Annotated in this window: 58 protein-coding genes, 3 tRNA genes, 3 rRNA genes, 1 other RNA gene, 4 pseudogenes and 1 riboswitch (2 of these 70 cut by a window edge); of the genes and pseudogenes, 51 read left to right on the forward strand and 18 right to left on the reverse strand. The window is 46.3% G+C overall.

Going from position 1 to position 57671, the window contains the following annotated elements:
• The 5 genes in view from tatC to DYD54_RS00545 are tightly spaced (at most 53 nt apart) and all read right to left on the reverse strand, a layout consistent with a single transcriptional unit that may run on beyond the window.
• On the reverse strand, positions 1–641 hold the 5' portion of the coding sequence (gene tatC, locus DYD54_RS00525; RefSeq protein ID WP_063513321.1) for a twin-arginine translocase subunit TatC. Its footprint begins 118 nt before the window's first position; 641 of the gene's 759 nt are visible here — the first part of the coding sequence; the start codon lies at positions 639–641; its stop codon lies off the left edge, out of view.
• Positions 638–1177, reverse strand: a complete 540-nt coding sequence (tatB, locus tag DYD54_RS00530; protein ID WP_063513322.1) for a Sec-independent protein translocase protein TatB — start codon at positions 1175–1177, stop codon at positions 638–640. Before tatB ends, tatC begins: the two co-directional genes overlap by 4 nt.
• A 17-nt stretch (positions 1178–1194) precedes the next feature.
• Positions 1195–1428, reverse strand: coding sequence for a Sec-independent protein translocase subunit TatA (tatA, locus tag DYD54_RS00535; RefSeq protein WP_036366781.1), 234 nt, complete (start codon positions 1426–1428; stop codon positions 1195–1197).
• A gap of 48 nt (positions 1429–1476) precedes the next feature.
• Positions 1477–2262 (reverse strand): bifunctional phosphoribosyl-AMP cyclohydrolase/phosphoribosyl-ATP diphosphatase HisIE, encoded by a 786-nt coding sequence (hisIE, locus tag DYD54_RS00540; protein ID WP_063514904.1) that lies wholly within the window; start codon positions 2260–2262, stop codon positions 1477–1479.
• A 53-nt stretch (positions 2263–2315) separates the two neighbouring features.
• Positions 2316–2666, reverse strand: coding sequence for a YnfA family protein (locus DYD54_RS00545; RefSeq protein ID WP_063513323.1), 351 nt, complete (start codon positions 2664–2666; stop codon positions 2316–2318).
• 179 nt (positions 2667–2845) lie between these two features.
• On the opposite strand from DYD54_RS00545, the gene rpmI reads away from it, so the two are divergent.
• Both rpmI and rplT read left to right on the forward strand, forming a co-directional pair.
• On the forward strand, positions 2846–3040 hold the full coding sequence (gene rpmI / locus DYD54_RS00550) for a 50S ribosomal protein L35 (RefSeq protein ID WP_036366807.1): 195 nt from the start codon (positions 2846–2848) through the stop codon (positions 3038–3040).
• A gap of 29 nt (positions 3041–3069) precedes the next feature.
• Complete coding sequence (gene rplT, locus DYD54_RS00555; protein ID WP_063513324.1) at positions 3070–3429, forward strand: 50S ribosomal protein L20; 360 nt, start codon at positions 3070–3072, stop codon at positions 3427–3429.
• 149 nt (positions 3430–3578) lie between these two features.
• Here rplT and DYD54_RS00560 read toward each other — a convergent pair whose 3' ends face one another.
• Positions 3579–4604: a porin gene (locus DYD54_RS00560; protein WP_063513325.1), complete on the reverse strand. Its 1026-nt coding sequence runs from the start codon at positions 4602–4604 to the stop codon at positions 3579–3581.
• Positions 4605–4954: 350 nt separating this feature from the next.
• Here DYD54_RS00560 and pheS point away from each other — a divergent pair, with 350 nt between their 5' ends.
• The 7 genes from pheS (at position 4955) to DYD54_RS00595 (ending at position 13553) form a co-directional block, all read left to right on the forward strand.
• Positions 4955–5983, forward strand: coding sequence for a phenylalanine--tRNA ligase subunit alpha (pheS, locus tag DYD54_RS00565; RefSeq protein WP_063513326.1), 1029 nt, complete (start codon positions 4955–4957; stop codon positions 5981–5983).
• A 39-nt stretch (positions 5984–6022) separates the two neighbouring features.
• Positions 6023–8422, forward strand: a complete 2400-nt coding sequence (gene pheT, locus DYD54_RS00570; protein ID WP_063513327.1) for a phenylalanine--tRNA ligase subunit beta — start codon at positions 6023–6025, stop codon at positions 8420–8422.
• 46 nt (positions 8423–8468) lie between these two features.
• Positions 8469–8768, forward strand: a complete 300-nt coding sequence (locus DYD54_RS00575) for an integration host factor subunit alpha (protein WP_046695892.1) — start codon at positions 8469–8471, stop codon at positions 8766–8768.
• 225 nt (positions 8769–8993) lie between these two features.
• Positions 8994–9257: a type B 50S ribosomal protein L31 gene (locus DYD54_RS00580; RefSeq protein WP_036366789.1), complete on the forward strand. Its 264-nt coding sequence runs from the start codon at positions 8994–8996 to the stop codon at positions 9255–9257.
• Between the two features lie 277 nt (positions 9258–9534).
• Complete coding sequence (locus tag DYD54_RS00585) at positions 9535–10416, forward strand: cell division protein ZipA C-terminal FtsZ-binding domain-containing protein (RefSeq protein WP_046695893.1); 882 nt, start codon at positions 9535–9537, stop codon at positions 10414–10416.
• A 73-nt stretch (positions 10417–10489) separates the two neighbouring features.
• Positions 10490–12562, forward strand: coding sequence for an NAD-dependent DNA ligase LigA (gene ligA, locus DYD54_RS00590; RefSeq protein ID WP_063513328.1), 2073 nt, complete (start codon positions 10490–10492; stop codon positions 12560–12562).
• An 88-nt stretch (positions 12563–12650) separates the two neighbouring features.
• A complete protein-coding gene (locus DYD54_RS00595) occupies positions 12651–13553 on the forward strand; it encodes a DMT family transporter (protein ID WP_063513329.1) in 903 nt (300 codons plus the stop codon).
• 64 nt (positions 13554–13617) lie between these two features.
• Here DYD54_RS00595 and DYD54_RS00600 read toward each other — a convergent pair whose 3' ends face one another.
• Both DYD54_RS00600 and DYD54_RS00605 read right to left on the reverse strand, forming a co-directional pair.
• A complete protein-coding gene (locus tag DYD54_RS00600; protein WP_063513330.1) occupies positions 13618–14193 on the reverse strand; it encodes a hypothetical protein in 576 nt (191 codons plus the stop codon).
• A gap of 25 nt (positions 14194–14218) precedes the next feature.
• Positions 14219–14686 (reverse strand): Lrp/AsnC family transcriptional regulator, encoded by a 468-nt coding sequence (locus tag DYD54_RS00605; protein ID WP_063513331.1) that lies wholly within the window; start codon positions 14684–14686, stop codon positions 14219–14221.
• A gap of 147 nt (positions 14687–14833) precedes the next feature.
• Between DYD54_RS00605 and DYD54_RS11325 the strand changes: the two genes are divergently transcribed.
• Genes DYD54_RS11325 through DYD54_RS11330 form a run of 4 tightly spaced genes read left to right on the forward strand, consistent with a single transcriptional unit; the run spans position 14834 to position 15820 of the window.
• Positions 14834–15004, forward strand: coding sequence for a hypothetical protein (locus DYD54_RS11325; RefSeq protein ID WP_157079164.1), 171 nt, complete (start codon positions 14834–14836; stop codon positions 15002–15004).
• Complete coding sequence (locus DYD54_RS00610) at positions 15001–15207, forward strand: EamA family transporter (RefSeq protein WP_084260544.1); 207 nt, start codon at positions 15001–15003, stop codon at positions 15205–15207. The genes DYD54_RS11325 and DYD54_RS00610 overlap by 4 nt, the downstream gene beginning before the upstream one ends.
• A 15-nt stretch (positions 15208–15222) precedes the next feature.
• The gene (locus DYD54_RS00615) at positions 15223–15657 is read left to right on the forward strand and encodes an EamA family transporter (protein ID WP_084260545.1); all 435 of its coding nucleotides are present in this window, start codon (positions 15223–15225) and stop codon (positions 15655–15657) included.
• Positions 15641–15820, forward strand: a complete 180-nt coding sequence (locus tag DYD54_RS11330) for a hypothetical protein (protein ID WP_167541378.1) — start codon at positions 15641–15643, stop codon at positions 15818–15820. Before DYD54_RS00615 ends, DYD54_RS11330 begins: the two co-directional genes overlap by 17 nt.
• Positions 15821–15868: 48 nt before the next feature.
• On the opposite strand, the gene smpB is transcribed toward DYD54_RS11330, so the two are convergent.
• Entirely contained in the window at positions 15869–16336 is a 468-nt protein-coding gene (smpB, locus tag DYD54_RS00620; protein ID WP_063513332.1) for an SsrA-binding protein SmpB, read from the reverse strand.
• Positions 16337–16513: 177 nt separating this feature from the next.
• Here smpB and nfsA point away from each other — a divergent pair, with 177 nt between their 5' ends.
• The 35 genes and pseudogenes from nfsA to DYD54_RS00785 all read left to right on the forward strand — a co-directional run bounded on the left by nfsA (position 16514) and on the right by DYD54_RS00785 (position 45209).
• Entirely contained in the window at positions 16514–17296 is a 783-nt protein-coding gene (gene nfsA, locus DYD54_RS00625) for an oxygen-insensitive NADPH nitroreductase (RefSeq protein ID WP_063513333.1), read from the forward strand.
• 82 nt (positions 17297–17378) lie between these two features.
• A riboswitch (TPP riboswitch) is annotated at positions 17379–17474 on the forward strand.
• Between the two features lie 31 nt (positions 17475–17505).
• Complete coding sequence (locus DYD54_RS00630) at positions 17506–18219, forward strand: ABC transporter ATP-binding protein (RefSeq protein ID WP_063513334.1); 714 nt, start codon at positions 17506–17508, stop codon at positions 18217–18219.
• Positions 18219–18962 carry an ABC transporter permease gene (locus tag DYD54_RS00635; RefSeq protein WP_063513335.1) on the forward strand — a complete coding sequence of 248 codons (744 nt, stop codon included), beginning with the start codon at positions 18219–18221 and terminating at the stop codon, positions 18960–18962. Before DYD54_RS00630 ends, DYD54_RS00635 begins: the two co-directional genes overlap by 1 nt.
• Positions 18963–18992: 30 nt before the next feature.
• Entirely contained in the window at positions 18993–19976 is a 984-nt protein-coding gene (locus tag DYD54_RS00640) for an ABC transporter substrate-binding protein (RefSeq protein ID WP_084260546.1), read from the forward strand.
• Between the two features lie 138 nt (positions 19977–20114).
• Entirely contained in the window at positions 20115–20612 is a 498-nt protein-coding gene (coaD, locus tag DYD54_RS00645) for a pantetheine-phosphate adenylyltransferase (protein WP_063513336.1), read from the forward strand.
• Positions 20613–20858: a YfhL family 4Fe-4S dicluster ferredoxin gene (locus tag DYD54_RS00650; RefSeq protein ID WP_046695903.1), complete on the forward strand. Its 246-nt coding sequence runs from the start codon at positions 20613–20615 to the stop codon at positions 20856–20858.
• A 68-nt stretch (positions 20859–20926) separates the two neighbouring features.
• An RNA gene (gene rnpB / locus DYD54_RS00655) (RNase P RNA component class A) lies at positions 20927–21266 on the forward strand.
• Between the two features lie 77 nt (positions 21267–21343).
• Positions 21344–21420, forward strand: a tRNA-Met gene (locus tag DYD54_RS00660).
• A gap of 427 nt (positions 21421–21847) precedes the next feature.
• Positions 21848–23377 (forward strand): 16S ribosomal RNA (locus tag DYD54_RS00665).
• 61 nt (positions 23378–23438) lie between these two features.
• Positions 23439–23515, forward strand: a tRNA-Ile gene (locus DYD54_RS00670).
• A 9-nt stretch (positions 23516–23524) separates the two neighbouring features.
• Positions 23525–23600, forward strand: a tRNA-Ala gene (locus tag DYD54_RS00675).
• Between the two features lie 233 nt (positions 23601–23833).
• A 23S ribosomal RNA gene (locus DYD54_RS00680) occupies positions 23834–26691 on the forward strand.
• A 162-nt stretch (positions 26692–26853) separates the two neighbouring features.
• Positions 26854–26967, forward strand: a 5S ribosomal RNA gene (gene rrf / locus DYD54_RS00685).
• Together the 16S, 23S and 5S rRNA genes with 3 tRNA genes alongside form the textbook arrangement of a ribosomal RNA operon.
• 914 nt (positions 26968–27881) lie before the next feature.
• Positions 27882–28079 carry an ATP-binding cassette domain-containing protein gene (locus tag DYD54_RS11650; protein WP_228703568.1) on the forward strand — a complete coding sequence of 66 codons (198 nt, stop codon included), beginning with the start codon at positions 27882–27884 and terminating at the stop codon, positions 28077–28079.
• A 46-nt stretch (positions 28080–28125) separates the two neighbouring features.
• On the forward strand, positions 28126–28554 hold the full coding sequence (locus tag DYD54_RS11655; RefSeq protein ID WP_228703569.1) for an ABC transporter ATP-binding protein: 429 nt from the start codon (positions 28126–28128) through the stop codon (positions 28552–28554).
• Complete coding sequence (locus tag DYD54_RS11660; RefSeq protein WP_063513337.1) at positions 28532–28948, forward strand: hypothetical protein; 417 nt, start codon at positions 28532–28534, stop codon at positions 28946–28948. The genes DYD54_RS11655 and DYD54_RS11660 overlap by 23 nt, the downstream gene beginning before the upstream one ends.
• On the forward strand, positions 28863–29453 hold the full coding sequence (locus DYD54_RS11665; RefSeq protein ID WP_228703570.1) for a KpsE/RkpR family capsule polysaccharide export protein: 591 nt from the start codon (positions 28863–28865) through the stop codon (positions 29451–29453). The genes DYD54_RS11660 and DYD54_RS11665 overlap by 86 nt, the downstream gene beginning before the upstream one ends.
• A gap of 182 nt (positions 29454–29635) precedes the next feature.
• Positions 29636–30544, forward strand: a complete 909-nt coding sequence (locus DYD54_RS00705; RefSeq protein WP_063513339.1) for a polysaccharide biosynthesis/export family protein — start codon at positions 29636–29638, stop codon at positions 30542–30544.
• Positions 30545–30608: 64 nt separating this feature from the next.
• Positions 30609–31238, forward strand: coding sequence for a capsular polysaccharide export protein, LipB/KpsS family (locus DYD54_RS00710; RefSeq protein ID WP_167541379.1), 630 nt, complete (start codon positions 30609–30611; stop codon positions 31236–31238).
• Positions 31223–31384: a capsular polysaccharide export protein, LipB/KpsS family gene (locus DYD54_RS11875; RefSeq protein WP_370446603.1), complete on the forward strand. Its 162-nt coding sequence runs from the start codon at positions 31223–31225 to the stop codon at positions 31382–31384. Before DYD54_RS00710 ends, DYD54_RS11875 begins: the two co-directional genes overlap by 16 nt.
• A 93-nt stretch (positions 31385–31477) precedes the next feature.
• Positions 31478–31942, forward strand: a pseudogene (locus DYD54_RS00720) (capsular polysaccharide export protein, LipB/KpsS family); the annotation flags it as partial.
• 56 nt (positions 31943–31998) lie between these two features.
• Positions 31999–32526: a capsular polysaccharide export protein, LipB/KpsS family gene (locus tag DYD54_RS11335; RefSeq protein WP_256594018.1), complete on the forward strand. Its 528-nt coding sequence runs from the start codon at positions 31999–32001 to the stop codon at positions 32524–32526.
• A 152-nt stretch (positions 32527–32678) separates the two neighbouring features.
• The gene (locus tag DYD54_RS11670) at positions 32679–32972 is read left to right on the forward strand and encodes a hypothetical protein (protein WP_228703571.1); all 294 of its coding nucleotides are present in this window, start codon (positions 32679–32681) and stop codon (positions 32970–32972) included.
• 303 nt (positions 32973–33275) lie between these two features.
• A pseudogene (locus DYD54_RS11675) lies at positions 33276–33799 on the forward strand (capsular polysaccharide export protein, LipB/KpsS family).
• Positions 33800–33905: 106 nt separating this feature from the next.
• On the forward strand, positions 33906–35705 hold the full coding sequence (lepA, locus tag DYD54_RS00735) for a translation elongation factor 4 (RefSeq protein ID WP_063513343.1): 1800 nt from the start codon (positions 33906–33908) through the stop codon (positions 35703–35705).
• A gap of 291 nt (positions 35706–35996) precedes the next feature.
• On the forward strand, positions 35997–36833 hold the full coding sequence (gene lepB / locus DYD54_RS00740; RefSeq protein ID WP_370446604.1) for a signal peptidase I: 837 nt from the start codon (positions 35997–35999) through the stop codon (positions 36831–36833).
• Positions 36834–36855: 22 nt separating this feature from the next.
• Entirely contained in the window at positions 36856–37623 is a 768-nt protein-coding gene (rnc, locus tag DYD54_RS00745) for a ribonuclease III (RefSeq protein ID WP_063513345.1), read from the forward strand.
• A gap of 92 nt (positions 37624–37715) precedes the next feature.
• The gene (gene era / locus DYD54_RS00750) at positions 37716–38717 is read left to right on the forward strand and encodes a GTPase Era (RefSeq protein WP_036361891.1); all 1002 of its coding nucleotides are present in this window, start codon (positions 37716–37718) and stop codon (positions 38715–38717) included.
• Positions 38718–38722: 5 nt separating this feature from the next.
• Entirely contained in the window at positions 38723–39481 is a 759-nt protein-coding gene (recO, locus tag DYD54_RS00755; RefSeq protein ID WP_063513346.1) for a DNA repair protein RecO, read from the forward strand.
• A gap of 21 nt (positions 39482–39502) precedes the next feature.
• Positions 39503–40237, forward strand: a complete 735-nt coding sequence (gene pdxJ, locus DYD54_RS00760) for a pyridoxine 5'-phosphate synthase (RefSeq protein WP_063513347.1) — start codon at positions 39503–39505, stop codon at positions 40235–40237.
• Between the two features lie 323 nt (positions 40238–40560).
• The gene (locus DYD54_RS00765; protein ID WP_063513348.1) at positions 40561–41862 is read left to right on the forward strand and encodes an OmpA family protein; all 1302 of its coding nucleotides are present in this window, start codon (positions 40561–40563) and stop codon (positions 41860–41862) included.
• Between the two features lie 193 nt (positions 41863–42055).
• Complete coding sequence (typA, locus tag DYD54_RS00770; protein WP_036361878.1) at positions 42056–43900, forward strand: translational GTPase TypA; 1845 nt, start codon at positions 42056–42058, stop codon at positions 43898–43900.
• A gap of 153 nt (positions 43901–44053) precedes the next feature.
• Positions 44054–44487 (forward strand): annotated as a pseudogene (gene mscL, locus DYD54_RS00775) (large conductance mechanosensitive channel protein MscL).
• Between the two features lie 129 nt (positions 44488–44616).
• A complete protein-coding gene (locus DYD54_RS00780; RefSeq protein WP_063513349.1) occupies positions 44617–44904 on the forward strand; it encodes a Bor family protein in 288 nt (95 codons plus the stop codon).
• 20 nt (positions 44905–44924) lie between these two features.
• Complete coding sequence (locus tag DYD54_RS00785; RefSeq protein ID WP_046695915.1) at positions 44925–45209, forward strand: Bor family protein; 285 nt, start codon at positions 44925–44927, stop codon at positions 45207–45209.
• Between the two features lie 63 nt (positions 45210–45272).
• Here DYD54_RS00785 and mutM read toward each other — a convergent pair whose 3' ends face one another.
• Both mutM and DYD54_RS00795 read right to left on the reverse strand, forming a co-directional pair.
• A complete protein-coding gene (gene mutM / locus DYD54_RS00790; protein WP_063513350.1) occupies positions 45273–46148 on the reverse strand; it encodes a bifunctional DNA-formamidopyrimidine glycosylase/DNA-(apurinic or apyrimidinic site) lyase in 876 nt (291 codons plus the stop codon).
• An 8-nt stretch (positions 46149–46156) separates the two neighbouring features.
• The gene (locus tag DYD54_RS00795; protein ID WP_063513351.1) at positions 46157–48529 is read right to left on the reverse strand and encodes a RelA/SpoT family protein; all 2373 of its coding nucleotides are present in this window, start codon (positions 48527–48529) and stop codon (positions 46157–46159) included.
• A gap of 452 nt (positions 48530–48981) precedes the next feature.
• On the opposite strand from DYD54_RS00795, the gene DYD54_RS00800 reads away from it, so the two are divergent.
• Entirely contained in the window at positions 48982–50922 is a 1941-nt protein-coding gene (locus DYD54_RS00800) for a DEAD/DEAH box helicase (protein ID WP_063513352.1), read from the forward strand.
• A gap of 90 nt (positions 50923–51012) precedes the next feature.
• Here DYD54_RS00800 and DYD54_RS00805 read toward each other — a convergent pair whose 3' ends face one another.
• Together DYD54_RS00805 and DYD54_RS11680 are read right to left on the reverse strand one after the other, a co-directional pair.
• Positions 51013–51438: a biliverdin-producing heme oxygenase gene (locus tag DYD54_RS00805; RefSeq protein ID WP_228703572.1), complete on the reverse strand. Its 426-nt coding sequence runs from the start codon at positions 51436–51438 to the stop codon at positions 51013–51015.
• Positions 51435–51587 carry a hypothetical protein gene (locus DYD54_RS11680; protein ID WP_228703573.1) on the reverse strand — a complete coding sequence of 51 codons (153 nt, stop codon included), beginning with the start codon at positions 51585–51587 and terminating at the stop codon, positions 51435–51437. The genes DYD54_RS00805 and DYD54_RS11680 overlap by 4 nt, the downstream gene beginning before the upstream one ends.
• 284 nt (positions 51588–51871) lie before the next feature.
• Between DYD54_RS11680 and DYD54_RS00810 the strand changes: the two genes are divergently transcribed.
• Positions 51872–52297, forward strand: coding sequence for a YbaN family protein (locus DYD54_RS00810; RefSeq protein ID WP_063513353.1), 426 nt, complete (start codon positions 51872–51874; stop codon positions 52295–52297).
• 80 nt (positions 52298–52377) lie between these two features.
• On the opposite strand, the gene upp is transcribed toward DYD54_RS00810, so the two are convergent.
• From upp to glmU, 4 genes and pseudogenes are all read right to left on the reverse strand, one after another.
• On the reverse strand, positions 52378–53016 hold the full coding sequence (gene upp / locus DYD54_RS00815; RefSeq protein ID WP_046695921.1) for a uracil phosphoribosyltransferase: 639 nt from the start codon (positions 53014–53016) through the stop codon (positions 52378–52380).
• 109 nt (positions 53017–53125) lie between these two features.
• A complete protein-coding gene (locus DYD54_RS11985; protein WP_256594019.1) occupies positions 53126–53617 on the reverse strand; it encodes a PTS sugar transporter subunit IIC in 492 nt (163 codons plus the stop codon).
• A 23-nt stretch (positions 53618–53640) separates the two neighbouring features.
• Positions 53641–54137 (reverse strand): annotated as a pseudogene (locus tag DYD54_RS11990) (PTS sugar transporter subunit IIC).
• 104 nt (positions 54138–54241) lie between these two features.
• A complete protein-coding gene (glmU, locus tag DYD54_RS00825; RefSeq protein ID WP_063513354.1) occupies positions 54242–55597 on the reverse strand; it encodes a bifunctional UDP-N-acetylglucosamine diphosphorylase/glucosamine-1-phosphate N-acetyltransferase GlmU in 1356 nt (451 codons plus the stop codon).
• A 233-nt stretch (positions 55598–55830) separates the two neighbouring features.
• On the opposite strand from glmU, the gene DYD54_RS00830 reads away from it, so the two are divergent.
• Complete coding sequence (locus DYD54_RS00830) at positions 55831–57453, forward strand: purine-cytosine permease family protein (protein WP_063513355.1); 1623 nt, start codon at positions 55831–55833, stop codon at positions 57451–57453.
• A 6-nt stretch (positions 57454–57459) separates the two neighbouring features.
• Here the strand turns inward: DYD54_RS00830 and DYD54_RS00835 are convergent, their stop codons facing one another.
• Positions 57460–57671, reverse strand: partial view of a phosphatidylglycerophosphatase A family protein gene (locus tag DYD54_RS00835; protein WP_063513356.1) — the 3' end only. Its footprint extends 352 nt past the window's final position; the window shows 212 of its 564 coding nt (coding positions 353–564); the start codon falls outside the window, past its right edge; it ends in the stop codon at positions 57460–57462.

The following is a 57671-nucleotide window of genomic DNA, read 5'->3' on the forward strand; positions in this document are numbered from 1 at the left end:
GGCGGGGTAACGATGGCGGCGATAAAGAAGCAGCCCACGATGATATAGCGGCGTTTATCAGCCAGTGACTGAGGGGTGACGATGCGCATCAAGACCAGCAGTAGCGTTGCCACAGGAATCTCAAACATCACGCCAAACACCGCAAACAGCTTAATGACAAAATCAAGATAGCTTTGGATGTCGGTCATCGGCAGGACGTTGTCGGGTGCGAACATCACAAAGAATTTCAGCGCTGGCACAAGCACCACGAAGTAAGCAAAAGCCACCCCGACATAAAACAGCACAATCGCAGATAGCAGTAGCGGCAGGGCGGCACGCTTCTCGTGCTTATAGAGTGCAGGCGAGACAAAGCCCCAAATCTGAGCAATGATGAACGGCACGGTGATGAACAGCGCCACAAAGAAAGTCAGCTTAATCGGCGCCAAAAACCCCGATGCGACATCGGTTGCGATGAGGCTGGCTTCACTGGGCAATAGCGCAACCAGAGGGTTTGAAATCAGATCGTACAGCTCACGACTAAACCCCACCAAAGCCAAAAACACCACAATCATCGCCGCAAAAATGCGGATGAATCGTGTCCGCAGTTCAGCAAAGTGTGCCATCAATGGCATGTCGGTGTCATTATCTAATCGATGGCTCATGATGTTGTCGTATAAAGTAAGGGATCTGCCTTATAATTAGGCATGAAGGGTGCTTGGGGAAGGCGGCGCTTTTTATCGTAATCACCCAGCAGGAACCAATGATTCACCATGGGTAGGTTAAATGCAGTCTCCAGCGCGGCCGCTTGATGAAAGTTTTGATTGCTGGTGTCTTTTGAAGGGTTGACATCTTGATGTTCGCCATCATCAGTGTTGTCTTGCCACGCGTCTAAAATGTGTTGTTTATTTGCCTTGGCGACTTGTTCGGTCTTATTTAGGCTTTGTTGGAGCTTTGCCATTTGCGCTTTCATCTTGGCTTCGGATTCGCGAATTTTGGCAAGTTCGCCTTTGAGCTCTTCTTGAACTTCTAACAGCTGCAATTCGCTGACGAACTCACTTTGTAGGCGCGTTGATAGGCGGCGAAATTTGCCGTACCATTTGCCAAGCGTGCGCGCTGCCACGGGTAATTTCTCAGGCCCAAGCACAATCAGCGCAATCACGCCAAACAGCGTTAATTCAAAAAAACCAAGATTCAGCACGAAGTAATCCGAACTTATTAAGCGTCAGTTTTTTCAGCTTGTTCGGCTTTTTTGACTTCCTTGACATCGGCGATGATGGGTTTATTTTCACCGTCAGACAGTTTAGGCTTGTCTTCGTCTTTGACCGCATCTTTGAAGCCTTTGACGGCAGAGCCTAGGTCTTTGCCTGCGTTTTTAAGTTTGGATGTGCCAAAAATAACCACAACCACAACCAATAAAATCAGCCAATGCGTTAATGAAAATCCGCCCATAATTACCCTTTTTATTTAACCATTAGATTGTAAATATTTTAGCACAGATTAGTTTGTGCGTGAATTTTTCTCATCGATACCCGACAGCCCAAAACGTCTGCCAAGCTCAGCCAGCACGTCATCGCTCGATAGCCCCAACTGATGCAAGGCGACCAAGCTGTGAAACCACACATCCGCCACTTCATAGACGACGTCAGCACGAGCTTTATTGTCATCTTTGGCAAGTGCGCGAACAAGCTGTAGCTCTTTGGCAGCGATGATTGCTTCGGTGGATTCTTCACCGACCTTCTCTAGGATTTTATTTAGACCCTTGTGATACAGGCTGGCGACATAAGAGCTGTCTTTGTCAGCGCTCCTGCGCTCATGCAGAATCTTATCAAGCTCGGCCAAGACTGTCTGTGCAGATGTGCCTTGCGCCTTAATGGCAGGACGCTTGACGGTGTCGTGCGTGCCATAAATCTCATCAGGATTTTTGATTACCTCGTCAACAGCTAGCCATTCACCGCGTTCGACATCAAGCTTTTGATAAAAACAGCTTTCACGCCCAGTGTGGCAAGCGATGCCGCCAATCTGAGTGATGATGAGCGTGATGACATCAGCGTCGCAGTCGGTGCGAATCTCGTGCACGATCTGAGTGTGCCCACTGGTTTCTCCTTTGTGCCATAGCTTGCCACGGCTACGACTATAGTACACGCCTTTACCTGTCTTGGCGGTGAGCTCGAGCGCCTCACGGTTTTGCCACGCCATCATTAAGATTCGCCCCGTGTCTTTGTCTTGGGCGATGGCAGGGATGAGCCCGTTTTCGTCGAATTTTAAAGTGTCTAGCCAGTGCATCATGATAATTGTCTTTTGTTACTAAATGATGAAATAAACCTAAAAATCAGTCCTTAGCGCACGCTAAAGCCATTGGGCTGTAGAATAATGGTCAGCGCGCCAAGCACGACCAATGCTGCGCCCACCATGTCCCATGAGCTGAGCGTAACTTTATCCACAAAATGCAGCCAAACCAATGCAGTGCAGACATAAATACCGCCATAAGCTGCATAAATCCGTCCTGAGGCGGCAGGGTGTAACGTCAATAAATACACAAATACCGTCAAGCTCAGCGCGGTCGGTAGCCACAGCCACGCGGATTTTTGTTCATTTAAAATCAGATATGGCAAATAGCAGCCGACAATCTCTGCCACTGCCGTCACGGCAAATAAGATAAGTGTATAGAGTAGCTGCTGAATATTCATGAGTGCGCCATCGTTGAATGGCTTTATTGTAGCGTGCTTGGGGGTGCAAGTAAAGGTATTTAATGGCTTGCATGGCGCAATAGATTTTGGTATAATACGCATCCCACCTTCAGCCTATCCTAACGGAGTGTGGCGAAAAGGTTCGTCAAGTCGCAAGACTTATGATTAATAAAGAGGTCATTATGAAACTTAAAACCAAACGTGGTGCTGCAAAGCGTTTCAAAAAAACAGCAAACGGCTTTAAGCGTAAGCAGGCGTTCAAACGCCACATCCTAACCAAAAAATCTCCAAAGCGTATCCGTCAATTGCGTGGTTGCGTAATGGTTCATGCATCAGACGTTGCTTCTGTACGTCGTATGTGCCCATACATCTAATCAATTTTTGGATATTTTAGGAGAATAAAATGGCTCGTGTAAAACGTGGTGTACAAGCAAATCGCCGTCATAAAAAAGTTCTAGCTCGTGCAAAAGGCTACTATGGTGCACGTTCTCGTGTGTATCGTGTTGCCGTACAAGCGGTAATGAAAGCTGGTCAATATGCATACCGTGACCGCCGCAACAAGAAACGTTCATTCCGTCGTCTATGGATTGCTCGTATCAACGCTGGTGCGCGTCTAAACGGTCTGTCTTACAGCCGTCTAATCAATGGTTTGAAAAAATCAAACATCGATATCGACCGCCGTATCCTAGCTGACATCGCCATGCATGATGCAGGTGCATTCACAGCAATCTGTGAAAAAGCAAAATCTGCGTTGGCAGCATAATTTAGCCTTATCTATTAGATAATCTAAATTCAAAAACCGCAATACTTCTGGTGTTGCGGTTTTTCCTTGTCTGCATGGATTGTCTTGTTGCATGATATAAAAATACCCCGCCTTGGATAAGGTGGGGTATTTTCAAAGCTGGTAAGGGTTTAGAAGCGGTAGATGGCGCCGATCTCGAGGCCTTTGCCATCAACTTTGGTTTTGTCGTACTCGGCTTTTTTGAAACCAAGGCTGGCAAAACCGGTTAGGTTTTTATCAACATTATGCTTCACACCAATGGTGCCGCCAGACGACTCGCCATTGCTATAACCTTTATAGTTATCGCTGTAGTAGCCTTCTAGCCATACTGTGGTTGGTTCTTTTAGCTTATAGGCAACACCTGCAAATGCAGCCAATTCATTATCGTCGCTATTAAAATCAGTGTACTGCAGGATGCCGTATGTTTTGATTTTATCAGTAGCTTGATAAGAAATAGAGCCACGTGCAGATTTTAGATCATTGCCTGCTTGAGTATAGGTAAAACCAGCATAAGTTTTGTCGTCTTGGTGGATGGCACCCAGCATCACAAAGTCGCGACTAACGCTTTTTGCCACGCCATCTTCAAAGGTGCGGAAAGAGCGCGCGCCGTCTTTGCCTTCATCCATGCCGTATTGTACAAAAGCATAGGTCTTGTTGTTGTTAAATTTAGGCGTGCTATAAACCACCGTGTTATTTACCCAAGCGGCGTCATGACCGAAGTCATAGCCACCACCTGCGACACGCCACCATGATTCACTCACATCTAGGTAATCATCTTGAGAGATGGTGCGACCTGCCAGCAGTTTACCATACTGTTTGTTATTAAGTGCCAGATAGCCATGGCGGGCTGAGAAGTTGGTATCGCTATTTTCTGCAACGTCAATGCGATATTCTAGGCGATATTCTAAATCGGTGTTCTCAGTTAGGGCTTCTTTACCTCTAAAACCAAGACGCGAGTTGCCTGAACCAAGCTCAGGACGCTTACTGGTTTTGCTTTCGTCGACAATGCTATTTACTTTGGTTTCGATGTCATTATAGGTTAATGATAGACGAACTTGACCATAAACTTCAGGGGCGGCGTACGCGGCAGTGGATAATGCTGCGATGGCAAGCACGCTTGAGGTTTTGATGGCGGTGGCTAAAAGTGATTTTTTCATATAGAGTTCCTTTTTTGGCTGAAGTCCTTGCGCTCACCATTAACTTTGATCCAAAAGTGTGATGAACGCGACAGCTTTGTTTGCACTTAGGTAACAATTAACTAAGATTGCAACGCAAATATACATAAAAACTAAATGTATAGCAATAGTTATTTCGAGAAATTTACAATTTTTGTCAGAAATTTTGATATTTTTTTGAAATTTTAACAATTCTGTGTGCAAGTCTGATTAAGATTGCGATTTTTCCAATAGAATTGTTAATAATCTGAATCGCTTATTTACATTTCAAAATGAATTATTTACAATAAGTCCTTTATATTCCTAAGAAAATTAATGAAAGTTGCTCTTTTATGACTACAATACCCACCTTAAATCAGCCATTGGCATCGCTGAGCGAGCAGGATTTTTTGGCATTCGCTGATGCGGTAAGCACACTTATCAATAACGCCCAGAGCGAAAGCGAGCTTCAAGAACTAAAAGTAACCTTTCAGGGCAAAAAAAGCGACATCACCACGCTATCTAAGCAGATGGGCAGCTTAGATACAGATGGCAAAAAAACCTACGGTGCATATCTGCACGAGCTCCGTACGCGTTTGGCGGCCGCATTCGATGCGCGTGGGACAGCACTGGCAGAGCAGGTACTTAATGCCAAGCTTGCCAGTGAGCAGGTGGATATCAGCTTGCCCGCTCGTGGTGTGGCATCAGGTGGCCTACATCCAATCACGCACGTGACCGAGCGCATGAAGCAATTCTTCACACAGGCGGGCTTTAGTGTGGCGACAGGACCTGAGGTTGAGAGCGACTATTATAACTTTGAGGCGCTGAACATCCCTGATCATCATCCTGCGCGCGCCATGCATGATACTTTTTATTTTGATGCGCATTATTTACTGCGCACGCACACCAGTGGGGTGCAGATTCGCACCATGGAGAAGAGCGAGCCGCCGCTACGCATCATCTGCCCGGGTCGCGTATATCGCTGTGACAGTGACCAGACGCATTCGCCAATGTTCCATCAGATGGAAGGGTTGATGATTTCAAAGTCATCGAACTTCGCTGAGTTAAAAGGCGTGATTCATGAATTTTTGAACGCTTTCTTTGGTAAGGAGATGACCGTTCGTTTCCGTCCTAGTTTCTTCCCATTCACTGAGCCATCTGCCGAAGTAGATATTTTGTCTGATAATGGCAAATGGCTAGAAGTGCTGGGCTGTGGTATGGTACACCCACAAGTTCTGCGCAACTGTGGCATTGACCCTGATGAATATACAGGCTTTGCGTTTGGGCTTGGCATTGAGCGTTTTGCGATGTTGTACTATGGCGTGAACGATCTGCGTCTGTTCTTCCAAAATGACTTGAGATTTTTAAAGCAGTTTGCTTGATAAGCGACAATTATTAAAAAATAGAATCTAGAGAATATTATGAAAATCAGCGAAAATTGGCTAAGACAATGGGCAAATCCTGCCAACACCTCGGATGAATTGGGTCAGCAGCTCACCATGGCGGGGCTGGAACTAGACGGTGCAGACACGGTTGCGCCTGAATTTAGTGGCGTGGTGGTCGGCGAGGTCATCACCTGTGAGCAGCATCCCGATGCGGATCGCCTGCGTGTTACTACGGTTAATATCGGTACAGGTGAGAACCTACAGATCGTCTGCGGTGCGCCAAATGTCCGTACAGGCCTAAAAGTTGCCGTCGCGACTGTCGGTGCGGTGCTGCCACCGATTGATGGTAAGCCATTTAACATCAAAAAAGGTAAGCTTCGTGGCGTTGAGAGCCAAGGCATGCTGTGCGGTGCTTCTGAGATTGGTTTGGTTGATGAGATTGATGGTCTGTTAGAGTTGCCTGATGATACGCCGATCGGCGTTGATGTGCGTGATTATTTGGGCTTAGATGCGATGATCTTTGACATCGCCATCACGCCAAACCGTGGCGATTGCTTTAGTGTATTAGGTCTGGCTCGTGAGATCAGCGTGATTAATCGCCTGCCGCTAAACTGTCCAGAAATCAAAGCCATAACCCCAAGCACCGACAAAAAAGTCAATGTTAATGTGCTTAATGATGAAGCCTGCCCGCGTTATCTTGCGCAGTGCATCAGTAATATCGACCGTACTGCCAAGAGTCCAAAATGGTTGGTGGATAATCTGATGGCATCAGGCATGCGCACGCACAACTTCTTGGTAGATGTGACGAACTATGTATTGCTAGAGCTGGGTCAGCCGCTACATGCCTTTGATGCGGATAAGATTCAAGGCGACATCGTTGTACGTCTGGCAAATCAAGGTGAGACACTAGAACTGCTTAATGAGCAGACCATCACACTAACAGGCGATGAGCTTGTGATTGCTGATGATGTAGGCGCGCTGGCATTGGCGGGCATCATGGGTGGCATGCGCTCGTCAGTGACTGACGAGACGACGAACATCGTGTTGGAGTCTGCGCATTTTAATCAGCTTGCCATCGCCGCACGTGCCAGACGTTTTGGTTTGCACACCGATGCCAGCCAGCGCTTTGAGCGTGGTGTAGACTTTGAATTGCCATTGATGGCGCTTCATCGCGCGACCGCTTTGATTCACGAAGTGGCAGGTGCAGAAGTCGGGCAGATTACCACCGTAGAAAATCTTGATAAACTACCAAAACGCAGCCCAATCCATCTGCCATATGCGAAGATCGAGCAGCTATTGGGCGTGGCATTGCCTAGTGATGAAGTTGTCGATATTCTAAATCGTCTAGAGATTGTCACGCAGTTTGATGGTGATGAATTCATCTGCCAGCCGCCAAGCCATCGCTTTGACATGAATATCGCAGAGGATCTGGTTGAAGAAATTGCGCGTATCCACGGCTATGATCACATTAAGCCGCGCTTGCCAGAATTTGCTGTGGACATGAGCTATGACGACGCAGCAGATCTAACGCATGAACTCAAACTAAGCCTAGCGGCATCGGGTTACTTTGAAGCGGTGAGCTTTAGCTTTAGCGATGCTAAGATCGAAGCGCTGTTTAATGATGACAAGCTTGGTGCAGTATTGCCACTTGCCAATCCGATCTCAGCAGACTTAGCGGTAATGCGCCGTACATTATTATCCAGCCTGCTACCTGTGGTGTCTTATAACCTGAACCGCCAACAGCCTCGCATGCGTCTGTTTGAGACGGGTTTGTCTTTTGTGGGTCAGAACATTGATAACCTAGTGCAGACCCCGAGCCTTGCGATGGTTGCCACCGGCTTGGTTGCTGAAGAGGGCATCTATGATAAGCGCGTGATGGACTTTTTTGATCTAAAGCGCGATGTTGAAAGCCTACTGCCACAAGGTCTAAATAAGACCAGCCTAAGCTACGAGCGCGCTGATTTAGCGTTCTTACACCCTGGGCAAAGTGCTTATCTTGTGGTGAATGGTGTGCGTCTCGGCTGGTTCGGTCAGTTACACCCAAGCATCGCCAAAGCGCTTGATCTGCCGGCTGTTTGGGTGGCTCAATTTGCCATCGAAGATCTCATCGATCTGCATCGCGCGACCAACGCCATCACCGCCCCGAGTAAATTCCCAAGCGTGCGCCGTGACTTGGCATTCTTGGTGGATAAATCGGTAGAGTGGCAAGATTTGGTTGTGGATATTCGTGCGGCAGCAGGTAAATATCTGACCGATCTTTGGTTGTTCGATGTCTATGAAGGCGACAGACTGCCAGAGGGCAAAAAATCACTGGCTTTTGCCATGCTTTTCCAGAATGCTGATGCCACATTAGAAGATGATGTCATCAAAAAAGCGATGGATGATGTCGCCTCTAGATTGAGCGACAAGCACGGCGCAAAGCTAAGAGATAGTTAATCCAAATGCCACTTCGGTGGCTATTGACCTAACATAAGGACACATCATGAGTGCATTAACCAAAGCTGACATGATAGACCGCTTAACGATTCGTCTGCGCATCACTCGCCAAGATGCCAGACAGATTGTGGATAAATTTTTTGAAGAAATTAGCCAAAATCTCGCTGACGGCAAGGAAGTCAAGATCTCTGGATTTGGTAATTTTGAATTAAAAGACAAAAAATCCCGCCCAGGGCGCAACCCAAAGACGGGCGAGAGCATTCCTGTTAAGGCGCGCCGCGTGGTAACATTCAAGGCAGGTCAAAAATTCCGCACGCGCATCGAGATGGAGAATGATCCGCGTTAGTCGGCAGACTGCTGTTAATTTCAATGAGCTGATTTGCTAAATTTGCTTGAATAGTTGGTGGTATTTTGCTAAAATATCGGCTCATTTTTCCCATCTAAGTGGGCTAATGTGTGAAAACATGGTGCGGTATGCCAAAGTTGGTTGGTGATGGCGTGGCTATGTTCGGCTGTAATGGTATTTACCAAGGCAGTATATATTAGTGCTTAGATTTATTGGACGATCATCATGCGTAAAGACATCCACCCAGAATACAAAGAAGTTCTATTCCACGACACCAATGCTGACGTGTACTTCCTAACTCGCTCAACTGTTGCGACTAAGACTACTCGTGAATACGAAGGTCAAGAATACCCATATTTCCCACTTGATATCTCAAGTGCGTCGCACCCATTCTACACTGGCGAGCAACGTAAAGCATCTAACGAAGGTCGTGTTGCTAGCTTCAACAAGCGTTTTGGTGCATTCGCAAGCCGTGGCAAAAAAGCCTAACTTGTCCACCAAAAGCAATAAAGCTTTTGATGTAAACCGTCCTGTATGGACGGTTTTTTTATTATCCATCACAATGAGTTGAGCGATTTTTGAACAGTTTTTATCAAAAGAGCATTAAGCTGTTCAAATTTATAAAAATAATTGCCAAAAATATAAAACTTGACCCAACAAATAGATGACGAATTTGGCGCATCGTGATAGACTATGAATAATTTATTTGTATCAGCCATCAGTTGATGGTGATGTTAGATTTTTTAAAAGAATATTTGGGGTAGATATGGATCAGAGTGTTTGGCTGTTGCTTGCAGTGCTTGCGATTGTACTCGGATGTATTTTGTTGGTGCCTGCCATTTTGCGCGCCATTAATAGCAAAAAACAAATCGATCATGATGGCGATGTACATCACAAAGATGGTTTGCCGATCACGCCAAGAGACGAGCGACTGCTGACTCATGATGATGCGGTTGCCTTGCCAAGCGACGACGCACCTGATGCGCTAACCAGCATGGCGGCGGTGGCAGCTTCATCCCCTGTGGTGAGTGCATCAGATCGACCGACTATTAATCCTGAGCCCAACAAGCCTGCTGAAAATGCTGATGAGACGATCGCGCCGAGCGATGCTGCGCACGAAGAGACCGAGCAGCTGCGCGAGCTTAATGGTAAATTTGAGCAAAATTCCCCAATCCTAGATAAGCATCTGTCTGACCAAGAAAGCTTCGATCAGAATAACAGCCCACTGTTGAATGCCACAGACAACATCGCTGTGGTGATCACACCACGTAACGCCTACACGGGACTGTCAGGCAAAATCGTACTGAGCTTAGTGCGTGAATACGGCTTAAAATATGGCGTGATGAACATGTTCCACCGCTACGAGCATGAGAATGGCACGGGCGATCTGTGGTTTAGTATGATGGGCGTGAATAACGAGGGTGTTCAGCCGTTTGACTTGAATGTACTTGCTGAGAGTCGTTTTAATAGCATTCTATTGTTCTTATCACTGCCGCACCCACATGCCTTGCGTGGCTTTGACAGCATGGTGTCAGTGGCGCAGATGATCGCTGATGACCTAGAGGCTGACATATATAACGAAGAGGGCTACACGCTCGACGATGCAGAATTTGCCAAATTGCGTGCCCACGCTGCCAGCCATCAATAAGTTTATGCCTTCTAAAAACCGTCTTTGATAAGGCGGTTTTTTGTCTGATTTTATAGTTGTTTAGAAGTTAAAAATGACCGATTTATTTGATTTTACCCAAGAGGATTCAGCAGCCAACTCCAAAGATGATCACATCGTTGGCGAAATGCGTAATCTGATTCAAGCGCTAAAAAAACACAACCACGCCTATTATGTGCTTGATAACCCAACCATCGCTGATGATGAGTACGACAGTCTAAGATCTAAGTTGGTTCAGCTTGAGCAAGCGCATCCCAATTTAAAACAACCTGACAGCCCGACCGACAGCGTGGGCGGTGAGCCACTACCTGCCTTTAATCAAGTGGCGCATGATTTGGCGATGCTCTCCTTGGGAAATGTGTTCGATGAAGAAGAGCTATTAAGCTTCGTTCGCCGTATCAATGACCGCCTTGATGATAAAAATAAGCAGCCAGAATTTGAGATGGAGCTTAAGCTGGACGGTTTGGCAGTATCCTTAAAATACGTGAATGGCGTATTTACTCAAGCCATCACGCGTGGCGATGGTCGCTTGGGTGAGGATATTACGCATAATGTCAGAACCATCCGTAACTTACCGTTGGTGCTGCCAGAGTGTGTCGATATTGATTTATTGGAAGTGCGCGGCGAGGTGCTCATGCCAAAAGCGGGCTTTATGAAGTTAAATAAAGACAGTGAACTGCGTGGTGAGAAGACTTTTGCCAATCCTAGAAATGCCGCCGCGGGCAGTCTGCGCCAACTTAATCCTGCCATTGCAGCAGCACGACCTTTGGCATTTTTTGGGTATTCGGTGAATCAGGGTTTGCCAAGTCACATCACGACCCAAAGTGGTGCATTGGAATATCTGCGCACTTTGGGATTTGAGACTGCGCCTTTTGATACTGCAACCACCCCTAAGGGTGTGCAAGAATTCTATGATAATATCGCCAATACACGCGATCAGCTGCCCTTTGAGATTGATGGGGTGGTAATCAAGGTGAATTCGTTAGCGCTGCAGAATGATTTGGGGTTTTTGAGCCGCGAACCGAGGTGGGCGACGGCTTACAAATTTGCCGCCCAGAATGCCATCACGCGTCTTTTGACGGTAGAGTGGCAAGTGGGGCGTACAGGACAGCTGACCCCTGTGGGTAAATTGGAGCCTGTTAATGTCGGTGGGGTGACGGTCAGTAACGTGACGCTGCATAATTTTGGTGAGATTCAGCGGCTTGGCGTTATGGTTGGCGACATGGTGAGCATCCACCGTGCTGGTGATGTTATTCCGAAAGTCTCGGGAGTGATGATGGATCTGCGTGATGAGAATGTCAGCTCGATCACACTACCAGAGACTTGCCCTGTGTGTGATTCTCATGTGTCCTTGCCCGAAGGTGAGGCGCTGGCTCGCTGCACGGGCGGATTGTATTGCCCTGCTCAGTCTAAGGAGGCACTGATTCACTTTGTGTCGCGCCGCGCGATGGATATTGATGGCTTGGGTGGGCAATGGCTGATCAAGTTCTTTGAGATGAACCTGATCAAGACAGTTGCTGACATTTATACTCTAAAAGACCATCAGGAACATCTGACGACCTTGGAGGGTCTCGGTGAAAAATCTGTCGCTAACATGCTGTCCGCCATTGAAAAATCCAAAAACACAACCCTGCCAAGATTTATCTTTGCACTAGGTATTCGTGGGGTGGGTGAGACCACTGCGCAGAATTTGGCAGAGAGTTTTGAGAGTTTTGATGCATTAAGACAAGCAAGTGCCGAGCAGCTGCTTCATGTGCCAGACATTGGCGACATCACGGCGGTTAATATCATGGAGTTCTTCCAAAGTGAGCATAACAATGAAGTCATCGACGGCTTGATTAATGCTGGCATCCATTGGGATGCAGTGACAAAAAACACAGGCGATGCACCATTAGATGGGCAGACTTGGGTGGTGACTGGCACACTATCAGCGATGGGGCGAGATGAAGCTAAGGCGCATCTACAGGCATTGGGCGCAAAAGTCTCAGGATCAGTATCTGCCAAAACCAGCATGCTATTGGCAGGCGAAAAGGCAGGCTCCAAGCTTGATAAAGCGCAAAGCTTAGGCGTGCAAGTGATGGATGAGGCGGCATTTATGGCACTGTTGGTAGAGCATGGGCGAGCTTAATTGCCCTATGACAGCCTAATGATTGACTTTGCTTGCGCTCATGATAAACTACCAAAGCCAAAATTAAGTAATAGATTAAGGAATATCCATGACGATAAGTAACACACAGCCAAAGAGCAAGAGTGACTTGTTTTCCATGCTTGGGCTGTTGGTTGGTTGTATCTTATTCGGACTGGGTAGCTTGATCGTCGCACACATTGAGACGGTCGGTGCGTATGCCATGGCATTTTGGCGGTTGCTCATATCGACAGGGATTTTTTTGGTGCTTGCGAAGATTTTTGGTCAGCATTTCCCCACCAATAAAAAAGCCATTGGATTTGCGCTGATATCAGGGGCTGCACTTGGTTTTGATTTGGCGCTGTGGCATGAGAGTATTTATGCGGTCGGACCGGGTATTTCTACTTTATTAAACAGCTTGCAGATTTTCTTTTTGGCATTCATTGCGTTTTTGTGGTTTGGTGAGCGTCAGACCAAGATGCAGCTTTTGAGTCTTGTGATGGCATCGGTTGGAGTGGCACTCATCGCCAGCCCTGAGTTTGCGCACAATGATGCTGCGCTGTGGGGCTTTGTCTCTGGGATTGCCTCTGGAGCATTCTTGGCGATCTCCATGGCGTATATTCGGCGCACCCATGAAGTCGTTCGTGTGCCGATCTTGCCGATGATGACCATCGTGGGTGCAGGCGGTGCGCTGACGATGCTGCCGATGATGCTCTTGTGGAATTGGGGGCAGATCATGCCTACCACCATGAGTGAATGGGGCTGGGTGTTCGTGTACGGTGCGGTCATGCAGTGCATGGCGTGGGGGCTTATTGCTTATTCTATTCCTAAGCTTGCCTTGTCGCTGACAGGTCTGCTCTTGCTGTCAGAGCCTGTGGCGGCACTGCTGATTGATTATTTTTGGCTGCATAAGGCGATCAGTGGGCTGCAATGGGGCGGTGCGTTTTTGGTGATGTTTGCCATTTATCTAGGCTCATTAAAGGCAAAAAATTGATTAACATTTAGCTAAAATAAAAAAGGATTGAATGTCATGTTCAATCCTTTTTTATTTGGTTGTCTTATTTGGCAGGGCGAATCTCGATCGGCAATACCAGGCCTTCCCCAAACTTGTCCGCAAAGACGTATTCATGCTTGTCAGCGACGACATTATCCTTGGTGTGAATGATGAGCTTCATGTCTGCGCCATCGGTGAGTTCATGGCCTTTATAGCCGTCTTCTAACTGATCGAGAATCTTGCCCAGTGCTTCGGGTGCTGCCATGCTAACGACGATGCTGTGCTGGGCTTGTTGATCGCTGATGTTGTAGGCTTTGGCATAGTTTTGCACCGCTTGACTGCCAATGTCGATGGGGTATTGATAGCTATTGATGTCGGCCTTTTGGGTGTTGGTGTCGATGAGCTCCCAGTTGATCTGGATTTTACCATCGGCGGTGATGATTGGCTGAATCTCGGGACTGTCAATATCGACGCCATCAGCTTTTAGGGTGTCGGTAAGTGCTTCAATGCTGTGTGGGTTGTGCGATTCGATATTATCGGCAGTGTCTGCGCTGTCGCTGGATTGGGTAGGCTCAGCAGGCTTAGAGCAGCCGATGAGCAGGCAAGCAGACAGTGCAAGCGTTAGGATGGGGGATTTCATGAGTAACCTTTTAAAAAAATAATGCCTATTTTAGCGTAATTTTGATGCCAGATTTAATAAAATTCATCACAAATTGACTGTTAAAGTGATTGACGTTATTTTCGCTGGTCAATAGGCGGCGTGTAAAAGCGTGATAGTCTTGCATGTTTTGGCTATTCACCATCAGCACAAAGTCATAATCACCTGAGATCTCATAACACATCATCACCTGTGGCTCGGACGCCATAACCCGCTCAAACCGTTGCTGCATGGATACGCTCGACGTTGCCATCTTGATCATCACCAGCACCGTGAGCGTATAGCCGACCTTGGTGGGGTCGATGATGGCGACCTGCTTGGCGATGATTTGTTGATCGATGAGCGTGCTGATGCGTCGCTGTGCTGTAGCGATAGAGATACCCGCTCGTTCGGCGACGCTCTTTAGCGGGAGTGTCGCATCATCTTGTAGGAGATTTAGGATGATTTTATCGGTGTCATCAATTGCGTGTGTCATTAGGTTGCATGATTTAGTTAATTATGAGAAATTTTATCAAAATTACCTATTATATGCAAAATAAAACTAAATAATTAACTTTGTTCGTGCTTTATTCTCATGATTTTTATTTAAAATGTGTGAAAATTATTTGAATAGACAAATATCATGAATGCGAACATTTCTGTAACCAATTCTAGTGTACTTATCGCCCCACAAGACACCGCCAAAGCTCGGGCGCGCCGACAATTCATGTGGGGAATTACGCTTGTCGTGCTCGCTAACTTGTTATTTGGTGTGCTGTACTGTACACTTATGGCAAATGGCTGTCACCTTTGACCGGTACGAGCGTGTTCTTGTGGCGCATGACGATGATTTTGGGCTGTTTGTTGGTGTTTTTGGTGGTTGGTGGGCAATCAAAAACCATCATCAATGATCTAAAAGCCATCAAAGCTGTAAAGTCCTGGTTTTGGCTGTTGTTGCCAACACCGATTTTTGCCAGTCAGCTGTGGCTCTTTATGTGGGCGCCATTGAACGATTAAGGAGTGCAGACGGCGATGGGTTATTTTCTTTTTCCATTGACGATGGTGCTGCTCGGCTGTGTGTTATTCAAAGAAAAGCTTAGCAAGGTGCAGTGGATTACGGTTGCCTTGGCGGGTATGGGTATAGCAGCGGAGATCATGCGCACAGGCGAGCTTAGCTGGGCGACGTTTTGGGTGTGCGGCACTTATCCGATTTACTACATCATGCGCCGCATTCAGAAGGTGCGCGCCGTGACAGGTCTGTTCATCGATGCGCTCATCATTGCGCCCTTGTGCTTGATTTGGCTTGTCATGACTGACATGGATACGGTCAAGGTGGTGTTAACGGATGGTTGGCTACTCCTTAAAGTCGTGGGTCTTGGCGTGGTGAGTATCCTTGCGCTACAGTCGCATCTTGGAGGCGAATCGTCTACTGCCTGTCAGCCTGTTCGGCTTGATGGGATATATTGAGCATGCGCTGTTGTTCTTGCTTGCGGTGACAGTGCTTGGCGGAATATTTACGATGGACATGCTGGGCAGCTATGGGCTGATCTGGGCGGGAATTTTGTGCTTGGTGTTACAAGGCATCGTCTCGTATCGCAAGAATAAAGGTGAATCAGCATCAAGCCAATAAAATAAAAAGGTCAATATTACATTGACCTTTTTATTTTGACGATGGGAATTATCGCAAATCCGCCTTGAACCCGCGTTTTTTATCCATTTGCCAATCGCGTTCTTTTAGGGTGGCGCGCTTGTCGTGGAGTTTTTTACCTTTAGCTAGGGCGATTTCGCATTTGACGCGTGAAGATTTCCAGTAGCAAGATAATGCCACGACCGCATAGCCTTTTTGGTTGACCATGCCGAATAATTTGTCAATCTCACGGCGATTAAGAAGTAATTTGCGCGTGCGAATGTTGTCTGGATTGATGTGCGTTGAGCTGGTCAAAAGCGGTTGAATGTGCGCACCGAACAAGAAAGCTTCGCCATTTTTGAAAATGACGTAAGCGTCAGTGATCGCCATTTTGCCTGCGCGGATTGCTTTGACTTCCCAGCCCTCCAGGGCAAGACCAGCTTCAAAGGTCTCTTCGATAAAATATTCGTGGCGTGCTTTTTTGTTGGCGCAGATTTGATTGCTTGGTTTTTTTGCCATGAGTTGTTGTCCTATTTTTATATAATGCTTGGTATTATAACAAATTATGACAGCCGATAAAGTAGCGCATCTGTTAATTTGCCTAATTGGCAATTTTTGCGAAATCGATTTGCCTTTAAGGGCGATAATTGATACCATGAACATGATTTATCCATATTATCTACACAAGGAACAACCATGCTAAATAGCGCTCCTACCATTGAGACTTTATTGAACCACCGCTCTGTGCGTAAATACACAGGCGAACCGATCTCTAATGAGATGCTGCAGGCGATCTTGGAAGCGGGGCGTGCGGTATCGACGTCCAGCTTTTTGCAGGCGACGAGCATCATTCGTGTGGTTGATGGCGCTAAGCGTACCCAGCTGCGTCAGATCTCATGCAACATGAGCGAGGCGGATTATAATGAAGCGTTTGCCAATGGCGAGCGTTTGGGTCATGGCTATGTGGAGTCTTGTGCTGAGTATCTGATTTTTTGTATGGATGCTAAGCGCCATAACCAGCTGGCGGATGTGCAGACTGACTGGACAGAGGTGACGCTAATTGGTGCGATCGATGCCGCGCTCATGGCGCAAAACGTACTGGCTGCGGCCGAGAGTCTTGGCTTGGGCGGCGTATTTATCGGCTCTCTTCGTAATGATATCGAGCGAGCAGGCGAGATCTTAGGCTGCCCTAAACACGTCGTGCCATTATTCGGCCTGTGCTTAGGTCATCCCGATTGGGAGTCTAAGATTAACCAATCACAGCGCCCACGTCTGCCGCTAGACGTGCTTGTCTCTACCGACGCCTACCAAGAAGCTGATGAAGCCTCCCTAAATGCGTACAACGAACAAGTGCGTGAATATTACCAAGGGCGCAAGCTTGATCTAGACTGGCGTGCTCAAATCGCCCAAACCTTCGGCGGTGAAGTGCGTCCCTTCATGCTAGAATACCTACAAAAGCAAGGTTTTGCTAAGCGCTAACCTTTAGCATTCAAGCCTTTCGTTCCACATTGCAGGCGCGAAAGGCTTTACAATATTGACGCGAATACGTTATAATTTTTTGAATTTTTAGTCGGGGTGCTGTCCTTGTGATGGCTGAGATAACACCCGTGAACCTGATTCAGTTAATACTGTCGTAGGAAACTAAACCATGCCCACCCCATCATTTCTACTGTCATGCTAGAGGGCGTATGCACCACGTTAGCATAGACGGTCTGTCGCTAAGATTCGGCGAGCAGCAGATTTTTCATGATTTTAATTTTCAATTGCCCAAAGGTCGCTTTAGCAGTCTATTGGGTGGCTCGGGTGTGGGCAAATCCACCTTGCTGCGCATCATCGCAGGACTGGAGAAAGGCTATCAGGGAGAAGTTAGCTTCCTAGACGATGCCAATATCGCCTACATGGCTCAGCACGATGCGCTGTATCCTTGGCTAGCAATCATCGATAATGTACAGCTCTATGCGCACCTATCAGGTCGCAAATCCCCCAAGACACACGCCAAAGCACTGCAACTACTCACCCAAGTAAAGATGAGCGATCACACTCATAAAAAAGTCCACGAACTCTCAGGCGGCCAAAGACAGCGTGTTGCATTGGCGCGCACGCTCATGATGGATGCCGATCTAGTGCTGATGGATGAGCCGTTTTCTGCATTAGATGCCGTGACACGCCATGAATTACAGGCTTTGGCGTATGAATTGCTACAAGACAAAACCGTCCTACTTATCACTCACGATCCCCAAGAAGTTCTTCGACTTAGTGATGATATTTATGTCCTAAAACACCAGCCCGCCACCATATCCCTAAAAATCACGCCAGATGATAGACCCATTAGGGCACTCACTCATAGCGCATTTGGTGAGCTACATGCACGGCTCCTTGCCGAGCTTGGGGAGATTGTCTGATGCGATGGCTCAAGATACCTTTGATTACCTTGGTTTTGTTATTGATTTGGCAGGTGATCGTGTCGCTTGGTCAGTTACCGCACTACATTCTACCAAGTCCTTTGGCGGTCTATGAATCATTCTTAGTGCATCATGAGCTTATCTGGGAGCACGCCAGAATTACGCTGATTGAGATTTTGTTTGGGCTTGGCATTGGCGCGACCTTGGGTGTGGCATCAGCATTGATATTAAGTGCGTCGCGCAGATTGTCCTCGGTGCTGTTACCTATACTGATCATCTCGCAGGCGATTCCTGTATTTGCCATCGCGCCATTGCTTGTGCTTTGGTTTGGATATGGGATCGCCTCGAAGATTGTCATGACGGTGATGATTATTTATTTCCCTGTCACGGCAGCGTGTTTTGATGGGCTGCGCCAGACTCAGAATGCGTGGCTTGACATTGCTCGAACTTATCGCATTTCGCCCATGCAGATGCTATTAAAGGTTAAACTGCCCGCTGCGCTACCTGCCCTAGCATCAGGGCTTCGCATCGCCATCTCGATCGCACCAATTGGGGCGGTGGTTGGCGAATGGGTCGGCTCATCGCACGGTTTGGGTTATCTCATGTTGCATGCCAATGCCAGAATGCAGGTTGATTTGATGTTTGTGGCGTTATTTGTACTCGTCATTATCGCACTTAGTCTGTATTTTTTGGGCGATTATTTATTAAAACGCCTAATCCCTTGGGCACCCCATGTACGTTAATCACAGAACTAACCATAAAAAGGAGAATTTATGACTTTATCGAAATTTATCAAAGGTGCGCTTATCGCCACCGCTGCGCTGATTTTATCGGCTTGTGCACCAAAAGAACAAAATGCTAAAGACAGTGCGCAAGACGTTCAAAAGCTAACATTGCTACTAGATTGGTTCGTAAACCCGAATCACGCAGCCATCATCATCGCCAAGCAGCAAGGGTATTTTGACGAACAGGGGCTTGATGTTGAAATCACAGAACCCGCCGATCCATCCATGCCGCCAAAACTGGTCGCCTCAAACCAAGCAGATATCGCGGTTGATTATCAGCCGCAGCTACAACAAAGCATCGCCCAAGGCTTGCCACTTGTGCGCATTGGCACGGTGATTAATACGCCGCTGAACAGCTTAGTCATTCTAAAAGACAGCAACATCACCAAGTTAGAAGACCTAAAAGGCAAAAAAATCGGCTATTCGGTGAGTGGGTTTGAAGAGCTATTATTAAAGACCATGCTACAATCAGTCAATTTAACCGACAAAGACGTACAAATGGTGAATGTAAACTGGTCGCTTTCGCCTTCTTTGCTTAGCGGTCAGGCGGATGGCGTGATTGGTGCGTTTCGTAATTTTGAGCTTAATCAATTACACATCGAAAAACACGAAGGCGTGGCGTTCTATCCAGAGGATCATGGGGTGCCCGCCTATGATGAGCTGATTTTTGTGGCGAACAAGAACGCTATTCAAGACGAAAAATTGGTTAAATTCATGAATGCCATCACTCAGGCGACAGATTTTATCAAACAAAATCCTGATCAAGCATGGCAGTTATTCGTGGCTTATAAGCCAAAAGAGCTTGATAATAAACTGAACAAGCTGGCGTGGGCGGACACCTTGCCGCACCTGCCAAATAACCCAAAAGCGCTGGATGTTAACCGCTATCAAGCCATGGCGGATTTTATGTACGCCCAAAACCTAACCAAAAAACTACCCAATGTCAGCGAATACGCCATCGAACTGCCTTAAAGGTCATCAAAAACGCATCCAAAATGGGTGCGTTTTTTAATTTAAATCAGCAAGGCGATTCTAAAATCACAAACAGGTTTAAAAAATTAGCAAAATTTGATAGCATACTCAGTTATTTTAGCCAGATTTAAAAAGCCAATGACCTCACACACCCCAAAAAAAGCCCTATACCCTGGGACATTCGATCCCATTACCAATGGGCACATCGATCTTGTTAAGCGCACATTGAAACTGTTTGATGAAGTGATCATTGCCGTTGCTTTCGCCCATCACAAGAAGCCACTGTTTAGCTTCGATGAGCGTGTGGCGATGGTGGAATCGGTGTTTAAAGATGATCCACGTGTGGTGGTGGTTGGCTTTGAAGGGCTTTTGGTGGATTTTGCCATAGAGCAAAACACCCAAGCGGTCATTCGTGGTCTGCGCGCGGTGTCGGATTTTGAATATGAATTTGGTCTTGCCAACATGAATCGTAGTTTGGATGAGAATTTTGAGGCGGTATTTTTGACGCCATCTCAAGAATATTCCTTTGTGTCATCTACATTGGTGCGTGAAGTAGCACGACTTGGTGGCGATGTCTCAAAATTCGTTCCGCCTTGTGTGCTGACAGGCTTTGCCAACAAGTTTGCGGTGAACTAAATGGCGTTAATCATTACCGAAGAATGCATCAACTGCGATGTCTGCGAACCTGTCTGCCCTAATGAAGCTATCAGTGCTGGCGATGACATCTATGTGATCGACCCGAATTTATGCACAGAATGCGTGGGTCATTATGATACGCCGCAGTGTGTAGATATCTGTCCTGTAGATTGTATTCCAAAAGACCCAAATCATGCCGAGAGCGAAGAAGAGCTTTTGGCGAAATTTCATCGAATTACTGGATAATACGGATAATTTATAAAGCAATCAAAGATTGTGTCTTAAGCCAAGAAAATTATGATATACTAGCCATCTTGGCAGACCAGACAATCGCCGTCCAAACTTTGGAGGGAGGAAAGTCCGGGCTACATAGGGCGACGTGCTAGCTAACGGCTAGGGGGCGAAAGCCTACGACCAGTGCAACAGAGAGCAGACCGCCTATTATATAGGTAAGGGTGAAAGGGTGGGGTAAGAGCCCACCGCATGACTGGCAACAGTTCATGGCATGGTAAACTCCACGTGTAGCAAGACCAAATAGGTGTCCAACGAGTTGCCCGCTTGGGACACGGGTAGGTTGCTTGAGCGTATCAGTGATGATGCGCCTAGATGAATGATTGTCCACGACAGAACCCGGCTTATCGGTTTGCCATAATATTTTAAAAAATTGCAAAATTATTGAAAAATGTCATTGACAGCAGATGAATTCATCTGTATAATTCGCACCCTGTAACGGCGATGTAGCTCAGCTGGTTAGAGCGCACGACTCATAATCGTGAGGTCAAGAGTTCAAGTCTCTTCATCGCCACCAATTATAAAATAATTTGAAAAAAGTTCTTGACTTCTATTCAAAATATAGTATAATTGAATTTCAGCTAACAAAAAAACAACTTTAAAAATTATCAACTAAAAATAAATTTTAAAAGTTGCTTGACACAACAAAATAATGTGATAAAATGGTTAGCCTTGATTAATGATGCAGACGATGTATCATACACTATTTAAAATCCAAACTAAAGAACAACTTGTGTGGATTTTTGTCAATACAAGATAATTCAATAAATAATATATAAATATTCATTTATTAGTTATTAAGACAAAAATACTCAAAGTTAATTCATTTACACGATGAGCTGATACTTTAATTAGTATCAAATTTTGCTAGTAATATAATAAATGAGCCAAGTCCTAACTTATCTTAGTTTACTAAGATACTTAATAGGCATCTTAAAAAGATTAAACTGAAGAGTTTGATCATGGCTCAGATTGAACGCTGGCGGCAGGCTTAACACATGCAAGTCGAACGATGAGTATCCAGCTTGCTGGATATGATTAGTGGCGAACGGGTGAGTAATGCTTAGGAATCTGCCTAGTAGTGGGGGATAACCATCCGAAAGGATGGCTAATACCGCATACGACCTACGGGTGAAAGGGGGCGTAAGCTCTCGCTATTAGATGAGCCTAAGTCGGATTAGCTGGTTGGTGGGGTAAAGGCCTACCAAGGCGACGATCTGTAGCTGGTCTGAGAGGATGATCAGCCACACTGGGACTGAGACACGGCCCAGACTCCTACGGGAGGCAGCAGTGGGGAATATTGGACAATGGGCGAAAGCCTGATCCAGCCATGCCGCGTGTGTGAAGAAGGCCTTTTGGTTGTAAAGCACTTTAAGTGGGGAGGAAAAGCTTGTGGTTAATACCCACAAGCCCTGACGTTACCCACAGAATAAGCACCGGCTAACTCTGTGCCAGCAGCCGCGGTAATACAGAGGGTGCGAGCGTTAATCGGAATTACTGGGCGTAAAGCGCGCGTAGGTGGTTGTTTAAGTCAGATGTGAAATCCCTGGGCTTAACCTAGGAACTGCATCTGATACTGGACAACTAGAGTAGGTGAGAGGGAAGTAGAATTCCAGGTGTAGCGGTGAAATGCGTAGAGATCTGGAGGAATACCGATGGCGAAGGCAGCTTCCTGGCATCATACTGACACTGAGGTGCGAAAGCGTGGGTAGCAAACAGGATTAGATACCCTGGTAGTCCACGCCGTAAACGATGTCTACCAGTCGTTGGGTCTTTTAAAGACTTAGTGACGCAGTTAACGCAATAAGTAGACCGCCTGGGGAGTACGGCCGCAAGGTTAAAACTCAAATGAATTGACGGGGGCCCGCACAAGCGGTGGAGCATGTGGTTTAATTCGATGCAACGCGAAGAACCTTACCTGGTCTTGACATATCTAGAATCCTGCAGAGATGCGGGAGTGCCTTCGGGAATTAGAATACAGGTGCTGCATGGCTGTCGTCAGCTCGTGTCGTGAGATGTTGGGTTAAGTCCCGCAACGAGCGCAACCCTTTTCCTTAGTTACCAGCGACTCGGTCGGGAACTCTAAGGATACTGCCAGTGACAAACTGGAGGAAGGCGGGGACGACGTCAAGTCATCATGGCCCTTACGACCAGGGCTACACACGTGCTACAATGGTTGGTACAAAGGGTTGCTACACAGCGATGTGATGCCAATCTCAAAAAGCCAATCGTAGTCCGGATTAGAGTCTGCAACTCGACTCTATGAAGTCGGAATCGCTAGTAATCGCAGATCAGAATGCTGCGGTGAATACGTTCCCGGGCCTTGTACACACCGCCCGTCACACCATGGGAGTTGATCTCACCAGAAGTGGGTAGCCTAACGCAAGAGGGCGCTCACCACGGTGGGGTCGATGACTGGGGTGAAGTCGTAACAAGGTAGCCGTAGGGGAACCTGCGGCTGGATCACCTCCTTAACGATATTATCTGATTGGCAAGAATTCACAACAAGTTGTTCTTTAGTAAGATGTTTAAAACGGGTCTATAGCTCAGTTGGTTAGAGCACCGTGTTGATAACGCGGGGGTCATAAGTTCAAGTCTTATTAGACCCACCATTAACAAATGGGGTTATAGCTCAGTTGGTAGAGCGCCTGCCTTGCACGCAGGAGGTCAGGAGTTCGACTCTCCTTAACTCCACCATTATTAAACATCAAAAGCATACATAAGCAATTTAAATAAGATTTCTTATTTATGCTTTAACTTTATAAACTGACGAAGTTTATATCACTATTTAACAACGTATATATGAGTCTGGGTTAATTATTTATTTCCAACAAAATAATTAACCAAAGTAAAGAGAACTGAATCAAGCGTAAACATAGGTAAATCGTTACACATTACCCTTATGACACCAAGACTACTTGGGGTTGTATGGTCAAGTAATGAAGTGCACATGGTGGATGCCTTGGCAGTCAGAGGCGATGAAAGACGTGATAGCCTGCGATAAGCGTCGGTGAGGTGGCAATATCCTGTGACCCGGCGATTTCTGAATGGGGAAACCCAGCCAACATAAGTTGGCTATCCTAACCTTTGGTTAGGAGGCAAACCGGGAGAAGTGAAACATCTCAGTACCCCGAGGAAAAGACATCAATAGAGATTCCCCAAGTAGCGGCGAGCGAACGGGGAGTAGCCGATCAAACTTGTAGTAGCAAAATGGCGTGGGAAAGCCAACCATAGTAGGTGATAGTCCTGTATGCGAAACTGCAAATGCGACACATTAAGTAGGGCGAGACACGTGAAATCTTGTCTGAAGATGGGGGGACCATCCTCCAAGGCTAAATACTCCTGACTGACCGATAGTGAACCAGTACCGTGAGGGAAAGGCGAAAAGAACCCCTGTTAGGGGAGTGAAATAGAACCTGAAACCGTGTGCATACAAGCAGTCGGAGCCCACTTGTTGGGTGACGGCGTACCTTTTGTATAATGGGTCAGCGACTTATATTCTGTAGCAAGGTTAACCGTTTAGGGGAGCCGTAGGGAAACCGAGTCTTAATAGGGCGTCTTAGTTGCAGGGTATAGACCCGAAACCGAGTGATCTATCCATGAGCAGGTTGAAAGTGCCGTAACAGGCACCGGAGGACCGAACCCACTGTCGTTGAAAAGCCAGGGGATGACTTGTGGATAGGGGTGAAAGGCTAATCAAACTCGGTGATAGCTGGTTCTCCCCGAAAGCTATTTAGGTAGCGCCTCGGACGAATACCATTGGGGGTAGAGCACTGTTTCGGCTAGGGGGTCATCCCGACTTACCAAACCGATGCAAACTCCGAATACCGATGAGTACTATCCGGGAGACAGACGGCGGGTGCTAACGTCCGTCGTCAAGAGGGAAACAACCCAGACCGCCAGCTAAGGCCCCAAATTCCTAGTTAAGTGGGAAACGATGTGGGAAGGCACAGACAGCTAGGATGTTGGCTTAGAAGCAGCCATCATTTAAAGAAAGCGTAATAGCTCACTAGTCGAGTCGACCTGCGCGGAAGATGTAACGGGGCTCAAACTAGGAGCCGAAGCTGCGGATTTAATTGTTTCAATTAAGTGGTAGGGGAGCGTTGTGTAAGCCTGTGAAGGTGTATCGTAAGGTATGCTGGAGGTATCACAAGAGCGAATGCTGACGTGAGTAACGACAAAACGGGTGAAAAGCCCGTTCGCCGAAAGACCAAGGGTTCCAGTCCAACGTTAATCGGGGCTGGGTGAGTCGACCCCTAAGGCGAGGCCGAAAGGCGTAGTCGATGGGAAATTGGTTAATATTCCAATACTTGTTTATGATGCGATGGAGGGACGGAGAAGGTTATGTCAGCCTGGCGTTGGTTGTCCAGGTGAAAGGATGTAGGTAGGCTTGGTAGGCAAATCCGCCAAGCTATTACTGAGATCTGATAGCAAGCCAGCTTGCTGGCGAAGTGGCAAATACCCTGCTTCCAGGAAAAGCTTCTAAGCGATAGTCATAAACAAATCGTACCCGAAACCGACACAGGTGGTCAGGTAGAGAATACTAAGGCGCTTGAGAGAACTCTGCTGAAGGAACTAGGCAAAATGGTACCGTAACTTCGGGAGAAGGTACGCTGCCGACGGTAATTAAACTTGCTTTATGAGCTGTTGGCAGTCGCAGATACCAGGCTGCTGCAACTGTTTATTAAAAACACAGCACTCTGCAAACACGAAAGTGGACGTATAGGGTGTGATGCCTGCCCGGTGCTGGAAGGTTAATTGATGGGGTTAGCGTATGCGAAGCTCTTGATCGAAGCCCCAGTAAACGGCGGCCGTAACTATAACGGTCCTAAGGTAGCGAAATTCCTTGTCGGGTAAGTTCCGACCTGCACGAATGGCATAATGATGGCAGCGCTGTCTCCAGCAGAGACTCAGTGAAATCGAAATCGCAGTGAAGATGCTGTGTACCCGCGGCTAGACGGAAAGACCCCGTGAACCTTTACTACAGCTTTACATTGAACTTTGACCTAACTTGTGTAGGATAGGTGGGAGGCTTTGAAGTGTGAACGCCAGTTTGCATGGAGCCATCCTTGAAATACCACCCTGGTTATGTTGGGGTTCTAACTTAGATACAACAATATCAAGGACAATGTATGGTGGGTAGTTTGACTGGGGCGGTCTCCTCCTAAAGAGTAACGGAGGAGTACGAAGGTGCGCTCAGAACGGTCGGAAATCGTTCAAAGAGTATAAAGGCAAAAGCGCGCTTAACTGCGAGACCCACAAGTCGAGCAGGTACGAAAGTAGGTCTTAGTGATCCGGTGGTTCTGTATGGAAGGGCCATCGCTCAACGGATAAAAGGTACTCTGGGGATAACAGGCTGATACCGCCCAAGAGTTCATATCGACGGCGGTGTTTGGCACCTCGATGTCGGCTCATCTCATCCTGGGGCTGAAGCAGGTCCCAAGGGTATGGCTGTTCGCCATTTAAAGAGGTACGCGAGCTGGGTTTAGAACGTCGTGAGACAGTTCGGTCCCTATCTACCGTGGGCGTTGGAAATTTGAGAGGATCTGCTCCTAGTACGAGAGGACCAGAGTGGACGAACCTCTGGTGTTCCGGTTGTTTCGCCAGAAGCATTGCCGGGTAGCTATGTTCGGATGGGATAACCGCTGAAAGCATCTAAGCGGGAAGCCCACCTCAAGATAAGATTTCCCCAAAGAGCCGTTGTAGACGACGACGTTGATAGGTTGGGTGTGGAAGCATGGTGACATGTGTAGCTAACCAATACTAATTGCTCGTTTGGCTTGACCATACAACACCCAAGTGGTTTAGTATGAGATAAGTGTAAAGATTTTACCTAACAAGCTTGAATCAATCTTGAATAACTTAACTTAAAAAGTTAAAACTTTAAAAATTAAAATTTAAAGTAAAAAATAAAACAACAGACTCATAAATAGCGTTGTTATCCTTTTACGCTGACGACAATAGCAAGATGGAACCACCTGATCCCTTCCCGAACTCAGAAGTGAAACGTCTTAGCGCCGATGGTAGTGTGGTTCGCCCATGTGAGAGTAGGTCATCGTCAGCATCTTATTTGAAGCCACCCCCGTCATTAATGGGGGTGGTTTTTTATTGGTGGTTTTGTTAGTAGTTTTTAACTTTGTCGTATACTAAAATATTTGGCTGATTTTATTGAATAAATTGTTTTATGGCAGTTCAATTACCACCTTATCGCCCCGTAAAGAAGCGAAGTGGATTAGCAGTCATGATTGCTGCTTTTCATGCTTTGCTTATGCCCGAATCACAGACCCGCTTTGGTAGCTATCGTTTGGATTATCTTTGGGCGCCTTTAGAGGTGATTTTGCGGATGGCCATTATGAGTCATCTTTGGTACAATCATGAAGCGTGCGCTGCCAGGCATGGATTATATGCTGTTTTTGGTGGCCGGATTTACATCTTTCTTTATGATGCAAAGAATTGCCACACGCTGACTAGGTGCAGTATCAGCCAATGCAGGGCTATTAATGTATCGTGCAGTGCGCCATATTGATGTAATCATTGCACGATCTGTGCTTGAGCTTATTATATATTTTGTCACCTTTGTAATACTGATTTTGGTATTACATTTAGTGTTGCACACTTGGATGTTGTGCTTTTTTGTTGGCTCATGATGTTTTTCTTTGCTTTTGGTTTGGCAATGATTTTGATGATTGTGGGACATTATGATGGCGAATTGAGTAAGGTGATTAGTATTGTGTTTACCATATTGTACTTCATTTCTGGGGTCCTTTATTCGGCACACATGATACCTGAGCCTTATTTGTCGTATCTTATGTACAATCCTTTTATTCACAACCTTGATTCGTCATGCTTTATCGCCAACTTACCCGATTTATCATGTGAGCATGAGCTATTTTATCAAATGGACAATTTGTATGAATTTTTTAGGCTTGCTTTTGTATAAAGCATTTGAAAGAGATCTAATTCGCACGAAGTGATATTATGATTGAGATTAAAAACATCACCAAATCTTTTAAGACGCCACATGGTAGGCATTATCTATTCCAAGATTTGAATTTAACCATTGGGGACAAGCAGTCTGTAGGATTGCTTGGCAGAAATGGCGCAGACAAATCCACGCTGCTGCGCATCATTTGTGGGCTGAATGAGCCAGACTCTGGAGAGGTGCTGACCAAATAGTACCATTTCATGGCCTGTCGGTGTTGCAGGCGGCTTTCAGGGCAGCTTGACAGGTCGTCAAAATGTTCGCTTTGTCTGCTGTCTTTATTCAAGTGGTGATTATATTGACGAAAAGATCCGCTTTGTGGAAGAGTTTGCCGACGTTGGTAAGTATTTTGACATGCCTGTCAAAAGCTATTCTTCGGGCATGAGAGCGCGATTGACCTTTGGTCTTTCCTTGGCGTTTGATTTTGATTATTATATGCTTGATGAAGTCGGTGCTCTAGGCGATGCAGCATTTCGCAAAAGAAGTGAGGAGATTCTACAAGCGCGACGCGAGCAAGCTGGATTTTTGGTTGTTTCGCATAACCTAGGCGATATTGAGCGTAATTGCGATGTTGGTATTGTGCTGATGGATCAGATGGCACGAGTTTTTCATAATGTGAAAGAAGCAATTGAGGTATATAAAGAACATGTCCACCAAACTAAAAAATAAACGCATCAGTCAGCTGTTATTTGTTGGCGTTGTGATTATACCTTGGATTGCAATCATTGCCTACGTTTTGCTTTTGGCAAATCCTAGGTATGTTAGCACATCCAATGTGGTGATTAAGCAGGTCAGCGAGCAGGCAATGTCTGCTTCTGGCATCTCTGCGCTACTGTGTGTGAATAACACCAGTCGGGATAATGCATTGTATTTGACCAAGTACATTCTGTCAGACGACATGATTGATAAATTGGATAAGAAATTTGAGTTTCGTAAAAATTATCATTTAACCGGTTCTGACTTCATTTTCCAAAAAAGTGGCAAAAGAACAATTGGCTTTTGCGACCACGCAAGTTCAAGAAGCCGAAGCGCGTCTGAACGACACCAAAAAAGCCATGCTTGATTATCAAAATGCCAATGAGATCTTTGATCCTCAAACCAACGCACAAATTGTCAATCAAGTCATTGCAACCTCACAAGCCCAACTAAGTAGCCTTAGAACCGAAGAGCGTCAGCTGCTTAGCTACCTAAATCCAGAAGCGCCTCAAATTGTTAGTCTGCGTAGCCAAATTACTTCGGTAGAGAAGCAAATTTGTGATGAGCAAGGCAAGCTAACCTCGCCAAATGACAGTAAACTTAACGAGCAAACCGCTCAATTTGAAAGCATCAAGTCCGATGTTGAATTTGCAGGAGAGCTTTATAAATTGGTATTAACCTCGCTTGAGAGTTCGCGCATTGAGGCGATTCGCAAGATGAAGAATCTTATTGTGATTTCATCGCCGCATCTGGCAGAAGAAGCGCTGTATCCGCGCAAGTCTTATGTGATTGAAACATCATTGGCGTTGCTGCTGATCTTGTACGGTTTTATTGTGTTGGTGCTGTCAGTCATTCGCAATCATGCGAAATAAGTTGGCGAATAATGTAAGAATGGTTATGAAATTTTCCAAAACAAGCCTTGGTTTGGCAGTATCGATGCTGATCGGCGTATCATTATCGCAAAGTGCGTTTGCTAATCCAGCGAACAATGTGGGTCGCTTGGCTGCGTCGTGGATGGTCGTCAAGTGCCTGCTGAGGCCACAAATCTGAAGCGGTGGCAGCGGCAAGCCTAGGCTCAAACTCCATCATCAATAATTCAGGCAATTATCAACCGGTAAATACTAAGCCACGTATTTTTGGTGAGCAATTATTCCGTGGTGTCTTTTCGACCACGTCTGGCTCGACGTTCAACGACAGTTACGTGATCAACCCTGGCGATAATGTTCAGGTTCGCATGTGGGGCGCGTATCAATACGCAGCCACGACGACAGTCGATCCGCAAGGCAATATTTTCTTGCCGAATGTCGGCCCTGTCAAAGTGGCGGGGGTGCAAAATGTTGTGCAAACCGCCATCGGCCGCATTTGTCGCTCTAATGTCGGTGTGTATGCATCTTTGGAAAATGCCCAGCCTGTGAAGGTTTTCGTGACCGGTTTTGTTAAGCAACCTGGTTATTACGGTGGCTTGGCGGCAGACTCGGTACTAAGTTATTTAGACGGAGCGGGCGGTGTTGATCCTAAGCGTGGTAGTTATATTGACATTCAGGTGCGCCGCGCTGGGCAACTGGTTCAGCAGATTAACCTTTATGAATTTTTGATCGCAGGCCGATTGGCGCCATTTGCGTTCCTTGATGGTGATGTGATCCATATTCCATTAAAAACATCGGTCATCACGGTCAATGGACAAGTTCGCACACAGGGCGCACTTACTTATGATGCGCATTTGACCGTAGGCGATTGCATTGCAAAATCTGGCCGGTTTGATGATAATGCAGACAGCGAACAAATTCTTGTCATGCATCAAAATGGTGAAAGCAGTGTGGTTAATACCGCCTATCGCATCCAAGAGGGTGACGAAATCATGGTATTGCCAAAAGTCAAAACGCGCCGCGTAGAGATTGCTCGCGGGCTTTCTCAGATTATTTATCAGCTTGCTGTGGCGACCGGTGTGATCGTTGGTCTGTGATTTAATGACCTTTATACCAAAAAAACTCACCATAGCAACCAAGGGGATTATCAAGAGTAATCCCTTGCTTCATATTGCGCTTAATGCTGACCTTTACCATAATGATGCTCAGGCTGATGCGGTATTTGTTTGGGGTCAAAAGCCCAGCAGTCTAAAAGCTAAGAAGTTTGCCAAAGAGAATAATCTACCACTGATTACCGTTGAAGATGGTTTTTTGCGTTCATTATCCGCTGGCACTGATACGGTTGTTGCTAGCTTTATTGCGGATGATTTGGGGGTGTATTTTGATTTAACTTTGCCAAATCGCCTGCAGCATCTCATCTTTGAATGTATGAGTCATTGGGATGATCATAAACAAAATTACGCGCATAGCTTAATCGATAAAATCATCACGCATCGCCTGTCTAAATATAATGAATCCCAAGATGCGCCAAACCTAACGAGGATTTCAGGCAATGATCGCATGTATGTGTTGATTATTGATCAGGTAGCAGGTGATGCGTCCATCCAAGGCGCTGGCGCAAATAAAGAAAGTTTTCTTGCGATGCTTACTCATGCGCGATCTCAATACCCTGATGCGAATATCTGGATCAAAGCTCATCCTGCCGGCAAAGGGTATTTTTCACAAAATGACATTGAGCAGCCTTTTACCTTACCGAGAAATGCAATCCCATCGTACTGCTTGAGCAGGTAAGTACTGTATATACGGTTAGCTCTCACATAGGTTTTGAGGTGTTACTGCTTAATAAAAAAGTGTATTGTTTTGGGGTGAATTGGTACAGCGGTTTTGGGTTGACTGATGATGATTTTATCAAGGATAGCCACATTTATAAAACATGAAAGATATCTTTTGTACAAGATTTTTTGGGCTTTGATGCGGTAAATCTCATCATTAAACCAAGAACGAGATGGCGCCTATTTTTGACTGATGGTATGAATACCAAACGTGTTCAGCGTGATGATAAAAAGGCATTAATCCCCCTGTCTGATGAGACAAGCTATGTCACGTGGGGGCTAAAAAGCAAAAAATCACTTACTGATAAGCTGCAAAACATGGGCAAGCAAGCATCTAGAATCTGGTGTATGGAGGATGGCTTTATCCGTTCCAATGGCCTTGGTGCAAGCTTAATTGCGCCGCTATCGGTGGTGATGGATGATGTGGGGATTTATTTTGATGCCAATCATCCAAGCCGGCTTGAGTATATTTTAACAAATATCCACCTAGCTGATGAGCAAATTCTTCGTGCACAGAAATTGCAGTATCTCATGCTGACCAAGCGAGTCAGCAAATATAACGTTCAAACCAAAAATCATGAGTTTGTTCAGAAATTATCACACCTAAAAACCATAAAACCCAACAAAACCGTACGTTTGGTTGTGGGTCAAGTCGAAGATGATGCATCTGTGCAAAGCTGCGCAAGCGTGATCAAAAAAACAGCGAGCTACTTACCAAAGTGCGGGCTGACTTCCCTGATGACATCATCGTCTATAAGCCACATCCTGATGTGGAGGCGGGGCTGCGTATCGTTCGCGCTAACAATCACGATCTTGCGGATCTGGTGGCATCCGATGTTGCCATGCCTGACTGTCTTGATGGGTGCAATGTGGTGCATACGATCAGTTCATTGACGGGGTTCGAGGCGCTGCTAAGAGGCCTTGAGGTGGTTTTTTACGGGGTGCCATTTTATGCAGGTTTTGGGCTGACGACAGACGTGGTTGAGTCTGATAATACCGCCAAAATTAACGCACTGAATCACCGCCACCGAGTAGATGGACTAACGCTGCCAGAGTTAATTTATGGCGTTATTGTGGAATATCCTTTGTATCATTTACCTCATGGGCATGGCTTGGCGCAACCCGAAGACGTGATCGAATACATGTATAATCAATCAAGCTTTGGTGTATCTATTCCTTGGCAATCAAGGATGTGGCAGTCAATCAAAACTAATGCCATGCGGTTACGCAAATTCACAAAACAATAAAATGGATTGTGAAAATTATGTTAAAATAGCGCATTATTTTAGCCAAGATAAGCATATTTGAGCCATTTTCTAAGCAATCATGTCCGCCACTATTAAAACTTATTGCAGCACAAGAACGTCTTGCTCTTACAGGGCAAAATGGGGGCGTTTTTTTGTCGTTTTGCAACGTTTTGATGGAGCAAGGCAAACAAGTTCGTAAGATTAATTTCAATGCTGGCGATGCATTTTTTTATTGCCATAAAGATCAAATGGATAATTATCGCGGCAAGGCGGCGAATTTTGATGTATTTTTGGTGGAAATTATTCAAAAGTACGACATTGATGCGGTGGTATGTTTTAACGATTGTCGTCCTTATCACACCATCGCAAGCAAAGTAACTATCAAGCTGGGCGTGTCCTTTTTGTATTTGAAGAGGGCTAGCTGCGCCCTGATTATATCACGCTAGAAAAGCACGGCATTAATGGATATTCAAGGCCTAACCCAGCACTAATCGATACCCTAAAAAAGCCAACGATCAACCCAAATATACGGCGAATCGTTTTTGGCGACTGTGCGTTTCAAGCATTATTTATTACATTGTGGTGTTTTTGGGGCAATCGCGCTATCCACATTATGAGCATTATCGGGGTCTGAATATCTGGCAGGAGATGCTGGCGTGGATCATAGCACCTATACGCAAGGCATTGCGTTATTTCCCCGATAAGAGCTTGCAACAACACCTATTAATGGCGCAGAAAGCTTTTATTTGGTGAGCCTGCAGGTTCATAATGATTCGCAAATTACTCATCATAGTGATTATGCAGATGTGCGCGAATTCATCGCCGAAGTGCTGGCAAGTTTTGCCATAAATGCACCAAATGGCACCAAGATTCTCTTTAAGCATCATCCTTTGGATCGGGGTCATCGTGATTATAGAGCCTATATCCGGCGTACAGCGCGCGCTCGGTATTGAGAGCTGTTCTTTCATGGCTGCGACATGCATCTGTCAAGCCTGATTCGTGCCAGCATCGATATGATTACCATCAATAGCACGACAGGACTTCAGTCCACCTACCATCAAAAGCCCACCAAAATCATGGGGCGTGCACTCTATGACATCAAGGGTCTTCTGATCAGCAGTCATTAGACGTATTTTGGGCGAACCCTGTCGCGCCCAATCGTGAATTTTATCTAAAATTCCGTGAATATCTCGTCGAGCAAACCCAGATCAACGGCTCATTCTATGGCGCGTCACCTTGGACGATCGCCTATCTTGATGACAAAAGTAACTAAGCCGTCACTAATTATCAAAAAATCCCTTAAATCATTCAATTAGCAGTGTTTTTAAATTAAAAAACTGCTACAATATCCTGTTATTATTTTATTTTTAATTGCACTTATGACCGATCTAACCCACATTCGTAATTTCTCGATCATTGCTCATATCGACCATGGCAAGAGCACTTTGGCCGACCGCTTTATTCAGGTCTGCGGCGGCTTGTCCGACCGTGAAATGCAAGCGCAAGTCCTAGATAGCATGGATATTGAGCGTGAGCGCGGCATCACGATTAAGGCTCAGTCGGTTACACTGTACTATAATCATCCCAATGGTGAAAAGTATCAGCTAAACTTCATCGACACGCCAGGCCACGTGGACTTTAGTTACGAAGTGTCACGTTCATTGGCGGCTTGTGAAGGTGCGCTATTGGTCGTTGATGCTGCACAAGGCGTTGAGGCTCAGTCAGTGGCGAACTGCTATACAGCGGTGGAGCAGGGACTTGAAGTGCTGCCTGTGCTTAATAAAATTGATTTGCCTCAGGTGGAGCCTGAGCGCGTAATCGAAGAGATTGAAGACATTATCGGCATTGAGGCGGTAGAAGCGCCACGCGTCTCGGCCAAGACAGGCTTGGGCATTGACGAGCTACTCCAAACACTGGTGGAGAAAATCCCTGCACCCACAGGCGATCGCGATGCGCCATTGCAGGCATTGATTATCGACTCATGGTTTGATAATTATCTAGGTGTGGTGTCATTGGTGCGTGTGCGCGAAGGTCGGGTAAAAACCGGCGATCGTATTTTTGTAAAATCGACAGGCGAGTCGCATCTGGTAACATCTATCGGTGTCTTTACCCCAAAACGCTTAGAGACAGGGATTCTACAGGCGGGCGAAGTTGGCTTTGTGATTGCGGGTATTAAAGACATTCAAGGCGCGCCTGTGGGTGATACCATTACGCTTGCCAAGACGCCAGAAGTTGAGAACATTCCAGGCTTTCAAAAGGTAACACCGCAGGTCTATGCAGGGATGTTCCCAATCGACTCAAGTGACTTTGAAAAATTCCGTGAAGCCTTACAAAAACTACAAATCAATGATGCGGCACTGTTCTTTGAGCCGGACACTTCTGATGCGCTGGGCTTTGGTTTTCGTTGTGGCTTCTTGGGCATGCTTCACATGGAGATTATCCAAGAGCGACTTGAGCGCGAATACGACCTTGATTTGATCACCACCGCACCGTCGGTAATTTATGAAGTGGTCAAGAAGAACGGCGACATTGTCTATGTGGACAACCCATCGCGTCTGCCAGATGTGGGCGTCATTCAAGAATTCCGTGAGCCGATCGCTCGTTGTCATATTCTTGTGCCTCAAGAGTACTTGGGTAATGTGATTACTCTTGCCATTGAGCGCCGCGGGGTTCAGGTGGACATGAAGTTCATGGCGCGCCAAGTTCAGGTGATCTTTGATATCCCGATGGGCGAAGTGGTGATGGATTTCTTTGATAAGCTAAAATCAGCATCGCGTGGTTTTGCATCACTCGATTATGCATTTGAACGTTATCAAGCAGATAAACTGTCTCGTGTGGACGTGCTTATTAATGGCGAGAAAGTTGATGCGCTTGCCATGATTTCTCACCAAGAGCATGCGCGCCGCCGTGGCGGTCAGCTGGTCGAAAAAATGAAAGAGCTGATTCCTCGTCAGATGTTTGATGTGGCAATCCAAGCCGCCATCGGCAGCCAAATCATTGCACGTTCGACCGTTAAAGCGATGCGTAAAGACGTACTTGCCAAGTGTTATGGTGGTGACGTAAGCCGTAAGAAAAAACTGCTAGAAAAACAAAAAGCAGGTAAAAAACGCATGAAGCAAGTTGGCTCGGTGGAAATCCCACAAGAAGCGTTCTTGGCGGTGTTAAAAGTCGATAGCTAATTGATGAATTAAATAAAGGGTAGCGTTGTGGAATTTGATATTAATCTTGTGCTTGTACCGGTGACGTTGGTGCTGCTTGTGGTTTGGCTTGTTGATAAGTTTGCCCTAAAACAGCATCGCGTGGCAAAAATTGCCAACAAAAATCTACTCACGGTACAGCAGCAGCTAAAATCAAGCCAAAATAACCTACAAACTGCCCTAAAACAACATCAGCTAAATGGCGATGTTGATACATTGGTTGTCACGGATGCCACGCCCCAAGCTGTCAAAGACGCACATCAAGCCTACCAAATCGCCAAACGTGATGCAACGCTTGCCAAGGTTAATCAAGAAACTGCGGGCGAGAATGTGCTTATACGCTGGGCGTATGAGTTTTTACCGATTCTGCTGATTATCGTGTTTGTGCGCTCGTTTGTGATTGAGCCATTTAACATTCCATCTAGCTCTATGGTGCCGACATTGTACACGGGCGATTTTATTGTGGTGAATAAGGCATCTTATGGGCTTCGCCTGCCTATTACGCACACTAAGATTGTCGATACTGGCAGCCCTGAGCGTGGGGATGTGGCGGTGTTCCGTTACCCGCTTGAGCCGAAACGTTACTACATTAAGCGCGTGATTGGCTTGCCTGGCGATACGGTATCTTATAATAATGGTGTGCTATCCATTAACGGCGAAGCTGTCACCACAGAGCAGACCAGCTACAGTATGGATGAGCCTTTGGTGAATAAACTGTTGCCAGCGCAAATCGGCAGTCATGTATTTAGCGATGAAGAGCGTGCAAGATTCGGTCAAGAAGAAGAAAATTACGCGCGCTATTACCAAGAGAGCCTAGGCAGTCATCGTTATAACGTCCGCTATATTGGCGATTTAAATTCATCAGCAGGCGGTCAATTCCTACAAGATAACTCGCCTGATGTCATCACAACAGAGGGCAGACAGTGGACGGTGCGCGTGCCTGAAGGTCAGTACTTTGTGCTTGGCGATAATCGCGACAGTAGCCAAGACTCTCGTTATTGGGGTTTTGTGCCTGAAGACAATCTCTCAGGTAAGGCAACTTATATTTGGATGCATAAGGAGCCTGGCTTTAAGCTGCCAAGTTTTGGGCGAGCAGGTGCGATTGATTGATGTTAATTTCATTGGATGAAAAATGACCAACCCAAATAAATCATCCTCTAAGGGAAATACAACCATGCTGGATAAATTGCCTCATTTTGCCAATTTTGAGCAGGGGCTGCCGGTGCTGTCTGAGAAGCTAAATTATCAGTTTCGTGATATTGGCTTACCACGTCGTGCTTTGACGCATCGTTCTTATAATCCCAAAGAAAGCTATGAACGTCTTGAGTTTTTGGGCGATGCTTTGCTTGGGCTCATCATTGCAGAAGCCCTGTTTACGCATTTTCCGCGCCATGATGAGGGTAAGCTTACACGCATGCGTGCCACTTTGGTGCGCCAAGAGACGCTGGTTCAGATCGCTGAGAAGCTTGAATTATCACGCCATCTAATCTTGGGCGTGGGCGAGCGTAAGGGCGGCGGTCGTCATCGTGCCTCAATCTTGGCAGATGCTGTTGAGGCGCTGATCGCAGCGGTCTATCTAGACAGTGGCGACATGAATTTGGTCAAAGAGCTTGTCAAAGTCTGGTACGAATCATTGATCCTAGAAGTGGGCGAGGAAAAGGTGTTAAAAGATGCCAAATCTCGCCTTCAAGAGTGGCTACAGGGCAATCGACAGTCCTTACCGACGTATGAGCTTGACGAAATCATTGGCAACGCACCGAACCAAAAATTCGTCGTAACCTGCCGAGTGAATCTAGACGGCATCAAACCCATCACTCAGACAGGCGAATCGCGTCGCATAGCAGAACAAAAATGCGCCGAACTGATGATAAATCAGCTCAACAAAACTCAAAATTCATAATATTCAGCCTAGTCAAATTACCAAATCCGCCTTTAAAAACGGGCGGTTTTGTGTTTTAATAGGCTATTAAATATCTAAAAACAAGGTAGCACATGACCGATAACAACCAAGCGCCAGAACCTGCCAATGATGATATGATCACGGCATTTTTTGAAAATAGCGCACCCACCATTAGCGATGATTTTAAATCAGGTTTTGTGGCGATCGTTGGTCGCCCGAACGTTGGCAAATCAACGCTCATGAACCACTTACTTGGACAAAAATTATCCATCACGTCGCGCAAGCCTCAGACCACGCGCCACCGTATACACGGTATTTTGACTGATGATGAGATGCAGATTGTGTTCGTTGATACCCCAGGCATTCACAGCAAGGAAGTAAAAGCCATCAATGAGCGCATGAATAAGGCTGCGGTATCGGCCTTGTCTGATGTTGATTTGGTGCTATTTGTGGTGGATGGCTTGCAGTGGCGCGAAGATGATCTATTGACGCTAGAGAAATTGTCAGCGACCAATCTGCCCGTCGTGCTGGTCATCAATAAATCCGACACTGTCAAAGACAAAACACAGATGCTGCCATTGATCGAAGGATTTAGTGAGAGTTTTGATTTTGCAGATATTGTGCCGGTGTCAGCATTACGCGGGCATAATTTGGACAGATTAAAAGAAGTGATCGGGCAGTTTTTGCCGGTGCGTCCGCCGATTTTTGACCCTGAGCAGATCACCGATCGTTCCGAGCGCTTCTTGGCAAGTGAAATTATCCGCGAGAAAATCATGCGTGCATCAGGCGATGAAGTGCCGTATGATTTGACCGTACAAATCGACACCTTTAAAGACGAACCTGCGCATAAAGATCCCGAGACGGGCAAATGGCGTAAAGCAGTGACCTTCATCGATGCGACCATCTTTGTCGAACGTGCAGGTCAAAAAACCATCATCATTGGCGATAAAGGCTCAAGAATTAAACAGGTCGGTATCGATGCACGCAAGGACATGGAGGCGCTATTTGACCGTAAGATTATGCTGACGCTTTGGGTAAAAGTCAAAAAAGGCTGGTCCGATGATGAGCGCGCCTTGACGAGCTTGGGGTATTAATTTTCTTGCGCCAACAACCACTGACAGGCTATATTCTGCACGCCAGAGCTTATCAAGAAAAACGCGCAATTTATCAATTTTTTAGCAGCGAGTTTGGCGTGGTGAGCGGTGTGGGTGCGCGTGGCATGCCGTCTTTTGTGCCGATGACCCTATTCGCCACAGGCAAGAATGCGCTAAAATCTTTCACCCAAATACAGCCCTCGCCAGAAGTTAGCCTTACGCCCATCATGGGTCAGACTCAGTATGCGCTACTCTACATGAATGAGGTGTTGTCTCGACTGCTGGTGCCTGAGAGTCCTTGCGAGGTGCTTTGGCAGGTTTATCATGATGAGATCATGCAGCTTCGGGGGCTTGGTGTGATTGAAGCTTGTGATTCTCTTAGTGATCTAAAACAGGCACTCAGACGGTTCGAGAGGGCGCTATTTGATGAATTGGGTGTGAGTCTTGATTTTGAATGTGATGGTTTGGGTGAGAGTATCGAATCCGATGGTTATTATCGTTTCGTGCCTGAAGTTGGCTTTGTGCCAATTGGATCGACATTGATTAATAAAGCCAATGATGAAGGCAAAAAATTAAGCCGAGTATCATACCTAGGTTCAGATCTACTAGAGATGGCGCGTGCGCAGAGTAATCAGGATTTGTATGTCAAGCATCTACAATCGTTTAGTCAGTTACAGCGCGATGTGATGGACTATCTATTAGAATATAAGCCGCTGCACAGTCGTAACTTATGGCGACAAAGCTTGCAATATCAGTCTGTATAATTTGATTTAAAAGGAAAAACTATGTCTAAGCCACTGCTTGGGGTAAATATCGATCATGTAGCGACACTAAGAAATGCACGCGGCGTACATTATCCTTGCCCGATCGAGGTGGCGCTCATCTGCGAGCAGGCGGGTGCGGACGGCATCACGCTGCATTTGCGTGAAGATCGCCGCCACATTAAGGATGTGGATGTCTATGCGATGAAAGATAAGCTTAAAACCCGCATGAATCTGGAGATGGCTGTCACGGACGAGATGCTTGCCATCGCTCTTGATGTTAAGCCTACTTGGGTCTGCCTAGTTCCCGAAAAACGCCAAGAAGTGACCACAGAAGGCGGGCTTGATGTAACTAACTTGCCAGAGCTGCCTCAATTCATCAAAAAACTACAATCAGCGGGTATTTTAGTATCATTATTTATCGACCCTGATGTGCATCAGATTGATGCCGCCATATCATGCGGCGCCGACGCGATTGAACTTCACACAGGTGCGTACGCACATGCAGATTTAGATAAGGATGTGCAGACGCTTAACCGCGAATTAGACCGTATTCGCGAAGCGGTGGCGTATACTAAGTCAAAAACGGATAACATGCTTATTAATGCAGGACATGGATTAACCAGAGATAACGTCGCAAATATCGCTCAGATAGACGGCATCCATGAGCTGAACATCGGCCATTCCATTATTGCGGATGCTGTATTTATGGGGATTGACCGAGCAGTCAAAGAAATGCGAGCCGCATTTGTGGCGTAATTGACAAAATTGTAAGCAAATGTGTTATAATAACACCGTGAGTTCCGCTTAATCTTGGATAATAAGCGTTTGAGTTTCTATTCATGATTAAGCGGCGATTTGTAAAAAATCAACATCTTTATGTAACATTGTGTAGCTATTACAAAAAAAAGGCTTGTAAAATCCTTAAAATGCCGTTAAGCTACCTATATCTATCAGAAATAAACGTTTTGCCTTACTGCGGTAAATTATGGTTGGCAGAGGCGATTAGTTAATGGTAGAATATCACATGGTAATGTTGTGTTACACATTCTTAAAAACCAACCGTTCCTTTGGAGGAATTTATGAAACTAAATAAAATCGCTCTGGCGGTACTTGCTACTGCAGCGACCGCTGCTTCTGCTGGTGTAACTGTGAGCCCAGTACTACTAGGCTACCACTACAATGACGAAGCTCACGACAAGCAACGTGAAGTGCTACGTACTGGCAAGCAATTAGACCCAGATCATCAAGTAAAAGATGGTGTTGCTCTTGATAGCGATCTGTGGATTGGTGCAGGTCTTGGTGTAGAACTTACCCCATCTACTCAATTACAAGTAGAATATGCTGTTTCTAACAGCGACGCAAAAGCTTCTGATCGCTCATTCAATCTAGACGCTGCTAATCGTTTTGATTCTGAGCAACGTACTATCAGCGGTAACTTCCTAATTGGTACTGAGCAGTTCACTGGTTACAACCCTAACACTAAGTTCAAGCCTTATGTATTGATCGGTGCTGGTCAACAAAAAACTAAAATCGAAAACCAAGCAGCCTATAAAGCAGATAATGCTAATGCACCATATGGCAAAATTGCTAAAGATCAGAAAGTAACTGCTGGTACAGAAGTAACCACTTCAAAAGACACCATTGGCAACATTGGCTTGGGTGCTCGCTACCTAGTTAATGATGCATTGGCACTTCGTGGCGAAGTTCGTGCAATCCATAACTTCGACAATAAATGGTGGGAAGGTCTAGCTCTAGCAGGTCTAGAAGTAACTCTAGGTGGTCGTCTAGCACCAGCAGCTCCTGTAGCTCCTGTGGCAGAAGTTGTTGAACCTGTAGTTGTTGTTGAACCTGTAGTTATTGTTGAAGACAATATCGTTGACAGCGACAATGACGGTGTTCCTGATCATCTAGACGCCTGCCCAGGCACTCCTACAAACGTAGTTGTTGATGCACGTGGCTGCCCAGTACAAGTTAACGTAAACGAAGAACTACGTCGTGAACTACGTGTATTCTTTGATCGTGACAAGTCTGCTATCAAACCACAATTCCGTGAAGAAGTAGCGAAAGTTGCGCAATCTATGAGAGAATTCCCGAACGCAACTGCTGTAATCGAAGGTCACGCATCTAAAGACAGCAACCGTTCAAGTGCTAAATACAACCAACGTCTATCTGAAGCACGTGCAAACGCTGTTAAGTTAATGCTATCTAACGAGTTCGGCATTGCTCCTAACCGTCTAAATGCTGTTGGTTATGGCTTTGATCGTCCAATCGCACCTAACACTACTGACGAAGGTCGTGCACTTAACCGTCGTGTAATCGCGGTTATCTCTGGCAACAGAACTTCTACTGTAGAACAAACTAAAGACATGGTTGTACAATAATTAACCCTTTAGTAAGCAGTAAAAAAGAACCGTCACTTGGCGGTTCTTTTTATTTGTGCTTACTTTTACTATAGTGTGAATTATGCTATAATGAACGGTTGCTTTTATTTCATATCAGTAAATAAGAGCTATCCAAGAGTATCCTCTTTTATTTAATTTTGCTAATCAGCAACCCTATTAAAAACGAGTATTTATGGCAAACGACATTAAGCATTTGCGCAATATCGCAATTATTGCTCACGTTGACCACGGTAAAACCACCCTAGTTGATAAACTATTACAACAATCTGGCGCGCTTGGCGAGCGTTCAGGTGAGATTGAGCGTGTGATGGACTCTAACGCACTCGAAAGCGAGCGCGGCATCACCATTTTGGCAAAAAATACTGCCATTAAATGGCTGGACAAACGCACCAATACAGAATATCGCATTAACATCGTCGATACCCCGGGACACGCCGACTTCGGTGGCGAGGTTGAGCGTGTTATGTCGATGGTAGACTGCGTTCTACTGCTGGTGGATTCTCAAGAAGGCCCAATGCCACAAACGCGCTTCGTAACTCAAAAAGCATTCGCGCGTGGTCTTAAGCCCATTGTTATCATCAACAAAATCGACAAACCTGCAGCACGTGCTGACTGGGTAATTGATCAAGTTTTTGATCTATTTGACAGCTTAGAAGCGACTGATGAACAGCTTGATTTCCCGATTGTATATGCGTCAGGTATTAATGGCATCGCCGGCCTTGAACCTGATGATCTTGCATCTGACATGACACCACTATTTGAGACCATTGTAGACATCGTTGAGCCGCCAAAGGTTGACGTTGATGGTCCATTCCAAATGCAAATCTCAAGCCTGGATTATAACAGCTTTGTTGGCGTGATCGGTGTTGGTCGTATTCAGCGTGGTTCAATCAAGACGAACACACCTGTGACCGTAATTGACAAAGACGGCAATAAGCGTAATGGCCGTATCCTAAAAATCATGGGCTATCACGGCCTTGAGCGTGTAGATGTGGATTCTGCACAAGCAGGTGACATCGTGTGTGTGACCGGTCTTGATAATCTAAACATCTCAGATACCATCTGCGATCCTGCCAATGTTGAAGCTCTGCCTGCTTTGTCAGTAGATGAACCAACAGTTTCGATGACTTTCCAAGTTAATGATTCACCGTTTGCAGGCAAAGAAGGTAAATTCGTCACATCGCGTAACATTCGTGAACGTCTGGATCGTGAATTGATCCATAACGTGGCGCTTCGTGTTGAAGATACTGACAGTCCTGAGAAATTTAAAGTGTCAGGTCGTGGTGAGCTACACCTGTCAGTATTGATTGAGAACATGCGCCGTGAAGGCTTTGAACTTGGTGTGTCTCGTCCTCAAGTCATCATGAAAGAGATTGATGGTGTGATGAGCGAACCTTATGAGAATGTGACTTTTGACGTAGAAGAGCAGCACCAAGGCGCAGTCATGCAAGAGATGGGCGAGCGCAAGGGTGAGCTGACCAATATGGAAGTTGATGGCAAAGGCCGTATCCGTATTGAGGCGACCGTACCATCACGCGGCCTAATTGGCTTCCGTTCGGCATTCTTGACCATGACGTCAGGTACTGGCATCATGACATCAAGCTTCTCGCATTATGGACCTGCCAAAGAAGGTTCGGTGGCAAAACGTCAAAATGGTGTTCTGATCTCTATGGTGACAGGCACTTGCTTGGGTTATGCGCTATTTAGCTTGCAAGAACGTGGCCGTCTATTCGCTAAGCCACAGCTTGAAGTTTATGAAGGCATGATCGTAGGTATCAACTCGCGTTCTGATGACATGGTAGTTAACCCAACCAAAGCCAAGCAGCTAACGAACATTCGTGCTTCTGGCTCTGACGATGCCATCATCCTAACTCCCGCGCTAGAATACACGCTAGAGCAAGCGCTTGAATTTATCGAAGATGATGAACTGGTTGAGGTAACACCAAAATCAATCCGTATCCGTAAGCGTTATTTGACAGAGAATGAGCGTAAGCGTTTCGGTCGTAAAAAAGATTGATAATCATTTACAATATTTAACAATAATAGCATACAAAAAACATTTTTTGCTGCGACTATTGTTATAATATGACTCAAGTATTTGTCAATACAATTAATACAGGCCTAATTTAGGTCTGTATTTTTATGGTTTATTTAAAATAGAGATCCTCTCGTGGGTATGATTCAAGAATTTAAAGAATTTGCCCTAAAAGGCAACGTGATGGACCTAGCAGTAGGTGTGATCATTGGTGCTGCTTTTGGTAAAATCACCACTTTATTGGTTGAAGATATCATCATGCCAATCGTTGCATTCATCGTTGTTGATGACATTGATTTCAAAAACATGTTCGTTCTATTGGGCGATGCACCAGCAGGCGCACCGATGACTTATGATGCGCTTAAAGAGGCGGGCGCGCCAATGCTTGCTTACGGTGGCTTCTTAACAGTGGTTATTAACTCACCATCCTAGTATTCATCATCTTTATGATGGTTAAAGGCATGAATAAGATGCGCCGTAACTCAGAAAAAGAGGCAGCACCTGAAGAACCATCAGAAGAAGTGGTATTACTTCGTGAAATCAGCGCAAAGTTGGGCGAACGTAAGTAGTATCATCTACAATAAAAAACACCTTTCTAAAAGGTGTTTTTTATTACCTAAAGCTTGCCTTTTGGTAAAAATATTATATAATAGCAAATGTTATTAAATTTTATAACATTCTATCCATAGAGAGTAATCATGAAGAAACTAGTATTCTTAGGTGTATTTGCCGCATTAAGCACAGGTTGCGCTACTCAAACATACCTACTATCCAATCAATCCCAGGCTACACCAAGTGTTGACAAGGCTCAGACTTTCTTTGTTAGCGGGTTGGCTCAGCAGCAAGAAATTAACGCAGCTGAAGTTTGTAATGGCGCGAACAATGTTGCTAAGGTGGAAACTCAGCACAGTTTCCTAAATGGTGTTCTAGGCACGATTAGCTCGGGCATCTATACTCCGCGCCAAGTACGCGTTTATTGCAAATAAACAATCATTAAGGAATATCAATGAAACACATTATCGCTTGCCTTGGCTTGGTTGCTCTAACTGGCTGTGCTACCCAAACTGCATTTATCCAAAGTGGCGCAAAAGTAGAACCTACTTTCAGTAAGTCACAAAGTTTCTATATCTCAGGCATTGGTCAAGAAAAGACCGTTAATGCTGCAGAGGTTTGTGGTGGCGCCGATAAGGTTGCTAAAGTTCAAAGCTTACAAAAGCCAAAAGACATTGGTTTAACAGTGCTAACTTTGGGTATCTACACGCCGCACACTGCTGAAGTTTTCTGCAAATAAAGCGTGAACAAAATAAAAAAACACCTTTTTAAGGTGTTTTTTATTTTTTATGTGAAATTTAAATTAAATGGGCTGGCAATTGGGGCAGTAGACGCTGGCCCGTCCGCCGATTTTTTGATTTTCAAGAATGGTGCCGCATACAATGCAAGGCTTACCATGATTGCCATACGCCAGCAGAGTCTGCTGAAAATAGCCTGTTTTACCATTGCCCACTGTGAAGTCGCGTAAGGTTGAACCGCCTTTTTCGATGGCTTTGGCTAGGATGTTTTTGATGTGATTTACAAGCTGTTCGATTTGGATTTCGTCCAGTTGATTGGCAGGTTTTGCTGGGTGAATGCCTGATAAAAATAAGCTCTCGGCAGCATAGATATTGCCCACGCCAACGACCACCGTCTGATCCATGATGAGGGTCTTGATGGGCTTGGTGATGGGTTTGGACTTCTTGCCAAAGCGTTGAATGTGCCCATACAAATAGGTAGCATTAAAAGCCTCGTCAAGCGGTTCAACGCCCAAATGATTCAAAAATCGATCGCGCGCATTGTCTTTATCATCGATATGATCGTCATTATCTGCCCACAGAATGATGCCAAAGCGTCTGGGGTCGTGATAGTGTAGCGCAATATCACCAAAGCATATGATGAGATGGTCGTGCTTTCTAGGCTCAAGCTCATCATTGATAGGATGCTGCTGGAGGCTGCCCGACATGCCAAGATGTACCATGAGCACCTTTCGGCTGTTGTCTGTTTTGTGATAAAAATGCAACAGCAGATATTTGGCGCGGCGTTCTAATTTCTCTAAGCAAAATCCCACCAAGCTATCCAAGTCATTCGGCATCATGTAGCGGAGTTTTGGCTGATAGACGTGAACATTAGTCACGGCATGATCCAGTAGGGGTTCTAGGCTTTTTTTGGTAGTTTCAACTTCGGGTAATTCAGGCATAAACTATCTTAGTTGGTGCTGCGTCTGGCGTGTAGAACGTCTGGCTGCTGTTCGATTTTGGCAAGGAGGCGTGATAAGTGAGCCAGTCCCGCCACCTCAACATAAAACTTCATGTGACTGACTGATTCGTCAGTGCTGACGGTCTCGGCGCGATGGATGTTCACTTTTTCCTTGTCGATGATATTGACGAGATCTCTTAGAAGACCGCGGCGGTTATTGGCCTCGACATGAATTGTGACAGGTTGATAACGACCAAAACTTTCCTGCCAGTCAGCACTCACGTGACGCTTGGGCTCGCGCTCGATCAGTCGCAGATATTCGGGGCATTTGGCGTTATGAATGCTAACGCCATGCGATAGCGTGACGAAGCCAGCAATTGGCTCACCATGCACAGGCGTACAGCAGCCCGCCAGATGGATCTCGACATTATCAAAACCATCCAGATCAATTTGATATTTATTAGGGCGAGAAGGTGTCTTAATCTCGATGCTGTCTTCATCAACCGGCGGCGTACCTAGGTTTAGCTTATTGCTGATTTTGCCGACCAGTTGCAGCACGCCGACATCACCCATGACCAAAGACAAAAATAGTTCATCTTCGTTCTTGGTGTTAAACTCTTCTAGATGGTCATTGAGATTGACTTGGTTTGGGCTGATGGAGAGTCTGTCCAGCTCGCGCAAGAACATGCCTCGACCCATCTCGATGTTTTTGTCACGGTCTTGTTTGTTAAACCATTGGCGTAATTTTGATTTGGCACGGTTAGTGTGAATATAGCCCAGCGATGACACGAGCCAATCGCGATTAGGTTCGCGATTCGACTTAGTGATGATTTCAACTTGATCGCCTGTCTTGGGTTGGTAAGTAAGCGGCACATAGCGACCATTGACGCGCGCGCCTTGAGCTTGGTTGCCGACTTCGGTGTGCACATAATAAGCAAAGTCCAGCACCGTTGCGCCCTTTGGTAGCTCAGTAATATCGCCATCACGGCTGAACACATAAATGCGTTCTGCATTGTCTAGATCAAGATCGTCTTCGGCTTCTGCGCCATTCTCGGGCTTATCATTGGCGAGCAATTGACGTAGTGAACTGATTTTTTGGGTAAGGTAGTCGTCTTTTTTGGCTTTTAGACCTTCTTTGTAATTGACGTGCGCTGCCTTGCCAAGCTCGGCCTCAAAGTGCATGTCAAAGGTGCGAATCTGCACTTCTAGCGTGCGATGATTGGCGATGACGGCGGTGTGCAGTGATTTATAGCCATTGGGCTTAGGGTTGGTGATGTAATCATCGAACTGCTCTGGGATGTGCCGCCAAAGTCCATGCACGATGCCAAGCGTGTAGTAACATTCCGCATTGCTGTTCACTAGAACGCGCAGCGCACGGATGTCATACAACTGATCAAAAGACAGATTTTTCTTTTTCATCTTACGCCAGATGGAGTAGATGTGCTTTACGCGGCCAGATACTTCTGCGTCGATGCCTGCTTTTGCCAGTGCTTGGCTTAGGTCTTCTTTGACGATGTCAATATAGGCTTCACGTTCGCTGCGCTTCTCTGAGAGCAGACTTGCGATTTTTTTGTATTCATCGGGGGCAAGGTAGCGAAACGCAAGGTCTTCTAATTCCCATTTTAATTGGGCGATAGACAGGCGGTGCGCCAGCGGTGCGTAGATGGTCATTACTTCGCGAGCGACGCGTTTTTGGCGGTCGGGCGGGGCGAATGACAGCTCGCGCATGGCAAAGGTGCGCTCGGCAAGCTTGATAAGTACCGCTCGCACATCGTTGGTCGTGCTGATGAGCATGCTGTAAATGGTGGAGAGCTGATCGCGTTGTTCGCTTTCAAAGTAGTCTTCTAGGCGCTTATTCTCTTCGATGCTCTCTGAGAGTCGCCCCATGGCAAGCGTATCTTCAACCAGATGTGCGATGTCTTCACCAAAATTATTCTTGATGGTATCAAGGCTAACCACTTCGCGGCGCGCCGTACGATACAGCATGGCGGCGACCAAGGCATTCTCATCCTGGAATAAATAAGCCAAAATATCCGCCATGCCAATCCCTGTGGCATAAGCACCTGAGCGGCTGACGTGGGGTTTGTTGGAATGGACTTTGACGAATTCACACGCGCGGCGCAGTAGGGGTAGATCATCCTTGCCAATGCGAGCCGCAACACTCTCAAGCCATGTCTCGACATCGATGTCTGACTCGCTGATGCTGGCAGGGGATTGGCTTTGATTGGAATAATCAAGCGTGGTGGTAAGCTTGGGGTTATTAAGCTGAGCCTTAAAATCGGGGTGAAGCTCCTTGGCGACCATGCTGGCTGCCAAAGTTGCGCTGTCGGTGTCGCTGTTCGCCCCGCCCAAAAGCGGCAAGCCTTCACGAATTTGTACCACGAGATTTCCTTTTGCCCTAGGTTATTATCATCTGCTGAAAGTATCGGATATTATGGCATTTTCTGCGTGTTTTTTAAAGCAAAATCACCAAAATCCTTGTGCCTTGATGGTAAAAATATTTTAAAAAATTTACCTTGGTGATTGCTAGTTATTGTGTTATAATCGTCAGCTTGCTATCTTGTAGGCTAATCTTGCCAAAAAGATACTTTCTAAGATGACATCGCATTTTTGATTTGAGTTGTATATGCGTGTTTGGACAATTAATTGTCAGAAAAACACACTTTATCTGTGCCGTGTGGCAGACTTCCTTTCCTAAGCCGCGATGATTTTGAGGGCGACTTGCCCATTTTTTACCCCGACAAAATGCCAAAACGTTCAGCCTTAAACTCGCCAGTTATTTGGCGGCTTGTGTTTTTTCTCATCTCGTGGTCTTAATGATAAAAAGGTAAATTATGACTCATCATATCGATGCCGCCATCCAAGGCGATGCGCAGCCAAGTCACTGCGCTGCCACAGAAAATGACACCGCCAATAGCGATGCCATCACTTTTGAAGATTTAAAGCTAAACAAACCCATCCTAAAATCCCTAACCAAAAGCGGCTATGCCAATCCAACGCCCATCCAAGCAGGCGCAATTCCGCATGCGTTAGACGGTCGCGATCTATTGTTATCCGCTCAAACAGGTTCGGGTAAGACAGCAGCGTTCGTGTTGCCGATCTTGGACAAATTAAGCCGTGAAGAACGCTTAGATAAGCGCATTTATGCGCTTATCCTAACACCAACGCGCGAACTTGCTCAGCAGGTGCATGACAGCGTGCGCGGCTATGGTGCGAATGTGCGTGGTCTTTATAGCATTCCTCTGGTGGGTGGCGCGCCTTATAGTGGGCAGATTCGCGCACTAAGAAAGGGCGTGCAGATCGTCATCGCAACCCCTGGCCGTCTGATCGACCACATGAATGAAGGTCGTGTCGATCTATCGAAACTGGACGTATTGGTTCTAGATGAAGCGGATCGCATGCTTGACATGGGTTTTGCTGATGACATCAAAAACATCCTAGAAAATGCACCACAAACTCGTCAGACGGTCATGTCTTCTGCGACGTGGGACGGTGCGGTCGGTAAAATCGCTGAGAGCTTTACCGTTAATCCTGAGCGTGTGTCTATCAAGGTTGAAAGTGCACACATCGAAGAATCTGTGTATTTTTGTGATGATTTCCACCACAAAAACAAAATCCTACTTGAACTACTTAACGACCAAGATATCAATCAAGCAGTGATCTTTACCGCCACCAAGCGCAGCACCGAGCAGCTGACCGAGACGCTGACCGATGCAGGTCTAAAGGCGCGTTATCTGCATGGCGATCTGCCACAAGGTAAGCGCAATCGCATCATCAGTGATGTCAAAAGCGGTAAATGCGACTTTTTGATCGCAACTGACGTAGCAGCGCGTGGTATTGATATTTCTGCGATTAGCCATGTTGTAAACTACGACTTACCGCGCCAAGTTGAAGATTATGTGCATCGCATCGGACGCTGTGGTCGCGCTGGCCGTACGGGTGTGGCGATGAATCTGTGTAGCTTTGATGATCGTGGGCAGCTACGTAACATCAACCGCTACCTAAAGCGCAACATGAGCGAGGCGGTGGTCGAAGGTCTAGAGCCAAAACGCGCGCCATTCGAGCAAGAAGAACGCCGCAAAAAAGGCGGTAGAGACGGTCGCGGTCGTCAAGATCGCCGCGAAGGGCGTAGCCGCTTTGAGCGTCGTGATGACCGTGGATTTGGCGCTCGTGCTGAGCGCTCAGAGCGTCGTTTCGACGATAAGCCGCGCTATAATGAACGTCGTGATGATCGCTTTGATCGTCGTGATCGTCGTGCTGATGCTGGTTTTGAGCGTCGTGGCGAGCGCAATTATAATGATCATCGTGAGCGCCGCTTTGATGATAAACTGCGTTTTGAGCGTGAACCTTATCGCGCTGAACGCCGCTTCGATGAAGAGCGTGGTTACTATCGTAATGACCGCCCAGAGCGCCAAAGTGGCGAACGTCGTTATGGCGATCGCCAAGATCGTGGCTATGGCAAATATCGTCCGCGTGAGCAGCGCAGCTTCGATCGTCGCGATGACCGCCGTGATGATAGAGCTGACAGACCGCGCTTCGACCGTGAATCACGTGGCGGCTATGGTGCACCGCGTCACGATCGCCGTGATGATCGTCAAGGTGATCGCAGTCGCCGTGAATTTGGTGGTGGCCGTAGCGAGCGCCAGTTCGATAAGCCAAAATTCGACAGAACTGACAAGTCACGCGGCTACAAGAAACCTAAGCCAGTTGAAGAAGTATTCTTCGCCAAGCGTCAAGCCAAAAAAGAAAAACGTCGTTTTGGTGAGATTGACTGATTCATTTAAAAACACGCCTTTGGGCGTGTTTTTGTGATGATAAAAAAGACCGCCCAGCTTGGCGGTCTAATTAACGCTGTAAATAAAGGATTATTCTGTCACGTTGTAGATCTTGCGGATAACACGCTTAAAGTAAGCCAAGGCATTATCAGCACCTTTCATTGCGGCTGCACGATCTTCATCTGTGAGTGGCAGCTCATCGATCTTGGCTTTGGTGTCGCGCCAGTGCGGCATACGACCATCGGCGTGTGCCGCCAGATGAGATGCACCAAAGTCGTCTTTTAGATCAATTTTACCTGCTTCTTTATACAAAATTGCAGCGCCGACATTAGAGCCTTCGACGCAATATAGCCATCCGATGGCTTCGCTGCCTGTGATGACAGGGGTTTCTACATCCTTGCCATAGGGTTCAACTTCCAAGTCTTTCATGTCGGATTTTATGCGATCAAGGCGAGCAAGATCTGCCAGATCATCAAACTGACCTGCCGATTGAGCGTCTTGATAGATGGGGTTCACGGTGCTATGAAATTCGTATTGTGCCTGTAGGAACTTGCGTAGTTGTCATGGCTAGCGAATGGATTCATGCTCATGACCAGATGATCCACCGCATCATGCGTGGTGCGGGAGTGTTCTTTTAGGGCTTCGGTTAGGGTAAGTTGGCTCATATTTCACCTGTTTTTATGATAAAAGCGGTCAAACCGCAGAAAACTGTCCAAAAATCGCAAAATTGACTTATTATTTAAAAATAACGATAATCGTTTCTATTAACTGCGATACTTTGTGCTATCATGGGCGGTATTGATTTGATTGATGACAATCATTAATGAAATCAGTACTCATGATACAACGATCTGGGATCTAATAGTGTTACAATATCCCCATAATTACAGGCTATTACTGATAATTTTCAAGTAAAATTGGTACTTATTTTCATTTAGATGATTAATACATGCAAGATTCGTTCGATAACCCGCCATCTGACACCAAAAAACACACTGTACACGCCAATAGGCTGGTTCGTTGGGTGTTCTTTTTGCTTGGATTTGCTTTTGTGGGATTGGCGATTTTGGGCGCGATGTTGCCTGGCATGCCAACGACAGTATTTATCTTGCTCGCGGGGTATTGCTGGGCGAAGAGTTCGGAGAGGTTCTACGGCTGGCTCATACACCATAAGATCTTCGGGAAGATGCTAAGAGACTGGGAAGAGCGTCGTGCGATGCCACGCTTTGCCAAGTATCTGGCATGGAGCATGATGACGGCGTCATGTGTGTTTATGTATTTTAAATTGCCACCTGATAAGATGTGGGTCACTATCCTAACAGCGGCAATCTGCGCCGTAACGGTGATATGGATGGCAAGATTGCCCGATGCATGATGTTTTGCTAATTTGGCTAGAATGAATAATAAATAAAAATATCCGCGACATGGCAGATATTTTTTATGTGTGGATACAGATTACAGCTGTTTTGTGCCAAAAATCTTATCGCCAGCATCGCCTAGACCTGGGATGATGTAGCCGTTCTCATTAAGGTGGCTGTCTAGGGCGGCGGTGTAGATTTTGACATCCGGATGTGCTTCATTGACCAAGCGAACACCTTCGGGTGCAGCGACCAGTACCAGTGCTTTGATGTTCGTGCAGCCATGTTTTTTTAGCATGTCGATCGTGGCGATCATGCTGCCGCCAGTGGCAAGCATTGGGTCTAGGATAAGGGAGGGGCGTTTGTCGATGTCGCTGACAAACTTTTCAAAAAAAGGCACAGGCTCAAGCGTCTCTTCGTCGCGCTGTAGTCCGACCACAGAGATTTTTGCGGTAGGTAATAAGTCAAGCACGCCATCTAGCATACCAATACCAGCGCGCAGAATCGGTACTAAGGTAACGGTTTTGCCCTTAATCTGTTCGCCATCGATCTCGCCACACCAGCCTTGCATCTTGAAAGTCTCAATTTCAAAATCGCGACTCGCTTCGTATGCCATGAGTCTGCCAAGCTCTTTGGTCAGAGTGCGGAATTTGTAGGTGCTGCACTCAGCGGCGCGCATGAGTGATAGCTTGTGACGAACCAGTGGGTGGTCGATGATGTGGACATTTAGGGTCATGAGTTTGCCTTATGATGGATAATTTTTAGGTTGTGTATGATAGCAAGTTTGTGTTTAATTTTAAAATAAATTTTATCAAATGGCGATACTTAATTGCGTACTGCTAAGTCTAGGCTTCAGGGAGCTTGAGATCACCATCTTTGATCATGCCGCGGCTGCGCATGACTTTTGCAAATATGAGCGTCAAAATGGCAGGCAGCACGACATGAAACAGTGCAATCAGTCCAATCTTATAAATACTAACTCCCATGGCATCAAGCGTGCCAACCTGACCGACCAGACCCGATGTGCCCATGCCTGCACCGATGGGAATGTTCGTCATGCCAAAGATGACCGTGGCGAAAGGCGCCAAAACCGCCCCTGCTAGGGTGGGCGGTAGCCAGACTTTAGGGTTTTTTAGGATGTTTGGCATCTGTAGCATACTGGTGCCAAGCCCTTGAGCGACCACGCCTGAGATGCCGTTATCACGATAGCTCATCACCGCAAAGCCAATCATCTGTGCTGCGCATCCCACCATCGCCGCACCTGCTGACAGCCCTGACAGCCCTAGACTGATGGCAATCGCAGCGCTAGAGATGGGCAGGGTTAGAAGTAACCCCATCGTGATCGCAATGATGATACTCATTAGGATAGGGGATAATTCCTCGCCCAGCCGATAAACTGCCCTAGACTGGTCATTAGACTTGCGATGGCGGGTGCGATGGCATACACTGCGCCCATGCCTGCACATAGTGTAATGGCAGGCGTGATGATGATATCAACGGGTGTGGTCTTATGGACGAATTTACCAAGCTTAGCGCCGATCATACTCGCCACCAGAGCGCCCACCACGCCGCCAAGCTCTGCCCAACCAGACTAGTTACCACGCTAGAAAACAGCACCAAAGGCGGTGCCTTTAGCCCAAATGCCACACCCGCGCCGATCGCTGCACCCACTGCCGCCTGAGCATGACCGCCTGCCGTGACTAAGGGTGAGAAGTGCGTCCATGTGCCGATGTTTTTTAGGATAAGACCAATAATGAACGAGCTAAATAGGCCTAGCGCCATGCCGTTTAAGGCGTCAATGCCGTAGCGCTGCCATGAGAATACGATGTTTTGTTTATCAAGATGGGCTTTTAACATGAGTGTTCCTTTGATGTCAAACCACAGTTGATGACCTACCACAAAATCAACAGTCAGACAATTACCATAACTTGATACACTATATTGTAAATTTGGGATATCTGCTATGCCTTCTTGGTCGGACGTGCCCAGCTGTCGATGGTGCTTTGCTTGCTGCGAGCCAAAGTTAGCTTATCATCAGGCGTATCTTTGGTAATCACAGACCCTGCCCCAATCGTGGCGTTTGCCCCAATCTTGACAGGGGCGACAAGCGAGCTGTTACTCCCCACAAAAGCATTATCGCCAATGTAGGTTTTAAATTTATTCACACCGTCATAATTACAGGTAATTACCCCTGCCCCCACATTGACATCACGCCCCACATCAGCATCGCCAATATAGCTTAAATGGCTAACTTTTGCCCCTTGGTTTAATGTAGATTTTTTGATTTCTACAAAATTGCCAATTTTGACTTTATCTTTAATATCCGCTTTTGGGCGAATATGGGCAAAAGGACCGATGGCAACATCCGCCCCAATGGTGCTATCATCAAGCACGCAATTTGGCTTGATGTGGGTATTATTGCCAATTGTGCAATTAGAGATGACATTGCCCGCATCAATTTGCACATTATCGCCCAATACCACATCGCCCATAAATACGGTGTTAATATCAATAAACACATCACTACCGCATTTTAATGTGCCACGAATATCCACACGAGACGAGTCGGCAAATTGCACGCCATTTAATTGTAATTCATGAATCAGATGAGCTTGATAAGTGCGTTCTAAATTAGCAAGTTGAATACGGTCATTCACGCCATCTATTTCAAATTCAAACGTTGGGCTAATCGTTTTTATCTCAATATTATCCGCCACCGCCATTTTGATAATATCGGTCAGATAATATTCGCCTTGGGCGTTGTTATTATCGAGCTTTGGCAAATATTTATGCAATAGAGCATTATCCACGCAATAAATACCGCTATTAATTTCTTTAATTTGTCTTTGGGCATCGGTGGTGTCTTTTTGTTCCACAATGGCGATGACTTTATCATCTTGGCGGACAATTCGCCCAAGCCCAAAAGGATTGTCCACACTCATCGTCAGCATGCTAATGCCATGCGTGTTTTGTTCAATAAGATTTTGCAAGGTATCCAATCTTGTCAATGGCACATCGCCATACAAAATCAGGCTTTTGCCGTCTTTTGGCAAATGGGTCAATGCCATTTGCACCGCATGACCTGTACCGAGCTGTTCGGCTTGCTCCGCCCATATCAAATCGCTGTCGACAATCTCATCTTTGACCATTTGACCATTATAACCATAAATCAAAATGGTATTATCAGCATTTAATGCACGGCAAGTATCTAATACATGGCGAAGTAGTGGTTTGCCCGCTAAGGTTTGCAATACCTTTGGCTTAACCGACTTCATGCGAGTGCCTTTGCCACCTGCTAGAATGATGATATTTAACATGAGACTTCCAATGTGAATGATGAATAAAATTGGTGTATTTTAGCATATTCGTCGCAGGCGTTTAAGGGGGTGTGTGTTAAGATTGGTTAAAAATGGTTGGTGGATTGAGGTGGTGCGTCATGCTGTTAGTCATTGATCAAAACCCATCATAATCATAAAAACTAATCAATTATCCAATCGGTGAATTATGATAAAATGAGCAAAATTTCACCACAAACCTAATTCATAAGATCATGACCTACCCATACAGCAGCGAAGAATACCCAACATCTCGACCGCCCAGTAACAAGCTTTTGGGCGGCAGTCATTTTGCGGCAGGGTATAGCGCTGAGCATGTCGCGGGCGGTGAGTTCGTGGTGGGGGCTGCGTTCGCTGCATGGGGTGCGTCTCCGTCGGCGGTATTGATGGGGCTGATCATCGGTAATCTGTTGGCGGTGCTCAGCTGGGCATGGGTGTGCAGTCCTGTTGCGGTGCGCGCCAGATTAACCTTATATGAATATTTGTCACGCATGGCCGGCGTGGGTTTTGTTAAGGTGTTTAATGTCGTTAATGGCATCATCTTTGCGGTGATTGCCGGTGGAATGCTAACCATCAGCGCACAGGCATTACATGGTGCGCTGGGGCTACCTGCTCAGACGAATTGGTATTCTGACAGTCCTGCTTTTATTGGGATGGTGGCATTGGTGGGTATGTTGGTGATGGTGATTAGTGCCTTGGGCTTTCATCGACTCACGACTGTCGCTCGTTATTTGTCGCCTTATCTATTGACGATATTCGTGGTGTGTGGTTTGGCGAGCTTGCCACTGCTTTGGCAGATGGGCAGGGCAGAAGGCTTGGGATTTTGGCAGATTTTTGAGGCGTATATCTGGACGGGTAGAAAACCTGATGGCAAAGAGCCTTTTAGTATCTGGCACATTGCAGCTTTTGCGTGGGGGCTTAACCTTCCCCTGCATCTAGGCATGGGCGACATGAGCACGCTTAGATTTGCCAAAAAATGGCAGTATGCTTATCATTCAGCTTGGGCAACCTATGGCGGTCACTTCGTGGCGTGGGTGGGTGCAGGGATGTTGGGTGCGACCAGCGCACTACTGATGGGTGTACCGATTGGTAATCTAGATATTGGTGGTGTAGTGGTGCCGGTGCTTGGCATGGCAGGCGTGACGGCCGTTGTGCTGGCGTCCATCACGACAGCTGTCCCTAGCCTGTACCGAGCGACGCTGGCATTCGATGGTGTGTGCCGAATTGGCTTTGTGCAGATGACAGTATTCTTGGGCGCGATAACAACCATCATTGCTTGCTTTCCGCTGATATTCCTGCGCTGGTTGGATTTGATGGCGTATTTTAACATCATCATGGCACCTGTGGGGGCGATGATTGCAGCGGAGCATTTTCTCCTGCCAAGAGTTGGCATTCGTCCGCTGTGGCGAGTTAAGAATCACATCAATAAAAGTGCCATCATCACATGGCTGGCAGGACTGATACTGGCGTCTGGCTTATTAATGAGTGGTGTGCATTTGTTTTTTGTGTTTATACCGGTGTGGTTGGTGTGTGTCGCTCTGTATGCGGTGTGCGGTTATCATGAAGCTAAGAGGTATCGGCAGGACGCATCATTAGGGGCTTTGTATGAATCATCCTACGGGCATGATGAAATCACGCATCAGGCTCGCCAAAGCCAGTCTTTGTCAGGCAAGAAAACCTTATCAATAATTCTCGTTGCCATGCTACTCACCTGCTTGCCTTTATATGGCGATGACCCTGCGTCGATGCTTGGTGTATTTCAGCTGCTGCTGATTGTGTTGACGGTGTTGTATTTCTCGGTAGTGGTGATTATTAATGGATGGCGATTGCTTAGGTAACTCCGATCATAGCGCGATAGACATAATGACCAGCATAACCACCGCCGACATCACCCCTGCCAATATATCATCAATCAATATGCCAAATCCACCAGAGACGTTTTTATCCACCCATTTAATCGGAAAGGGCTTAATAATATCAAAAAAACGAAATAAGATAAAAGGCATGATGATATAAAGTAGAATATTCATGGGGGTAAATGCATCCAATGCTGTAT

Source organism: Moraxella ovis (genome assembly GCF_900453105.1).
Classification (GTDB): domain Bacteria; phylum Pseudomonadota; class Gammaproteobacteria; order Pseudomonadales; family Moraxellaceae; genus Moraxella; species Moraxella ovis.

Bases quoted from the DNA above. Each gene is read 5' to 3' on its own strand.
- DYD54_RS00560 (WP_063513325.1), bottom strand. From the start codon at position 4,604: ATGAAAAAATCACTTTTAGCCACCGCCATCAAAACCTCAAGCGTGCTT.
- DYD54_RS00780 (WP_063513349.1), top strand. From the start codon at position 44,617: ATGAAGAAACTAGTATTCTTAGGTGTATTTGCCGCATTAAGCACAGGT.
- DYD54_RS00595 (WP_063513329.1), top strand. From the start codon at position 12,651: ATGACGATAAGTAACACACAGCCAAAGAGCAAGAGTGACTTGTTTTCC.
- DYD54_RS00575 (WP_046695892.1), top strand. From the start codon at position 8,469: ATGAGTGCATTAACCAAAGCTGACATGATAGACCGCTTAACGATTCGT.
- DYD54_RS00605 (WP_063513331.1), bottom strand. From the start codon at position 14,686: ATGACACACGCAATTGATGACACCGATAAAATCATCCTAAATCTCCTA.
- DYD54_RS11325 (WP_157079164.1), top strand. From the start codon at position 14,834: ATGAATGCGAACATTTCTGTAACCAATTCTAGTGTACTTATCGCCCCA.
- pheS (WP_063513326.1), top strand. From the start codon at position 4,955: ATGACTACAATACCCACCTTAAATCAGCCATTGGCATCGCTGAGCGAG.
- DYD54_RS11660 (WP_063513337.1), top strand. From the start codon at position 28,532: ATGTCCACCAAACTAAAAAATAAACGCATCAGTCAGCTGTTATTTGTT.
- DYD54_RS00785 (WP_046695915.1), top strand. From the start codon at position 44,925: ATGAAACACATTATCGCTTGCCTTGGCTTGGTTGCTCTAACTGGCTGT.
- DYD54_RS00545 (WP_063513323.1), bottom strand. From the start codon at position 2,666: ATGAATATTCAGCAGCTACTCTATACACTTATCTTATTTGCCGTGACG.
- DYD54_RS00830 (WP_063513355.1), top strand. From the start codon at position 55,831: ATGACCTACCCATACAGCAGCGAAGAATACCCAACATCTCGACCGCCC.
- DYD54_RS00810 (WP_063513353.1), top strand. From the start codon at position 51,872: ATGCAAGATTCGTTCGATAACCCGCCATCTGACACCAAAAAACACACT.
- DYD54_RS11680 (WP_228703573.1), bottom strand. From the start codon at position 51,587: ATGAGCCAACTTACCCTAACCGAAGCCCTAAAAGAACACTCCCGCACC.
- lepA (WP_063513343.1), top strand. From the start codon at position 33,906: ATGACCGATCTAACCCACATTCGTAATTTCTCGATCATTGCTCATATC.
- DYD54_RS00650 (WP_046695903.1), top strand. From the start codon at position 20,613: ATGGCGTTAATCATTACCGAAGAATGCATCAACTGCGATGTCTGCGAA.
- typA (WP_036361878.1), top strand. From the start codon at position 42,056: ATGGCAAACGACATTAAGCATTTGCGCAATATCGCAATTATTGCTCAC.
- DYD54_RS00800 (WP_063513352.1), top strand. From the start codon at position 48,982: ATGACTCATCATATCGATGCCGCCATCCAAGGCGATGCGCAGCCAAGT.
- nfsA (WP_063513333.1), top strand. From the start codon at position 16,514: ATGCTAAATAGCGCTCCTACCATTGAGACTTTATTGAACCACCGCTCT.
- pheT (WP_063513327.1), top strand. From the start codon at position 6,023: ATGAAAATCAGCGAAAATTGGCTAAGACAATGGGCAAATCCTGCCAAC.
- DYD54_RS11650 (WP_228703568.1), top strand. From the start codon at position 27,882: ATGATTGAGATTAAAAACATCACCAAATCTTTTAAGACGCCACATGGT.
- era (WP_036361891.1), top strand. From the start codon at position 37,716: ATGACCGATAACAACCAAGCGCCAGAACCTGCCAATGATGATATGATC.
- DYD54_RS00615 (WP_084260545.1), top strand. From the start codon at position 15,223: ATGGGTTATTTTCTTTTTCCATTGACGATGGTGCTGCTCGGCTGTGTG.
- DYD54_RS00585 (WP_046695893.1), top strand. From the start codon at position 9,535: ATGGATCAGAGTGTTTGGCTGTTGCTTGCAGTGCTTGCGATTGTACTC.
- upp (WP_046695921.1), bottom strand. From the start codon at position 53,016: ATGACCCTAAATGTCCACATCATCGACCACCCACTGGTTCGTCACAAG.
- DYD54_RS00580 (WP_036366789.1), top strand. From the start codon at position 8,994: ATGCGTAAAGACATCCACCCAGAATACAAAGAAGTTCTATTCCACGAC.
- tatA (WP_036366781.1), bottom strand. From the start codon at position 1,428: ATGGGCGGATTTTCATTAACGCATTGGCTGATTTTATTGGTTGTGGTT.
- DYD54_RS11985 (WP_256594019.1), bottom strand. From the start codon at position 53,617: ATGGGGTTACTTCTAACCCTGCCCATCTCTAGCGCTGCGATTGCCATC.
- DYD54_RS00635 (WP_063513335.1), top strand. From the start codon at position 18,219: ATGCGATGGCTCAAGATACCTTTGATTACCTTGGTTTTGTTATTGATT.
- rnc (WP_063513345.1), top strand. From the start codon at position 36,856: ATGACCAACCCAAATAAATCATCCTCTAAGGGAAATACAACCATGCTG.
- pdxJ (WP_063513347.1), top strand. From the start codon at position 39,503: ATGTCTAAGCCACTGCTTGGGGTAAATATCGATCATGTAGCGACACTA.
- hisIE (WP_063514904.1), bottom strand. From the start codon at position 2,262: ATGCACTGGCTAGACACTTTAAAATTCGACGAAAACGGGCTCATCCCT.
- DYD54_RS00640 (WP_084260546.1), top strand. From the start codon at position 18,993: ATGACTTTATCGAAATTTATCAAAGGTGCGCTTATCGCCACCGCTGCG.
- DYD54_RS00630 (WP_063513334.1), top strand. From the start codon at position 17,506: ATGCACCACGTTAGCATAGACGGTCTGTCGCTAAGATTCGGCGAGCAG.
- smpB (WP_063513332.1), bottom strand. From the start codon at position 16,336: ATGGCAAAAAAACCAAGCAATCAAATCTGCGCCAACAAAAAAGCACGC.
- rplT (WP_063513324.1), top strand. From the start codon at position 3,070: ATGGCTCGTGTAAAACGTGGTGTACAAGCAAATCGCCGTCATAAAAAA.
- ligA (WP_063513328.1), top strand. From the start codon at position 10,490: ATGACCGATTTATTTGATTTTACCCAAGAGGATTCAGCAGCCAACTCC.
- coaD (WP_063513336.1), top strand. From the start codon at position 20,115: ATGACCTCACACACCCCAAAAAAAGCCCTATACCCTGGGACATTCGAT.
- glmU (WP_063513354.1), bottom strand. From the start codon at position 55,597: ATGTTAAATATCATCATTCTAGCAGGTGGCAAAGGCACTCGCATGAAG.
- mutM (WP_063513350.1), bottom strand. From the start codon at position 46,148: ATGCCTGAATTACCCGAAGTTGAAACTACCAAAAAAAGCCTAGAACCC.
- DYD54_RS00765 (WP_063513348.1), top strand. From the start codon at position 40,561: ATGAAACTAAATAAAATCGCTCTGGCGGTACTTGCTACTGCAGCGACC.
- DYD54_RS00600 (WP_063513330.1), bottom strand. From the start codon at position 14,193: ATGAAATCCCCCATCCTAACGCTTGCACTGTCTGCTTGCCTGCTCATC.